Genomic DNA, 56473 nt, shown 5'->3' with positions numbered 1-56473 from the left:
TTATTAATTACATATGGTTGTTCTCTATGATTAGATAAGGCCAAAACTCCTTGCTTATTAGGAAATTGTGAAAAATAATAACGATTTAGATTCCCTGCCCCTTGTGGATAATTCTGATATAACAACTGGTTTCGGAAATCAGGCATTGGCGCTGCATAATAAGGATATTGATACATATAAGGTGCATAATACATGTATTCACTTCCTTTCTAATTTTCACAATATCCTATGCAAATCGCCTACTTAATGACCTAACACGTTTTACCCCGGGTATTTCATAAGTACCATTCAATACTTTAGCAGCAGGCTGATACATCCTTATCACTAAATTAAATTCTCCTTCAGGTGCCGGGAGCCAATTCGATTCATGATTTATCGGCCGGTCTTTTTGGATATAGATATCAAGGGAGCCATCATCGTTGTACTCAAGCCCAGGGGTGTAGTCTGCAATGGCATAACGGTTCATTTCATTAGGCACCAGATAGAAATCCGGACCATACATGGTTACAGACCAGAAAGCTTCTACCGGAGGCAGCTGGTCCTTATTAAAATGCATAATGTATTCATATTGCCCGTTTAATTGTTTCCCTTGATCATCAGTAAAAGCTCTGGCATAAGCTGCTTCTTCATCCACATTTGCTCCAAGTTCGATATATGCAACGTATGCCCTCTTAAGGAACTCGTCACCATAAGTGCCCAAACCGTATATTATCTCCCACCCATTAAAAATCCGGGTGTTTAATTCATCTTTACTATTTGCAATTATCTCAAATGCATCTTCGGCTGCACGATTTAGCCCAGCAATTGTTTCCGAATCTAATTTATAACCATCAAAGCCATACGTTAAATCAATACCGATATGCTCAAATTGTTTTTCAAGGGCCTCATTACTAATATCAGGATTTAGAATCATTAAGTCTGTCATCGTTTTAAAGAAATCCAGGGCACTAAGATCTTCCACCTTATTCTCAAAAAGCAATGGATTTGCAGGTTTTTTTACGAATTGGAGTTTATTCCCGTCCAGTGATGACAATGTAAATTGCCTTAGTAAAACCAAAGCATTATCATAATCATCTTCCCCTTTCACCAGGATACGGCCTATAATCCACACTGTGTTTGTGAGGGATTTAACCTCTTGAACGTTTGCAGGCAAAGTGCCTTTCCAATCGGGACCCACAATAGCAAATTTTCCGGCACCCGTTCCTGTAGTACGACGCCCTATACTGGAAAAGGTATTTGTCCAGGCATCCATTAATTGCATGACATAGTACCTGTCATTCGTATCCGGAACATTGAGCACTACAGGGCCCCGGGTGAGATCCAGCCAGGCAGTGCAATAGAGGGTATCAACATTGGGAGATACGACATCTTTGTCATCCGGTGTAAGAAGCTGATCATAATAAATTAACTCATTGGACACAGTAGATACTGGGCCGTGGGGTACTTTAACAAATGATTGCAGCTGCCTTGTTCTTTCCATGGTGACAAGGGGATACCCATATATAAAGGCCTGAATGCCTAAACTGTAAGCATAGTTCTCCTTGTACGAGCTTAAGGAACGTTTTCCACGCATGGAAGCCACTTCATTATTAATTGCATATGATTGTTTTCCATGACCAGAAAAGCCCGCAGCTCCCTGCGTAAATTGTGATGAAAAATAAGGATTTAAATCCCCTGTCCCTTGTGGATAATGCTGATAAAACAACTGGTTTCGAAACACAGGCATTGGCGCTGCATAATAAGGATATTGATACATATATGGCGCAAAATACATATTTTCACTTCCTTTATAACGTTCGCAATATCCTATGCAAATCGCCTAGTTAATGTTTTCAACAATTAAGTAATGCACGAAAATCGTTTTCAGCAATAAAAAAAGACCCCCAACCAAATCGGTTGAGAGTCTTTGAAAGCTTGATAATTAACGCTTTGAGAACTGAGGAGCACGACGAGCACCTTTAAGACCGTATTTCTTACGCTCTTTCATACGTGCGTCACGAGTTAATAGTCCTGCGCGCTTTAATGTTGGACGGAATTCAGGATCAGCTTGAAGCAATGCACGAGCGATGCCGTGGCGGATTGCGCCAGCTTGACCAGTGTATCCACCGCCGTTTACATTTACAAGAATGTCGTAGCTGTTTACTGTTTCAGTAGCTACAAGCGGCTGTTTTACAACTTCACGTAAAGCTGCAAAAGGAATGTATTCTGAGATTTCACGACCATTGATGATGATTTTACCGTCGCCTGGAACTAAACGAACACGTGCAACGGAGCTCTTACGACGACCAGTACCAATATATTGAACCTGTGCCAAGTTAATAACCTCCCTAAAAATTATCCACGAAGTTCGTAAACTTCAGGTTGTTGTGCTTGGTGCTTATGTTCGCTACCAGCATATACGTGTAATTTCTTGAACATTTGACGGCCAAGAGAGTTCTTTGGAAGCATGCCTTTGATAGCAAGCTCAAGCATTCTCTCAGGGTAGTTTGTACGCATTTCAAGAGCAGTTCTTGTTTTTAGACCGCCTGGGTGCATGCTGTGACGGTAGTAGATCTTGTCAGTAAGCTTTTTCCCAGTAAGTTCGATTTTTGAAGCGTTGATAAGAATTACATGATCACCAGTATCAACATGTGGTGTATAAGTTGGTTTATGTTTACCACGTAGGATTGACGCTACTTCACTAGCAAGACGACCAAGAGTTTTGCCTTCAGCATCAATCACGTACCATTTACGTTCGATATTGTTTGCATTCGCCATAAACGTTGTACGCATCAGTTTCCCTCCTAATAGTTCCATTCATAATCAATTTTTTGGTTTATCTATTCGACACAATAAGTTCCGGGGCTTATCGTGGTTTTAATAATAATACCATATGCTATAATATAACTTTGACAGTCTAATGTCAAGCGAATGTTACACCTGGTTTAGTTGTTTTAAAATCTTTTTTTATTTGCGTTTGGCTTTACAACGCACCCTCGCGGTTCCTCGAATATTTTTTCCAAAATTTTAATAAAAAACTTCCCACAAATATAAACCCTGGGGAGGAGCTGTTTTTCCTGCAGCTGATCTGTTTTTTTCCTGAAGGACAGATGGCATGGAATCGGGGTCTCTTTCCCCTGAGCCGACTTCCAGAAGGGTGCCGGTCAGAATACGGACCATATTATATAAGAATCCAGTGCCTCTAAATCGGAAGATGAGCATGTTCTCTTCTTCAAGCACATCTATCTCCTGGAGTTCCCTGACTTTATCCTCCACTTCCGTCTTGGCAGAGCAGAAGCTTGTAAAATCATGTGTCCCTATTAAATCCGCTGCCGCTTGTCTGATCGCATCCGTATTTATTGGGTACGGGTACTGATAGGCATAGTGGCGTTTAAAAGGGTCTCTCCTGGAGGATAGGTGCACGAAGTACCGATATTCCTTTCCTTTGGCATCAAAACGGACATGAACGTCATCTGACACTGTCTCCGTCCCGATGATGGCAACATCATCCGGCAGCAGGGAATTAAGGGCGATTTCCCATTTATCAATCGGAATATTCAAAGGAGAATCGAAATGAATCACCTGGCCCCTTGCATGGACCCCTGCATCGGTTCTGCCTGAGGCAGTCACCCTGATGTCTTCTCCTTTATGAAGCTTCTTTAAGGCCCGTTCCAGCTCTCCCTGCACAGTCCGCTTGCCAGGCTGCACCTGGTAGCCTGCAAAAAGGGTCCCGTCATACGTCACCATACATTTATATCTTTGCATAAGGTCACCCCTTTACGTTCTCAGCAGGAATAACACCAGGGCCAGGGCTGCAAGTATGGCCAGCATTGCCGTATCCTTCAGGCCCCAGCTAAGCTGCCTGTATTTCGTTCTGCCTTCCCCGCCTCTATATCCGCGTGACTCCATCGCCACAGCAAGCTCTTCAGCACGCTTGAACGAGCTGACAAACAAAGGAATTAAGAGAGGAATAATGGCTTTAACACGTTCTTTAATCGGCCCGCTTGTAAAATCGGCTCCCCTGGCTGTCTGGGCCTTCATGATTTTATCGGTTTCCTGCATAAGTGTCGGAATGAAGCGGAGAGAAATGGACATCATCAAAGCCAGTTCGTGCACTGGAAACTTCACTTTATTTAATGGATTGAGCAGACTTTCCAGACCATCCGTAATTTCAATCGGAGTTGTGGTTAAAGTCAGAATAGAAGTCATCAGAATGAGCAGGAAGAAGCGCAATGAGATGAAAATCCCCTGTCTCAAACCTTCTTCATAGATTGTAATCCATCCAAACCGGAAGAGAACTTCACCCTCTTTTGTCAAAAACAAATGAAGGAATAAAGTAAAAATAACAAGCAGAAGGACCGGCTTCAATCCTGTATAGATAAACCGGATCGGCACCTTCGATAAAGCAATCATAAAAAAGGTATAAACCGTCAGAAGACCGTATGTCAGCAAATTATTTGCCAGAAAGACGATGCACACGAATAAGAAAATTAGAACAAGCTTTGAACGGGGATCCATCCTATGGATGACAGACTCGGCCGGAACATAGCGCCCAAAAATCATTTTGTCCATCATGCAGATGTCCCCCTTTTCATCACAGCAGCAATCTCATCCGTCAGCTCATCCATTGTCAGACACGTCTTAGAAAGACGGATGTTAAGTGATTTTTCCATTTTCAGCTGAAATCGGACAACCTCCGGAACATCGAGGCCAAGCTTAAGCAACCCTTCCGGAGAAGAAAAGATTTCTTCCGGCGTTCCCTTTTTGTATACTTCACCGTTGTGCATGATGACAATCTGATCAGCATAGCGGGAAGCATCCTCCATGCTATGTGTCACAAGCACCGTCGATAGCCCACTTGTCCCATGAAGGCTGTAGAACATATCCATAATTTCCATTCGGCCCCGCGGATCAAGTCCAGCAGTAGGCTCATCCAGGACAATGACATCAGGCTCCATTGCCAGCACTCCGGCTATGGCTACCCGTCTCATTTGGCCGCCTGACAGGTCAAATGGGGACTTGCTTAAAATTTCTTCCGGCAGGCCCACCTGTCCTATAGCCGCTCGCGCTCTTTTTTTGGCTTCCTCTTCTGATACTCCGAAGTTCATCGGGCCAAAGCAAATATCTTTCTCGACCGTTTCTTCAAACAGCTGATGCTCGGGAAATTGAAATACGATCCCGACCCTATGACGGATTTCTTTCAGGTTTTTTTGTTTCTTTTCCGGGGTGATTATCCGCTCTCCAATCACTACCTGGCCTTCTGTCGGCTTAAGCAGGGCATTTAAATGCTGGAGGACGGTCGATTTGCCTGATCCGGTATGACCGATGATCGCGAGAAATGTGCCAGATGGTATATCGATGGAGACATCCTTTATTGCAAGACGTTCAAATGGCGTATTAACCTGATAACGGTATTCTACATTTTGGAGTGAGATGTCCATAATTCTTCCACCAACTCTTCTTCAGATAAATAATGCCTTGATAACGGCAATCCTTTTTCTCTTAACACCTTGCTAAGCTTCACAGGAAAAGGAATATCCAATCCCAGCTTTACAAGCTCCTCATCCATTTGAAAGATCTCCTCAGGCGTGCCTTCCCGATATAGCTGGCCTTTGTTCATGACTATGATGCGGTCAGCTTTTGCTGCCTCCTCCAGGTCATGAGTGATGGAGATGACGGTCATGTGATAATCCCGCTTGAGCTCCCTGACGGTTTCAAGTACCTCTTCACGGCCTCTTGGGTCCAGCATGGAGGTTGACTCATCGAGAATGATAATATCCGGCCTTAAGGCAATAACGCCTGCAATAGCCACTCTTTGTTTCTGGCCGCCGGAAAGATGGTGCGGCTCTTGATTAAGAAATGACGTCATTTTGACCTTCTCCAGTGATTCTGTAACACGCTGAACCATGTCATTTCTTTCAATACCATGGTTTTCTAAACCAAAAGCCACATCATCCCGTACGGTCGTTCCGACAAACTGGTTATCCGGATTTTGAAAAACCATGCCAATCTTCTTTCTTGCTTCCCATACCGTTTCTTCCCTCAATGAAATTCCGCCTACTGTAATGCTGCCTTCCAGTGGAAAGTGCAGGCCATTAAGCAATTTAGCAAGTGTAGATTTTCCTGAACCATTATGCCCGACTATTGCGAGCCATTCTCCTTTATATATATTAAAAGAGACATTGTCCAGCGCATATGCAGCTTCTGCATCGTACTTAAACGAAACATTTTTAAATTCTGCCAGCGGCTCGGTCATTTGAAGTCCTCCTCTCAGCTCTGCTTCTCTATTTCAGCTCTGCTATTAACAAGTGCGTATGCGCCTTCCTAACAAGCATAAAACGCTTGTGCCTGTGAAGAACATCCAAGGAAGCATTCTTTGGTGCTCATCCCCGACACCTCGAGGGGCAGGCGCTGCAGCCAGATGCAAACATCCTTCCACAGAATTGTTCCCATCGTTCAATATTATATAGTTTCTTATATAATGAAAAAACCCGCCATTGTTGGCGAGCTTTAAATAGTTCGATAATAGGTTATGTTACTGGATAGCAAGCGTTGAATGATACCATTCTCCCACACTTGTAAAACACAAGAAAATTTGGATTTCTGCTATCTAAGCTTATTGGATGCCTATTATGCCTCCCTATTAAAAGCTCATACTGACGCAGTATGGTGGTTGGTTCTTGCTATTGTATAAATGTTCATAGATCTCGATTTCCTTATGTCTATGACCTTGAGGAATTTAAAAAAGCCTGCACCTCATTCCGTCAGGCAGTAGACTGCCGGGCGCATTTCTTATCTCCGGAAGAGGTGCATGAGCTAGACGAGTCAATGTACCAGGTAATGGGGAATCTATTGCTCATCCATCCCTGTTAGTTAGCTGTACATGCTCATCGTAACGCTCGTTTTTGGCCTGATTACGGCATTCCAGACAAATTAAGGAAACAGCCGTTTTTATAGAAAAAGGGCAAAGAACAAGTTCTTTGAAACCGTCCCGCGCCCTTTCCTTAAAAAATTATACTAACTCGATGATTACCATTGGCGCACCGTCTCCACGACGAGGTCCAAGTTTCATAATACGAGTGTATCCGCCTTGGCGCTCTTCATAACGAGTTGCGATGTCGCTGAATAATTTTTGAACAGCATCCTGGTCAGTTTCAGCGTTAGCTACCTCGTTGCGAACAAATGCAGCTGCTTGACGGCGTGCATGCAAGTCGCCGCGCTTTCCAAGAGTGATCATTTTCTCAACAACTGAACGAAGTTCTTTCGCACGAGCTTCAGTTGTTTCGATGCGCTCATTGATGATTAGATCTGTTGCTAAGTCACGCAGCATAGCTTTACGTTGTGAGCTAGTGCGTCCTAACTTTCTGTATCCCATGAAAGTTTCCCTCCTTTGTTGAAGTCATTCAATCTGCTGAAAGCAAACATGCAGATAATCAATTAATCTTCATTAATCAATCGTCTTTGCGTAAGCCCAGTCCAAGATCTTCTAATTTATGTTTTACTTCCTCAAGTGACTTTCTGCCAAGGTTACGGACCTTCATCATATCCTCTTCAGTTTTATTGGCTAATTCCTGAACAGTATTGATGCCAGCGCGCTTTAAGCAGTTGTAAGAACGTACAGACAAGTCAAGTTCTTCAATTGTCATCTCAAGTACTTTCTCTTTTTGGTCTTCTTCTTTTTCAACCATGATTTCAGCATTTTGAGCTTCATCAGTTAAACCGACAAAAATATTCAAATGCTCAGTTAAGATCTTCGCTCCAAGTGCAACAGCATCTTGAGGACCTGTACTGCCGTCAGTCCAAACATCGAATGTTAACTTATCATAGTTAGTCATTTGACCCACACGTGTATTCTCTACCTGGTAAGAAATACGAGCTACTGGAGTGTAGATGGAATCGATCGGAATCACACCGATTGGCTGATCTTCTCTCTTGTTTTGGTCAGCTGGTGTATAGCCTCGTCCGCGTCTTGCAGTTAAACGCATGCGCAGGTGAGCATTCGAACCCAGAGTAGCAATATGAAGATCCGGATTAAGGATTTCAACATCGCTGTCATGTGTTACGTCAGCTGCCTTCACTACACCTTCACCCTGAACATCGATTTCCAATGTTTTTTCTTCATCAGAGTAGATTTTAAGTGCTAGTTTTTTAATGTTTAAAATGATAGATGTTACATCTTCTACGACGCCTTCAATTGTTGAGAACTCATGAAGTACCCCATCAATTTGGATCGATGTGACAGCGGCACCTGGGAGTGAGGATAAAAGGATACGACGTAAGGAGTTACCCAAAGTTGTACCATATCCACGCTCAAGTGGCTCGACGACGAACTTGCCGTACTTGGCATCATCGCTGATCTCAACCGTTTCGATTTTTGGTTTTTCTATTTCGATCATCAAAATATACCCTCCTTCAAAACGTCGAAACCCCGGCTAGCAATCTCTAACCGAAATTCCCCCATGTATACGTTCCCGTTTTGTGCACAACAACTGGAATAATTGTTCTGTATAACTAAAAAATTAGTATCATATCCCATTATAGACAAGGATACAAATTCTATACAGAAAAATTATACACGGCGGCGTTTTGGCGGACGACATCCGTTATGAGGAACTGGAGTTACGTCTCTGATAGCAGTAACTTCTAGACCAGCAGCTTGAAGAGCACGGATTGCAGCTTCACGTCCTGCACCAGGTCCTTTAACAGTTACTTCAAGGGATTTCATACCGTGTTCCTGGGAAGTTTTAGCTGCAGTTTCAGCTGCCATTTGTGCTGCGAATGGAGTAGATTTACGAGAACCTCTGAATCCAAGAGCTCCAGCACTTGACCATGAAATAGCATTTCCATGAACATCAGTGATAGTTACGATTGTGTTGTTGAAAGTAGAACGGATATGTGCAATACCCTGTTCAATATTCTTTTTCACACGACGCTTACGTGTATTAGTTTTACGAGCCATTTAAAGTTACCTCCTTTACCGATTATTTCTTCTTGTTCGCTACAGTCTTACGAGGACCTTTGCGTGTACGAGCGTTGTTTTTAGTGTTTTGTCCGCGAACCGGTAAACCACGGCGATGACGTAGACCGCGATAGCTTCCGATCTCCATTAGACGTTTGATGTTAAGTGAAACCTCACGGCGAAGGTCACCTTCAACTTTCAATTTGTCGATGATGTCACGGATTTTGTTAAGTTCATCTTCTGTAAGATCTCGAACACGAGTGTCTTCAGAAACACCAGCTTCAGCCAAAACTTTCTGAGCTGTAGATTTACCAATACCAAAGATATAAGTTAATGAGATTACTACACGTTTTTCACGTGGAACATCTACACCAGCAATACGTGCCATTGTATAAGCGCACCTCCTTCGAATTAACCTTGTTTTTGTTTATGTTTAGGGTTTTCACAGATAACCATTACTTTTCCACGTCTGCGGATAACTTTACACTTTTCGCAGATTGGTTTAACTGATGGTCTTACTTTCATTATCCTAACCTCCTTAATAGTACGGAGTGCAATGATTATTTAAAACGATATGTGATTCTACCGCGTGTTAAATCATATGGAGATAGCTCAACTGTTACTTTATCTCCAGGTAAAATACGGATGAAGTGCATGCGGATCTTACCGGATACATGAGCTAGCACTGTATGACCATTTTCTAATTCTACCTTAAACATTGCATTTGGCAAAGTATCAACAACTGTGCCTTCTATTTCGATTACATCGTCTTTCGCCATTGAACTTTATTCTCCCTTCTTCATGTCATATACGAATTCATTTACATACTTTGCAAGCGCAAAGCGCAACTTTCCGTTTGTTACACGGCCGGTCTCCTGGAGACTGGTCTGAACTTCTGGAGAGATATAATTAAGCAATTGCAGATGCTGAACGTTCTTTTTCTTCGGGCGGTCGAATTTCTTCCTGCCGCCGTCAGCAAGCATAACATACCTTTCATCCAACAACCTTATAATTATAGCATATTGACCAGCATCGCTTCCACTTTTGATCAAAACAATTTGACCATGCAGCGGATTCGTATCAGAACCAACCAATGGAATCACCTGCACCTTAGGCTTTTGTCAGTATTTCATAACCGGATTCAGTGATCGCTATTGTATGCTCATAATGTGCACACCTTTTACCGTCAACCGTTACAACTGTCCAGTTATCGGTTAAGGTTTTAACATAACGACTTCCTGCATTCACCATAGGTTCAATAGCAAGTACCATTCCCGGCTTTAAGCGCGGCCCTCTGTTGGGGGGTCCATAATGAGGAATTTGAGGATCCTCATGTAAGTCTTGCCCTACACCATGGCCGACATACTCGCGTACAATGGAAAAGCCGTTAGATTCCGCATACGTTTGGATAGCATGGGAGATGTTCGACAAGCGCTCACCCGGTTTTGCTTCTTCAAGGCCCTTATATAACGATTCCTCTGTCACATCCATCAGACGCTCGGATTCTTCATCAATTTGGCCAACAGCATAAGTCCAGGCTGAGTCACCATGATAACCGTTATATTTAGCACCGATATCAATGCTGATTATATCACCGTCATTTAAAACTCGACCACCAGGAATTCCATGAACAAGTTCATCGTTAACTGAAGCACAGATGCTGCCGCGGAAACCATTATACCCTTTGAATGATGGAATTGCATCGTGTTTACGGATAAACCGGTCAGCAATAACATCCAGTTCGCGGGTTGTGATACCGGGTGCAATATGTTTTTTCAGTTCCTGATGTGTAAGTGCTACGATTCTGCCGGCCTCACGCATTATTTCAAGCTCACGCGGGGTTTTGCAAATGATCATTGTAAGCCCCCGAGCAATGCATCAAGATCAGAAAATACTTTATTAATATCCTGCTGACCATCAATATTGCGCAGATAACCTTTCGTTTCGTAGAAATCAAGCAACGGTTTGGTTTGTTTAATATTAACATCAAGTCTATTCTGAACAGTCGCTTCATTATCATCAGCACGCTGATACAGCTCACCGCCACAGCGATCACACACTCCGTCTTTCGCTGGCGGATTGAATACTAAATGATAAGTAGCTCCGCATTCTTTACAGATGCGGCGTCCTGTAAGACGTTCCATTAGAATACTCTGATCAACATCAATATTAATAACAAAATTAATTTTCTTGTTTAAATCAGAAAGGATGTTTTCAAGGGCATCTGCTTGGGCAACCGTTCTTGGGAAGCCATCCAGCAAAAAGCCTTTTTCACAATCATCCTTGCTTAATCGTTCACGTACAATGCCGATTGTTACCTCATCAGGAACAAGCTCGCCTTTATCCATGAATGATTTTGCTTTAAGGCCTAGGTCCGTTTCGTCTTTAATAGCCGCACGGAACATATCTCCGGTAGAAATATGAGGGATGCCGTATTTTTGGACGATCTTCTCGGCTTGTGTACCTTTACCGGCACCAGGGAGCCCCATTAAAACTAAATTCACGTCAATTTCCCCCTAGTCTCTAAATGGTATAAGGGAACATGCGTCCCCTACAACCAAATTATTTAATGAAACCTTTATAATGACGTTTAACCAGCTGTGCTTCAAGCTGCTTCATCGTTTCCAGTGCAACACCGACAACGATCAGCAGGCTTGTGCCTCCAATTTGCGCAGATTCAGGCAATCCGGCGATATTGATGAAGAATACCGGCAGGATTGAAATCACTGTCAGGAATAGCGCACCGACTAACGTTAAACGGTATAAGACGCGGGTCAGATATTCCTGCGTGTTATTTCCTGGACGGATGCCCGGGATATAACCGCCCTGCTTCTTCAGGTTTTCCGCAACTTGTTCCGGGTTCACCTGAATAAAAGCATAGAAATAAGTAAAAGCAATGATTAATGCACTATAGATGACCATTCCGATTGGAGACGTATAGTCAAATATTCTTTGAATCCATAGCGTAACATCATTCTGCTCAAAGAAACCGGCAATGGTTCTTGGCGTGATGATGAAAGAAATCGCAAAGATTACTGGAATTACACCAGCTGCATTAACTTTTAACGGAAGATGAGTTGATTGTCCGCCAGCAGAATTTTGTCCTGCTGTTACACGCTTAGCATATTGAATAGGAATCTTTCTTAATGCCTGTTGGATAAAGATCGTTCCTACAACAATAGCAATGACTGCGATTAGGATAAGCACGACTGTCACAATGCGAAGGAATAGCTGCTCTCCAGCATTTTCAAACTGCTGAGCGTAAATCTGGTTAACCGTTGAAGGAATCCCAGCTACGATACCAGCAAAGATAATGATGGAAATACCATTTCCTACACCTTTTGATGTAATCTGCTCACCAAGCCACATTAGAAATGCAGTTCCGGCAGTCAATACCACAGCAATCAATAGATAAGAGGTAATTCCCGGTTTCTCAATCAGCATTCCGCCTGCTAGGTTATTAAACCCATAAGACATACCGAGAGCCTGGATAAAACCAAGCACGATAGTAAAGTAACGGGTAAACTGAGCTAACTTACGGCGTCCAACATCTCCCTGCTTTGACCATTCCGTAAACTTAGGAACAACATCCATCTGCAGAAGCTGCACAATGATGGATGCCGTAATGTACGGCATGATACCCATTGCAAGGATGGAGAAGTTTAGGAGCGCCCCGCCGCCGAATGTATTCAGAACACCAAATACATTAAGTTCATCCTGGGCTTTTAATAGATCTGCATTTACGCCCGGTACAGGGATAAATGTACCGATGCGAAATACAATCAGCATTAAAAGGGTGAAAATAATCTTTCGTCTTATATCACCCACACGCATAAAATTGGAGATTGTCTGAAACATTAAATCACCTCAGTTTGACCGCCGGCAGCTTCAATAGCTTCCTTTGCAGCAGAGGAGAATTTATGAGCTTTTACTGTAAGCTTTTTCTCAACTTTGCCTTTTGCAAGAATCTTGATTCCTGCTTTTTCGTTGCTTACTACACCAGTTTCAATAAGAAGCGCTGGAGTTACTTCAGCTCCATCTTCGAAACGGTTTAAAGCATCAAGGTTCACAATCGCGTACTCTTTACGGTTGATGTTAGTGAAACCGCGTTTAGGCAAGCGTTGGAATAAAGGTGTTTGACCACCCTCGAATCCAGGACGGACACCGCCGCCAGAACGAGCGTTTTGACCTTTATGACCCTTACCAGCAGTTTTACCATTACCGGAACCGATACCACGGCCTTTGCGTTTGCGTTCCCCACGAGAACCTTCTGCAGGCTTTAATTCATGAAGTTTCATGTTGGCACCTCCTTATTTGTAGAAGAATAGATTTATTTTTCTTTTACCACAACAAGGTGAGCAACTTTGTTGATCATTCCGCGGATAGCAGGATTATCTTGATGCTCAACTGTTTGGTGCATTTTGCGTAAGCCAAGAGCCTTAACTGTTTCGCGCTGGTCTTGCGGGCGACCAATCACGCTGCGAGTGAGGGTTACTTCTAGTTTATTCGCCATTTGAAATCCCTCCTTATCCTAACAGTTCTTCTACTGATTTACCACGTAATTTCGCTACGTCCTCAGCACGTTTTAATTGAGTTAAACCGTTCAAAGTGGCGCGAACCATGTTGATTGGTGTGTTAGTACCTAAAGATTTAGATAAGATATCACCAACACCAGATAATTCTAGAACCGCACGAACTGGACCTCCGGCGATTACTCCAGTACCTTCAGAAGCAGGCTTAAGAAGGATTTCTCCAGCACCGAAGTGACCGATTACCTGGTGAGGAATTGTAGTTCCAACCATAGGTACTTCGACTAAGTTTTTCTTAGCATCTTCAATAGCTTTGCGGATCGCTTCAGGTACTTCCTGTGCTTTACCTGTACCAAAGCCAACGTGACCGTTTTTGTCACCTACTACTACAAGAGCAGAGAAACGAAAACGACGTCCACCTTTAACAACCTTTGCTACACGATTAATCGTAACTACGCGCTCTTCAAGTTCAAGTTTGTTTGGATCAATACGACGCATCTTTTTGTGTCCCTCCTTTGTCTATTAAAATTCTAAACCATTTTCACGTGCTGCATCAGCTAATGCTTGAACACGTCCATGATATAGATAGCCACCACGATCGAAAACGACAGCTTTAACGCCTTTTTCGACTGCGCGCTTTGCAACTAATTCTCCGACCTTAACTGCTGCATCAACGTTGCCAGTTGCATCAAGGTTCACTTCTTTATCTTGTGTAGAAGCACTTGCTACAGTAACTCCGTTTACATCATCAATAAGTTGAGCATAAATGTGCTTGTTTGAACGATACACATTTAAACGAGGACGAGCCGCAGTTCCAGAAAGTTTTGCACGCACACGAGCATGTCTTTTCTTACGAACTGCATTTTTATCAGCCTTCGTAATCATTTCGGTCACTCCTTTCGTTTACCTAAGCGGCATTACTTACCAGTTTTACCTTCTTTACGACGAACATATTCGCCTTCATAGCGGATACCTTTACCTTTGTAAGGCTCTGGAGGACGAACATCACGGATGTTGGCAGCCAATGCACCAACACGTTCTTTGTTAGTACCTTTAACAATGATCTTTGTGTTAGATGGCACTTCAACTTCAATACCTTCTTCAGGCTCGATTTCAACAGGATGAGAGTAACCAACATTTAAAACAAGCTTTTTGCCTTGTTTTTGAGCACGGTAACCGACACCGATAAGCTCTAGTCCTCTTTCGAATCCTTTTGACACACCCTCAACCATGTTAGCTAGAAGTGCGCGAGTAGTTCCGTGCAATGCGCGGTGTTCTTTCGCATCAGATGGACGGGAAACGTTGATTACGCTGTCCTCCACCTTGATTTCGATATCCTGGTTGAATGAACGAGTTAGTTCACCTTTAGGACCCTTCACAGTAACAGTGTTATTGTCGTTTGTAACAGTAACACCAGTTGGAATTTCGATTGGTTTTTTACCTATACGAGACATTTAATTGCACCTCCATTCATGAAAAACTCTATTACCAAACGTATGCTAATACTTCTCCGCCGACTTGTTGAGCGCGGGCTTCTTTATCAGTGATAACGCCTTGAGAAGTAGAAACTAGTGCGATTCCAAGACCGTTAAGTACGCGAGGTACTTCATCAGCCTTTGCGTATACACGAAGACCAGGCTTACTGATACGCTTAAGACCAGTGATAACGCGTTCGTTGTTTGAACCGTATTTTAGAAAAATGCGGATGATGCCTTGCTTGTTATCTTCGATAAGCTCAACATCACGTACAAAACCTTCACGCTTTAAGATCTCTGCAATTTCTTTCTTGATGTTAGAAGCAGGAACTTCTAATTTTTCGTGACGAACCATGTTCGCATTACGGATGCGAGTTAGCAAGTCTGCAATTGGATCTGTCATGACCATTGTTTTTACCTCCTTCCCATGCTTGGGGTTTACCAGCTAGCTTTTTTCACGCCAGGAATTTGTCCTTTATATGCTAATTCACGGAAACAAATACGACAAAGCTTAAATTTACGGTATACAGAATGTGGACGTCCGCAGCGTTCGCAGCGAGTGTACTCCTGTACCTTGTGTTTAGGCGTGCGTTTTTGCTTCGCAATCATTGACTTTTTAGCCACGTTTTCGCCTCCCTCTATTTAGCGATTACTTTTGGAATGGCATTCCAAATTGAGTTAAAAGTTCACGAGCTTCTTCATCAGTGTTAGCTGTAGTTACGATAACGATATCCATACCACGAACTTTGCTTACTTTATCGTAATCAATCTCAGGGAAGATCAACTGTTCTTTGACACCTAGAGTATAGTTACCACGGCCGTCAAATGACTTCTTAGAGATACCGCGGAAGTCACGTACACGTGGAAGAGATACAGATACTAACTTATCAAAGAACTCATACATGCGTTCTCCACGAAGAGTAACCTTCGCACCGATTGGCATACCTTCACGAAGACGGAAGCCAGCGATTGATTTCTTAGCGCGAGTGATAACCGGCTTTTGACCAGTAATCAAAGTTAGTTCCTCAACAGCTTTATCTAGTGCTTTAGCGTTTTGAACAGCGTCACCAATACCCATGTTGATAACGATTTTTTCAAGCTTAGGTGTTTGCATAACTGATTTATAGTTAAACTTGCTCATTAGAGCAGGAGTAATTTCTTTTGAATGCTTTTCTTTTAGGCGGTTCATTCATTGTACCTCCCTTCTTCTTTGAACTATTTATCTAGAACTTCACCGGATTTTGTTGCAACACGTACTTTTTTGCCATCAAGCGTTTTATAGCCTACACGAGTTGGTTCACCAGATTTAGGATCGACAGGCATAACGTTTGATACATGAACAGGTGCCTCTTGGCTGATGATTCCGCCTTGCGGGTTCATCTGAGAAGGCTTAGAGTGTTTCTTTACAATGTTAACTCCTTCAACAAGCACTCGGCTTTGTTTAGGGAACGCTGCAAGAATAACGCCCGTTTTGCCTTTATCCTTACCAGAGATGACCATAACTTTGTCACCTTTTTTCACATGCATCTGTGCGCACCTCCTTAAAGGCAATTTGATTTGTTATTTATAATACTTCTGGAGCTAAAGATACAATTTTCATGAAGTTGTTTTCACGTAGTTCACGGGCAACCGGTCCGAAGATACGAGTTCCGCGTGGTCCTTTGTCATCACGAATAATTACACATGCGTTTTCATCGAAACGAATGTAAGTACCGTCATTACGGCGTACACCGCTCTTAGTACGAACAACTACCGCTTTAACAACATCACCTTTTTTAACAACGCCACCTGGTGTTGCTTGTTTCACTGTACAAACGATAACATCACCGATGTTAGCAGTTTTGCGGCCTGAGCCACCAAGAACTTTGATTGTAAGTACTTCACGAGCACCAGAGTTGTCAGCAACTTTTAAACGTGATTCTTGTTGAATCATGTGTGTAACCTCCCTTCGGGATAAATCTCCCAACCGAACAATTAGATAATAACTGCTTTTTCAACTACTTCTACAAGACGGAAGCGTTTAGTCGCAGATAGTGGACGAGTTTCCATAATACGAACGATATCGCCAGTTTTTGCTTGGTTTTGCTCATCATGAGCCTTGAACTTTTTAGAGTACTTAACGCGTTTACCGTAAAGTGGATGCTTTTTGTAAGTTTCGACAAGAACCGTTACTGTCTTATCCATTTTGTCAGAAACGACGCGTCCAGTGTAAACTTTGCGTTGGTTGCGTTCACTCATTGTGCGAACCTCCTCTCAATATCACTTGCTAAAGCCGATTTCTCTTTCACGAATAACAGTTTTCATGCGGGCAATCGCTTTGCGTACTTCACGAATGCGAGCTGTGTTTTCAAGTTGTCCAGTCGCCAATTGAAAGCGAAGGTTGAAAAGCTCTTCTTTTAATGATTTTACTTTTTGTTCAATTTCGGCAGTGGTAAGGTCACGAATTTCATTAGCTTTCATTTGATTCACCACCAATTTCTTCTCGTTTTACAAACTTGCACTTAACTGGAAGTTTGTGTGCTGCAAGACGTAATGCTTCACGAGCGATTTCTTCAGATACACCAGCGATTTCGAACATTACTTTACCAGGCTTTACAACTGCTACCCATCCTTCAGGAGCACCTTTACCAGAACCCATGCGGACTTCTAGAGGCTTTGCAGTGTAAGGCTTGTGTGGGAAAATTTGAATCCAAACTTTACCGCCACGTTTCATGTAACGAGTCATTGCAATACGTGCAGATTCAATTTGACGGTTAGTGATCCAAGAAGCTTCTAGAGCTTGAAGGCCATATTCACCGAAGTTTACTTCAGTTCCGCCTTTTGATTGACCACGCATTTTTCCGCGGTGTACACGACGATATTTTACGCGCTTTGGCAATAACATATTATTTGCCTCCTTCCCCAGTTTTCTTCTTCGTAGGAAGGACCTCTCCACGATAGATCCATACTTTTACGCCCAATTTACCGTAAGTTGTATCAGCTTCAACTGCAGCATAATCGATATCAGCACGAAGAGTATGAAGTGGAACTGTTCCTTCGCTGTATGATTCTGAACGAGCTATATCAGCACCGCCTAAACGACCAGATACCATTGTTTTGATACCTTTAGCGCCAGCGCGCATTGCACGTTGAATAGTTTGTTTTTGAGCACGACGGAAAGATACGCGGTTTTCTAATTGACGAGCAATGTTTTCCGCAACCAATTTCGCATCGATATCTGCTCTTTTAATTTCAAGAATGTTGATGTGAACACGCTTGCCAGTTAATGAGTTAAGTGACTTGCGAAGTGCTTCAACCTCAGTACCACCTTTACCGATAACCATTCCTGGTTTCGCAGTGTGGATAGTGATGTTCACGCGATTAGCAGCACGTTCGATTTCTACTTTAGAAACAGAAGCATCGCTTAAGCGCTTTGTGATGTACTCACGAACCTTAAGGTCTTCGTGTAAAAGATCAGCATAGTCTTTGCCTGCGTACCATTTTGACTCCCAATCACGGATGATCCCGACACGCAAACCGACTGGATTTACTTTTTGACCCACTGATTATCCCTCCTTCTTTTCTGATAAAACGATAGTAATATGGCTAGTGCGCTTGTTGATTTGACTTGCACGGCCCATAGCGCGAGGACGGAAACGTTTTAAAGTTGGTCCTTCGTCTACGAATGCTTGAGCAACTACCAGGTTGTTAACGTCCATTTCGTAGTTGTGCTCAGCGTTAGCTAGTGCAGATTTTAAAACTTTCTCTACGATTGGAGAAGCAGCTTTAGGTGTAAGGTTTAAAATCGCTACTGCTTCGCCTACTTGCTTTCCTCGAATTAAATCTACGACTAAACGAGCTTTACGAGGAGCAATACGAACTGTTCTTGCAACAGCTTTAGCTTGCATTAGAATGCCCTCCTCTCATTAACGTCTTGTTTTCTTATCATCATTGCCATGGCCTTTGTACGCACGAGTTGGAGCGAATTCTCCAAGCTTGTGGCCTACCATGTCTTCAGTGATGTATACAGGCACATGTTTACGACCATCATAAACTGCGATTGTGTGTCCGATGAATTGTGGGAAGATCGTAGAACGGCGAGACCAAGTTTTAGTAACTTGCTTGCTTTCTGTTTCATTAAGCTTTTCGATCTTTGTCATTAAATGTTCATCAACAAAAGGTCCTTTTTTTAAGCTGCGACCCATGATTGAACCTCCCTTCGTGATTGCTCTACGGTTCTTAATTGGAACCGTAGTACAATCCCGTTATTTTTTACGACGACGTACGATAAATTTGTCTGATTTGTTGTTCTTCTTGCGAGTCTTGTAACCAAGTGTTGGTTTGCCCCAAGGAGTCATTGGAGACTTACGTCCGATTGGCGCACGTCCTTCACCACCACCGTGTGGGTGATCGTTAGGGTTCATTACAGATCCACGTACAGTTGGGCGCTTGCCTAACCAGCGTGAACGACCTGCTTTACCAATGTTAATAAGCTCGTGCTGCTCGTTTCCGACTTGACCAACAGTCGCACGGCATTCAGCAAGAATCATGCGAACCTCACCAGAGTTTAAACGAACTAATACGTACTTGCCTTCTTTACCAAGTACTTGTGCAGAAGTACCAGCAGAACGTACTAATTGTCCGCCTTTACCAGGTTTTAATTCGATGTTGTGGATTACTGTACCCACTGGAATGTTAGCTAGTGGAAGTGCATTACCCACTTTGATATCTGCTTCAGGACCAGACATTACTTCCATGCCCACCTGTAAGTTCTTAGGTGCAAGGATGTAGCGCTTTTCTCCATCTACATAGTTAATTAGTGCAATATTTGCAGAGCGGTTTGGATCATACTCGATTGTGGCAACGCGTCCTGGAATGCCATCTTTGGTACGTTTAAAATCGATGATACGATATTGACGTTTATGACCGCCGCCTTGATGACGAACTGTCAACTTACCTTGGTTGTTACGGCCGCCTTTTCTCTTTAAAGGAGCAAGTAAAGACTTTTCTGGTTGGTTAGTCGTGATTTCTGCGAAATCAGAAACCGTCATGCCGCGACGACCATTAGAGGTAGGTTTATACTTTTTAATCGCCATTTCGTTTCCCTCCTCTTCTAGTTATAGTGAATTAAGCTTCAAAAAGCTCGATTTCTTGGCTTTCAGCTGTTAATTTAACGATCGCTTTACGGCGTTTGTTAGTGTATCCGCCGAATTTGCCCATACGCTTGAACTTGCCTTTGTAGTTCATGATGTTAACTTTCTCAACTTTAACGCCAAAGATTTGCTCTACAGCGTCTTTAACTTGAGTCTTGTTAGCTCGTACGTCAACTTCGAACGTATATTTTTTATCAGCCATAATGTCAGTAGAACGTTCAGTGATTACGGGGCGCTTAATGATATCGCGTGCATCCATTATGCAAGCACCTCCTCTACTTTTTCAACCGCTGCTTTCGTCATGATAAGCTTATCATGGTTTAAAACATCTAAAACAGTGATTCCAGAAGCAGACACAACTGTTACACCAGGGATGTTACGAGCAGATAATGCTACGTTCTCTTCCAGGTCAGCAGTTACGATAAGTGCTTTTGAATCAACAGAAAGACCAGTTAATACACCTTTAAAGTCTTTAGTTTTAGGAGCTTCGAAAGCAAGGCCTTCTAATACTAGGATGTTTTCTTCTAATACTTTAGAAGATAACGCAGATTTAATTGCCAGACGGCGAACCTTTTTAGGCAGTTTGTAGCTGTAGCTGCGTGGTACAGGACCAAATACAGTACCGCCTCCGCGCCATTGTGGTGAACGGATTGAACCTTGACGTGCACGGCCTGTGCCTTTTTGGCGCCATGGCTTACGTCCTCCGCCCGCTACTTCAGAACGAATTTTAGTTTTATGAGTCCCTTGACGTAATGAAGCTCTTTGCATAACAACAGCTTCGAATAATACGTGCTGGTTGGGCTCGATACCAAAGATCGCATCATTAAGTTCGATATCACCAACTTTAGATCCGCTTTGGTTAAACAATGCTACTTTCGGCATTCTGTTTTCCTCCTTTCCGGTTTAATTATTATGCTTTTACCGCACTTTTGATTTTTACTAATGCTTTTCTGGCACCAGGTACATTACCTTTGATCAAAAGAAGGTTGCGTTCAACATCAACTTTTACGATTTCAAGGTTTTGTACAGTCACTTGCTCTCCGCCCATGCGACCAGGTAATAATTTACCTTTGAATACACGGTTTGGAGCTACAGGACCCATTGAACCAGGGCGACGGTGGTAACGGGAACCGTGAGCCATAGGCCCGCGAGATTGTCCGTGGCGCTTGATGGCACCCTGGAAACCTTTACCTTTTGAAATTCCTGTTACATCAACAGTATCGCCTTCTGCGAAAATATCAACTTTGACTTCTTGACCAACTTCATATTGTCCTAAATCAGCTCCGCGGAATTCGCGTACGAAGCGCTTAGGAGCAGTGTTTGCTTTAGCAACATGCCCTTTTTCAGGTTTGTTGGACAACTTGTCGCGCTTGTCTTCGAATCCAATCTGGATTGCTTCATATCCATCAGTTTCAACTGATTTCTTTTGAAGAACAACGTTAGCAGCTGCCTCAACTACTGTTACCGGGATAAGATCACCGTTTTCAGCAAATACTTGAGTCATACCAATCTTTCTTCCTAAGATTCCTTTGGTCATTTCAGTCACACCTCCTAAGTTTCTTATGATTATTTATTGATTAAAGTTTGATTTCGATATCTACACCAGACGGTAAGTCTAAACGCATTAGTGAATCAACCGTTTGTGGTGTTGGGTTAACGATGTCGATTAGACGTTTATGCGTACGCATTTCGAACTGTTCACGAGAGTCTTTGTACTTGTGAACCGCTCGCAGGATTGTGTAAATAGACTTTTCAGTTGGTAATGGAATCGGACCTGAAACAGCCGCACCAGAACGTTTTGCAGTCTCAACAATCTTTTCTGCTGATTGATCAAGAATTCTGTGATCATACGCTTTTAAACGAATACGAATTTTTTGTTTTGCCATTATTTTCCCTCCTTTTCGCCTATTTTAATATAGACATTCTCCGTGAAAATTTCCCACACACTCGCCATGGCAAAGCGGCCGGGTGTGTCAGCAACCTTTCACATCATCGCAGTCAAAGACCAACATTGTCTATTATACAGAAACAATAAATGAAATGCAACAAGTAAATGTTATTTCTTTTTGTTCCGCACACTTTTACTATTATAACTGCTGTGTATTGAGTTTTCAATAGTATAGGAAGAAGTCTAACTATTTGCACTGTGAGTAATTGAATATAAAAATATAGTGGTGATTATATATAGAAGAAAAGCGGTTTTATTCGGGAGTTTTAATGGAGGAATGATATCTTTATAATTGCAAGCAGCACCGTAAGAATTATTATTGAAATTGAAATTGTGCTTTTTATTCCATTCATCTCTTTATGTATTAAAATATTGAGAAAGCACATAAAAAAACAGATGGGTCGTCACCCATCTGTTTTTATTAGTTGAAATTACTCAGTGATTGTAGCAACTACGCCAGCGCCTACAGTACGTCCACCCTCACGGATAGAGAACTTAGTACCTTCTTCGATAGCGATTGGAGCGATTAGTTCTACAGTCATTTCGATGTTATCTCCAGGCATAACCATTTCTACGCCTTCAGGAAGATTACAGATACCAGTTACATCAGTTGTACGGAAGTAGAACTGAGGACGGTAGTTAGTGAAGAATGGAGTATGACGTCCACCTTCTTCTTTTGAAAGAACGTATACTTCAGCTTTGAACTTAGTGTGTGGAGTGATTGAACCTGGTTTAGCAAGTACTTGTCCACGTTGGATATCTTCACGTGCAACACCACGAAGAAGGGCACCAATGTTGTCTCCAGCTTCAGCATAGTCAAGAAGCTTACGGAACATTTCTACACCAGTTACAGTAGTTGATTTTGGCTCTTCAGCAAGACCGATGATTTCGATAACGTCACCGACTTTAACTTGTCCACGCTCAACACGTCCTGTAGCAACAGTACCACGGCCAGTAATTGAGAAAACATCCTCAACAGGCATCATGAATGGCTTGTCAGTGTCACGAGTTGGAGTTGGGATGTACTCGTCAACTGCTGCCATAAGTTCTTCGATTTTAGCTTCCCACTCAGCTTCTCCTTCAAGAGCTTTAAGAGCAGAACCTTTGATTACAGGAATGTCATCACCAGGGAATTCGTACTCAGAAAGAAGGTCACGAACTTCCATTTCTACTAATTCAAGTAGTTCTTCATCGTCAACCATGTCACACTTGTTCATGAATACAACAAGGAAAGGAACACCAACCTGACGAGAAAGAAGGATGTGCTCACGAGTTTGTGGCATTGGGCCGTCAGCAGCAGAAACAACTAGGATTCCGCCGTCCATTTGTGCAGCACCAGTGATCATGTTTTTAACATAGTCAGCGTGACCTGGGCAGTCAACGTGTGCATAGTGACGGTTTTCAGTTTCGTACTCAACGTGTGCAGTTGAGATTGTGATTCCACGCTCGCGCTCTTCTGGAGCCGCGTCGATTTGATCGTATCCGCGTGCTTCACCGCCGCCTTTTTTAGAAAGAACAGTTGTGATAGCTGCAGTTAAAGTAGTTTTACCATGGTCAACGTGTCCGATAGTACCGATGTTAACATGGGGTTTTGAACGGTCAAATTTAGCTTTTGCCATTTGAAATTTCCTCCTTCAGATTATAAAAGTTAAGTATTTGATGCCGTGGAGAGGTTTCCCTTTCCACAGCGCTTTTAGCCTACAATAGTAGTTATACTTTATTGAAAAGGTAAAATCAATTATTCACCTTTATTTTTTTTGATGATTTCTTCAGAAATTGATTTTGGAACTTCTTCATAATGGTCGAAGTGCATTGAGAATGTACCGCGTCCCTGCGTGTTAGAACGCAATGAAGTTGCATATCCAAACATTTCTGATAGTGGAACCATCGCACGAACTACTTGCGCGTTACCGCGAGCTTCCATACCTTCAACGCGTCCACGGCGTGAAGTTACATCACCCATGATGTCTCCCATGTATTCTTCAGGGATTACGACTTCAACCTTCATAACCGGCTCAAGAATTACAGGGTTACATTTTGACGCAGCGTTTTTAAGTGCCATAGATGCAGCAATCTTAAACGCCATTTCAGAGGAGTCAACATCATGGTATGAACCGTCAAATAAACGGGCTTTGATGTCAACCATTGGGAATCCGGCAAGTACTCCTCTATCCAGAGAGTCTTCAAGACCCGCTTGAACAGCTGGGATGTATTCACGAGGAACGACACCACCAACGATTCCGTTTTCGAATTCGAAGCCTTTTCCTTCTTCATTAGGACTAAATTCGATCCAAACGTGACCGAATTGTCCGCGTCCACCGGATTGACGTGCGAATTTACCTTCAACCTGAGCTGAACCGCGGAAAGTTTCACGGTATGCAACCTGAGGAGCACCTACGTTAGCTTCCACTTTAAATTCACGTCTCATACGGTCAACAAGGATATCAAGGTGAAGCTCACCCATACCCGCGATGATAACCTGTCCAGTTTCCTGGTCAGTATGAGCGCGGAATGTAGGATCTTCTTCTTGAAGTTTTTGAAGAGCTGTTGTCATCTTATCTTGGTCAGCCTTTGATTTAGGCTCGATAGATAATGAGATAACCGGCTCTGGGAATTCCATAGACTCAAGAATAACAAGACTCTTTTCATCACATAGAGTATCCCCTGTTGTAGTGTCTTTAAGACCTACAGCAGCTGCGATATCTCCAGCGTGTACTACTGAGATCTCTTCACGGGAATTCGCATGCATTTGCAGGATACGTCCTACACGCTCACGCTTTCCTTTAGTAGAGTTCTGTACATATGAACCGGAGTTCAATGTACCGGAATACACACGGAAGAATGTAAGTTTACCAACATAAGGGTCGGTCATAACTTTAAATGCAAGTGCAGAGAATGGTGCATCATCGCTTGAAGGACGAGTAACCTCTTCTTCAGTATCCGGAGTTGTACCTTTAATAGAAGGTACATCAAGTGGAGATGGAAGGTAGTCGATTACTGCATCAAGCATTTTTTGAACACCTTTGTTTTTGAACGCAGAACCACAGATAACTGGGTAGAATTCAACGTTTACTGTACCTTTACGAATAGCAGCTTTTAGCTCTTCGTTAGTGATTTCTTCACCGCCAAGGTATTTCTCCATTAATTCTTCATCAAGTTCAGCTACCGCTTCAATTAGCTTTTCACGGTACTCTTCTGCTTGATCTACGTATTCAGCTGGAATTTCACGGTCTTCGATATCAGTACCCAAGTCGTTTCCGTAGAATGTAGCTTTCATTTCAATTAAGTCGATGATGCCTTCGAATTGATCTTCAGCACCAATCGGTAATTGAATTGCAGCTGCATTCGCTTGAAGACGATCATGAAGAGTCTTCAATGAGTACAAGAAGTCTGCACCGATTTTATCCATTTTGTTTACGAATACCACGCGTGGTACTCCGTAAGTAGTAGCCTGACGCCAAACTGTTTCAGTTTGAGGCTCAACACCTGACTGTGCATCAAGTACAGCTACCGCACCATCAAGAACACGAAGTGAACGTTCAACTTCAACTGTGAAGTCTACGTGTCCAGGAGTGTCAATGATGTTAACGCGGTGGCCTTTCCACTGTGCAGTTGTCGCAGCAGAAGTGATTGTGATTCCACGCTCTTGCTCCTGCTCCATCCAGTCCATCTGTGAAGCACCTTCGTGCGTTTCACCGATTTTGTGGATACGGCCAGTGTAGTAAAGTACACGTTCAGTAGTAGTTGTTTTACCGGCATCGATGTGAGCCATGATACCGATATTACGAGTATTTTCTAAGGAGAACTCTCTAGCCATTGGGTCTTTCTCCTTCCTAGTATGAGTGTTATTTTAGTTAAGCAGTATATCTTACCAGCGGTAGTGAGCAAACGCTTTGTTTGCTTCTGCCATTTTGTGTGTATCTTCACGTTTCTTAACAGATGCACCAGTGTTGTTAGCTGCATCAAGGATTTCGTTAGCTAAACGCTCTTCCATAGTCTTTTCACCGCGAAGACGCGCATAGTTTACTAACCAGCGAAGACCAAGAGTAGTACGGCGGTCAGGACGCACCTCAACTGGTACCTGATAGTTTGCACCACCTACACGGCGTGCTCTAACTTCAAGTACAGGCATGATGTTTTTAAGCGCCTGATCGAAAACTTCCATTGGTTCTTTGCCAGTGCGCTCGCTGATGATATCGAACGCAGAGTAAAGAATTGCTTGAGATTTACCTCTCTTACCATCGATCATCATTTTGTTGATCAGACGGCTAACTAGCTTTGAGTTGTAAATCGGATCCGGCAATACGTCTCTTTTTGCTACAGGACCTTTACGTGGCATGGATTGTTCCTCCTTTCAAAGATGGTTGTCTATTAATTAGAATTATTTTTTAGCTGCTTTTGGACGCTTAGCACCGTATTTAGAACGGCCTTGCATACGGTTGTTAACACCAGCAGTATCTAAAGCGCCGCGCACGATATGGTAACGCACACCCGGTAAGTCTTTTACACGTCCTCCACGGATAAGAACAACACTGTGCTCTTGAAGGTTGTGCCCGATACCAGGGATGTAAGCATTAACCTCGATACCATTTGTTAAACGAACACGAGCATATTTACGTAATGCAGAGTTCGGTTTCTTTGGAGTCATTGTACCAACACGAGTACAAACACCACGCTTTTGAGGTGAAGCTACATTTGTTTGAGCTTTCTTGAAGCTGTTGTAGCCTTTGTTAAGAGCAGGTGAGTTTGACTTCTCAGACTTAGTTTGACGAGGCTTGCGCACTAATTGATTAATAGTAGGCATTTGATTTTTCCTCCCTTCGAATTTGTTTAAGCCCACACATCCAGGTGGTTCATTTTGTTGCAAAAACAAAGTTCTTGCAGATACCAATCTACAAAAACAGTTTTTAAATAGATATGGCAACAGCTGCTGCCCCAACTTCGATTCCACATGCCTTTCCGAGTTTTTTCATCGAATCGACATACACAATCGGAACGTTCATCTCATTCGCTGTACTAACCACTTTCGCTGTAACCCTAGGATCAGCATCACTGGCGACTACGACTTCATCGATTGTTCCCAGTTTAAGAGCTTTGACTGTTTGCTTTGTTCCTACAATAATACTTTTTGCCTGCAATACTTTATCATAAGACATTTACGACATCCTCCAAAGTATCCGGTGAATAGGAGCACCTTTGCTATAGTAACACCTTCATATTTCAATGTCAACAAGCAAAATGATTTTTATTTCGTTTATTCACTATAAAATGCGGCACTTGCTTTCAAATAAGCAAGCACCGCAATGATTACATTATTCTACAGTAACAGTATCTTCAGCAGCTTCCTCGTTTGTATAAGGTTCTGCTCTTCTGTATCGCTGCATACCTGTTCCAGCAGGAACAAGCTTACCAATAATTACATTTTCTTTCAGACCAAGAAGCTCATCGCGCTTGCCTTTGATCGCTGCATCGGTAAGAACTCTTGTTGTCTCCTGGAAGGATGCTGCTGATAAGAATGAATCTGTTTCAAGAGAAGCTTTTGTAATACCCAGCAGAACCGGACGTCCTGTAGCAGGCATTTTACCAGCAAGAAGGGCTTTTTCATTGGCATCTGTAAATTGATGGATATCAAGCAGTGTACCTGGAAGCACATCTGTTTCTGCCGCATCAATTACACGCACTTTGCGAAGCATCTGGCGGACCATTACCTCGATGTGCTTATCGCCGATTTCAACACCCTGCATGCGGTATACCTTCTGAACTTCACGCAGCAAGTATTCTTGAACAGCTGTTACATCTCTCACTTTAATTAACTCTTTAGGGTCAATAGAACCTTCAGTCAGTTCCTGTCCACGGACTACTTCGTCGTTTACAGCTACTTTTAAGCGGGCTGTATAAGGTGCTGTGTAAGTCTTAGACTCAACTTCACCCTGGACAACAATCTCCTGCTGGCGGTCGCGTCCTTCGTTGAGGCCGACTACTACACCATCGATCTCTGAAATAACTGCCTGACCTTTAGGATTACGCGCTTCGAAAATTTCCTGAATACGCGGTAAACCTTGAGTGATATCATCTCCTGCTACACCGCCGGTATGGAAGGTACGCATCGTTAACTGTGTACCTGGTTCACCGATGGATTGGGCAGCGATAATACCTACTGCTTCACCAACTTCAACCTCTTGGCCGGTAGCTAAGTTGCGGCCGTAGCACTTCTTACATACACCATGGCGGGTGTTGCAAGTGAATGCTGAACGGATCCATACCTTTTCAATGCCGGCTGAAACAATTTCAACTGCAATATCTTCAGTGATCAATCCATTTTCAGGCACGATCACTTCATTTGTCTCAGGATGCTTGATATTTCTTCTTGCATATCGGCCAATCAGACGCTCTTCAAGCGCTTCAATGACTTCAGTACCATCCTTGAGGGATGCGATAAGCAAGCCGCGGTCAGTTCCGCAATCGTCGTCACGAACGATGACATCCTGCGCAACATCAACAAGACGGCGAGTCAGGTAACCTGAGTCAGCTGTTTTAAGAGCCGTATCGGCAAGACCTTTACGGGCACCGTGTGTGGAAATAAAGTACTCGAGTACTGTTAAGCCTTCACGGAAACTCGATTTGATCGGTAATTCAATGATACGTCCAGCCGGGTTGGCCATCAGTCCGCGCATACCGGCTAACTGAGTGAAGTTGGACGCGTTACCACGGGCACCGGAGTCACTCATCATGAAGATCGGGTTGGATTTATCCAATGACTTCATTAATTTTGCCTGGATATTATCTTTCGCTGCACTCCAGATTGAAATAACACGATCATAACGCTCATCTTCAGTAATAAGACCGCGTCTGAACTGTTTCATTACATTATCAACCTTGCTCTGTGCTTCCTGGATAATTTCCTGCTTCTCCTTTAATACTACGATATCAGCAACACCGACTGTGATACCGGCTTTTGTGGAGTGCCTGAATCCAAGGTTCTTCATGCGGTCAAGCATTTTAGACGTTTCCGTAATTTTGAAGCGTTTAAAGACTTCCGCAATGATGTTTCCGAGGATTTTTTTCTTAAACGGATCTACCAGAGGCATTTCCTTGATAACGGCAGCTACATCAGTAGCAGGCTCTACAAAATATTTCACAGGAGTTTCAATCTCAAGGTTTTCTTTTGTAGGCTCGTTAATGTAAGGGAATGTTTCAGGCAGAATTTCGTTGAAAATAAGCTTTCCAACCGTAGTCAATAAAAGCTTCTTATTTTGTTCTTCAGTGAAAGTCTGATTATTTAAGGACCCAGCATGGACAGCTACTCTTGTATGCAAGTGCACATATCCATTTTGATAAGCAAGCAGCGCTTCGCTTGTATCTTTAAAAATCATACCTTCGCCAACTGCACCGGCTCTTTCTAGTGTCAGGTAATAGTTGCCTAGTACCATATCCTGAGAAGGAGTAACAACTGGCTTACCGTCTTTCGGATTCAGAATGTTCTGTGCTGCCAGCATCAGCAAGCGGGCTTCTGCCTGTGCTTCAGCTGAAAGCGGCACGTGAACAGCCATTTGGTCACCGTCAAAGTCTGCGTTGTAAGCAGTACATACAAGCGGGTGAAGACGAATAGCGCGTCCTTCAACCAATGTCGGTTCGAATGCCTGAATGCCGAGCCTGTGAAGAGTTGGGGCACGGTTAAGCAATACAGGGTGCTCTTTAATAACACTTTCAAGAACATCCCAAACTTCCGGCTGTACTCTTTCAATTTTGCGTTTTGCAGATTTGATGTTGTGGGCTAAGCCCTTCTCCACTAATTCCTTCATAACGAATGGCTTGAATAATTCCAATGCCATTTCTTTTGGAAGTCCGCACTGGTACATTTTTAAGTTTGGTCCTACGACGATAACCGAACGTCCGGAATAGTCAACACGCTTACCAAGCAAGTTCTGGCGGAAGCGTCCTTGTTTCCCTTTAAGCATATGCGATAGTGATTTTAACGGACGGTTTCCTGGTCCAGTTACCGGTCTTCCGCGGCGGCCGTTATCAATTAGCGCATCTACAGCTTCCTGAAGCATGCGTTTTTCGTTCTGAACGATAATGCTTGGAGCACCAAGGTCCAATAAACGCTTCAAACGGTTGTTGCGGTTGATTACACGGCGGTACAGATCATTCAGGTCGGAAGTGGCAAAACGTCCGCCATCCAGCTGTACCATTGGACGAAGCTCCGGAGGAATAACCGGAAGAACGTCGAGAATCATCCAGGAAGGTTCATTTCCAGAACCTCGGAAAGCTTCAAGTACTTCCAGGCGCTTGATTGCACGAGTGCGTCGCTGGCCCTGGGCGGTTTTCAGTTCCTCTTTAAGGGTATCTACATCTTTGTTGAGATCTATGTCAGAAAGAAGCTTCTTAATGGATTCAGCACCCATGGATGCCTGGAACTTGTTTCCGTATTTTTCACGGTATGCACGGTATTCTTTTTCAGAAAGCAGCTGCTTCTTCTCAAGAGCCGTATCGCCAGGATCCGTTACAACATAAGAAGCGAAGTAAATAACTTCCTCAAGTGCACGAGGAGACATGTCCAGCACAAGACCCATACGGCTTGGGATGCCCTTGAAATACCAAATGTGGGATACAGGGGCTGCAAGTTCAATATGGCCCATTCTTTCACGGCGGACTTTCGCACGTGTTACTTCAACGCCGCATCGGTCACAGACCACGCCTTTGTATCGAACACGCTTATACTTTCCACAGTGACATTCCCAGTCTTTCGTCGGTCCGAAAATGCGCTCGCAGAATAGACCGTCTTTTTCTGGTTTTAATGTACGATAGTTGATCGTTTCAGGCTTCTTAACTTCACCATGTGACCAAGAACGTATCTTATCCGGTGAAGCAAGACCTATTTTCATATACTCGAAATTGTTTACATCTAGCAAGGGGCCTACCTCCCTTTTGATCTCCGGGTTTTACCCTTATTGCTCAAACAGCAGCAAAGTGCCAATAATATCCCCAGCGGCATCCGCCATGTAAGGCGGAGCGCCCAGGGATGAAGGAATTTATATGAAATTATTCTTTCGTAACTACTTGCTCTTCGTTTTGCGTTTCCGGAGCGATTGTCAATGATTCAGCCTGCTGAACTTCATCTTCATCTTCCATGTCGCGCATTTCAATTTCTTCTTCATCGCCGGATAGAATCTTAACATCCATACCTAAACTTTGAAGCTCTTTGATCAGTACCTTGAATGATTCCGGTACACCTGGTTCAGGAACATTCTCGCCTTTGACGATTGATTCATAAGTCTTAACACGTCCAACTACGTCATCGGACTTAACTGTTAAGATTTCCTGAAGTGTATAGGCAGCACCATATGCTTCAAGTGCCCATACCTCCATCTCACCGAAACGCTGTCCGCCGAACTGAGCTTTACCGCCCAATGGCTGCTGCGTAACAAGAGAGTAAGGTCCTGTTGAACGGGCATGAAGCTTATCGTCAACCATGTGTGCCAGTTTGATCATATACATGACACCGACAGATACACGGTTGTCGAACGGCTCGCCTGAACGTCCATCATAAAGAACAGTCTTCGCATCACGCGCCATGCCTGCTTCTTCGATCGTTGACCATACATCTTCCTCACGTGCACCATCGAATACAGGAGATGCAACATGGATGCCAAGAGCTCTGGCAGCCATACCAAGGTGAAGCTCAAGCACCTGTCCGATGTTCATACGCGATGGAACCCCAAGAGGGTTTAACATGATGTCTACTGGAGTGCCATCCGGCAGGTAAGGCATATCTTCTTCCGGTAAAATACGGGAGATAACACCTTTGTTACCGTGACGTCCGGCCATCTTGTCACCTTCAGAGATTTTACGCTTCTGAACGATATATACACGTACAAGCTGGTTAACACCTGGAGGAAGCTCATCTCCGTCTTCTCTGTTAAACACTTTAACATCCAGTACAATTCCGCCTCCGCCATGTGGCACACGAAGGGATGTATCACGGACTTCACGTGCTTTTTCACCAAAGATTGCGTGCAATAGCCTTTCTTCAGCTGTCAGTTCCGTTACCCCTTTAGGAGTTACTTTACCAACTAGAAGATCGCCATCTTTTACTTCCGCACCTGTACGGATAATTCCGCGTTCGTCCAGGTTGCGCAGTGCATCTTCCCCAACGTTAGGGATATCTCTTGTGATCTCTTCAGGTCCAAGCTTTGTATCGCGTGATTCTGATTCATATTCTTCAATATGGATGGATGTATAAACATCATCTTTTACAAGGCGCTCACTCATGATGATCGCATCCTCGTAGTTATAGCCATCCCAAGTCATGAACGCTACAAGAACGTTGCGTCCAAGAGCTAATTCACCAAGTTCCATGGAAGGACCGTCAGCAAGGATTTCTCCTTTTGTTACACGGTTGCCAACAGCGACGATAGGACGCTGGTTGTAGCAGGTTCCCTGGTTGGATCGGATGAATTTAAGCATTCTGTATTTATCAAGATCGCCTTTAACTTCCTGGCCATCTACATTTTGAATACGGCGAACCCAAACTTCGCGGGCTTCTACATGCTCAACAATTCCCTCATGCTTACAGATGACTGCTGCACCTGAGTCTTTACCTGATACATATTCCATACCAGTTCCGACTCTTGGCGCTTCCGGCTGCATCAATGGCACAGCCTGACGCTGCATGTTCGCTCCCATCAGGGCGCGGTTGGAGTCATCGTTTTCAAGGAATGGGATACATGCTGTCGCAGCAGATACTACCTGTTTCGGCGATACATCCATGTAGTCAACACGGTCGCGTTTGACAACTGTGTTCTCACCTTTGAAACGGGCAACTACTTCTTCGTCAAGGAATGAACCATCGTCACCAAGAAGTGCATTTGCCTGAGCCACTACATAGTTATCCTCTTCATCGGCTGTCAGATAGTCGATGCGGGATGTAACTTTTCCGGTCTCAGGGTCGATTCGGCGATATGGTGTTTCGATAAAGCCGAAGCGGTTCACCTTCGCAAATGAAGATAAGGAGTTAATCAGACCGATGTTTGGTCCCTCCGGCGTTTCAATCGGACACATACGTCCATAGTGAGAGTAGTGAACGTCACGGACTTCGAAACCGGCACGTTCACGCGTCAGACCGCCAGGCCCCAGCGCAGAAAGACGGCGCTTATGTGTAAGTTCAGCAAGCGGATTTGTCTGGTCCATGAACTGGGACAACTGAGAGCTTCCAAAGAACTCTTTAATTGACGCAATAACAGGGCGGATATTAATCAGCTGCTGAGGTGTAATCGTATTAGTATCCTGGATGGACATTCTCTCGCGGACCACACGCTCCATACGGGATAAACCGATGCGGAACTGGTTCTGCAATAGTTCTCCGACTGAACGAAGACGTCTGTTTCCAAGATGGTCAATATCATCTGTATCTCCTACAGAATGCAGAAGGTTAAAGAAATAGCTGATAGATGCGATGATGTCAGAAGGTGCAATGTTTTTCACTGCTTCTTCCACATAGGCATTGCCGATCACATTGATGACCTTTTCACCATCTTCATTAGGCGCGTAAATCTTAATAGACTGAAGCAATACTTCATCATCTACTACTCCGCCTAATAGGCTTACCGTTTTGAAGCCGATATCCTTCTCAAGGTTAGGAAGAATGCGGTCTAATGTACGGCGGTCAAGTGTAACGCCTTTTTCCGCAATGATTTCGCCAGTTTCTGGATCCACAAGCGTTTCAGCCAGTTTTTGGCCAAACAGGCGGTTTTTAATATGAAGCTTCTTATTGATCTTATAACGTCCAACGTTCGCAAGGTCATAACGTTTTGGATCAAAGAATCTTGAGACAAGCAAGCTTTTTGCATTTTCGACCGTTGGCGGCTCGCCCGGACGAAGACGCTCATAGATTTCAAGAAGCGCTTTTTCAGTGCTTTCCGTATTGTCTTTCTCAAGCGTATTGCGAATGTACTCGTTGTCTCCAACCAAATCGATGATCTCTTGATCAGAGCCGAACCCAAGTGCACGCAAAAGAACCGTAACGGGCAGTTTCCGAGTACGATCTATTCTGACGTATACGACGTCTTTGGCATCTGTTTCATACTCAAGCCATGCGCCGCGGTTCGGGATTACGGTTGCTGTATAGCCTTTTTTCCCGTTTTTATCAAGCTTTCCACTGAAGTATACGCTCGGAGAACGCACTAACTGGGATACAATGACACGTTCCGCTCCATTAATAACGAACGTACCTGTCTCTGTCATAAGCGGGAAGTCACCCATAAAGACATCCTGGTCTTTAACTTCGCCTGTTTCTTTGTTTACAAGACGCACTTTCACACGTAAAGGTGCAGAATATGTAACATCTCGTTCTTTCGATTCCTCAACGGAATATTTTGGTTCGCCAAGGCTGTAATCAATAAATTCAAGCGACAAATTACCAGTAAAGTCTTCAATCGGAGAAATATCATGGAACATTTCTCGTAAACCCTCATCAAGAAACCATTGATAAGAAGAGGTTTGGATTTCGATTAGATTTGGTAATTCTAAAACTTCACTGATTCGTGCGTAACTTCTACGTTGGCGGTGTCGTCCATACTGAACTAGTTGACCTGTCAACTGATTCACCCCTCAAATCAAGCGTTATTGTTGCTAATAGCAATTTATATCATCCTATAAGAAAAGCAATGAGCGCCTGCCTATCGGTTCAGGTATTAGCAACTGAACCGATGGCGCACGAAGCCAGCCAGTAAAACTGGCCCAGAAGCAGGCTTTTCCCCGAAAAAGCACAGGGACATAAAGCCAAACCTCCATTCTTATAAGACAAAAAGAAAAAGGGTTTTCACTTCAAAAACCACATTTTCACAATACGACTATTATTTTGTTAGCTTTCCCATTAAAACCAAATTTATACAACTATTAGATAAATTTAGTTATAAATAGAAATATAATATGTTGGCATTTTACAATGCTAACATAGCAAAAAAGTCAAGTCAATCTTTTTTTGCTCTTAATATAAAATAGCCTTTTTTCTTTTCTGCTGTCTCCACTTCATCGAATAACTCTGTCAGTTTATCGATCGCGGATGGGGCGCCCTGTTTTTTCTGGATGACAACCCATAGCTCTCCGCCCGATATCAGAGCCTCAAAGCTTTGTTCAAAAATATCATGCACTATCTTTTTCCCGGCGCGGATTGGCGGGTTTGTCAGGATAGCCGCAAACTTATTGCCTTTCGTACTTTCAAGACGGTCACTTTCATAGATTTGGACATTCTTGATGCCATTCAATTCAGCATTTTCCTTCGCCAGTCCAAGAGCCCTCTCATTTACATCAACCATATGAACAGTCCGTTCCGGCATAAGCTTTGCAGCAGTCAGCCCGATAGGTCCATATCCGCAGCCGACATCGAGAATATTCCCATCCGCTTCCGGCTGTTCAAATGTTTCGATTAATAATTTTGACCCAAAATCCACTTCACCCTTTGAAAAAACACCGTTGTCTGTTTTAAAGCGGAACGGGAATTCCTTTAAAGTATAGCTCCAGGTTTTAGGGCTGCTATCAACTTGCTGTGTTTTGGAATAGTAGTGTTCAGACATGAAATCACCTCCAGGAGTATATATAAGAAGATAAAAGGAGAATCACAATTATGTGGTTTCGAAGGAATTATATAGGATTGCCCATTAAAAAGCAAAAAGTTATAACAAAAGCGTAATGGCTGAAGCTAGACGGAGACAAACTAATCCACAGTTATATACATTTCGCTCTTTTTAATATTTTCCAAAACAAAAAGCCCGCTTAAGCAGCGGACTTTTCATAAAGGCTATTACTTAACTTCAACGCCAGCTCCAACTTCTTCAAGCTTAGCTTTAACTTCTTCAGCTTCTTCTTTAGAAATGCCTTCTTTAAGAGCTTTTGGAGTGTTGTCAACAAGTTCTTTCGCTTCTTTAAGTCCAAGACCTGTGATTTCACGTACCACTTTGATAACTTTGATTTTTTGGTCGCCTGCAGAAGCAAGAACAACGTCAAATTCAGTTTGCTCTTCAGCAGCGCCACCAGCAGCAGCTCCGCCCATCATTGCTACTGGAGCAGCAGCAGTTACACCGAATTCTTCTTCAATAGCTTTTACTAAGTCGTTTAGTTCTAAAACAGTCATAGATTTAACTGCTTCAATGATTTGTTCTTTAGTCATGATTATGTTTCCTCCTTATTTTTGGTTTGAATCTATTAGTTTAACGCTAAAATTAACTTACGCGCCTTGTTCTTCTTTTTGATCTGCAACAGCTTTTGCAGCAAGAGCAAGATTGCGGATAGGTGCTTGAAGTACGCTGAGTAGCATAGAAAGCAAGCCTTCGCGTGATGGTAGTTCAGCAAGAGCTTTGATATCTTCTACTGAAGCGATATTTCCTTCAATTACACCTGCTTTAATTTCAAGTGCTTCATGCTTTTTCGCGAAATCATTAAGGATTTTCGCTGGAGCAACTACATCTTCTGTGCTGAACGCGATTGCGTTAGGTCCAGTTAAAGAATCGTTTAAACCTGAAAGTTCAGCAGCTTCAGCAGCACGGCGAGTCATTGAATTCTTGTATACTTTGAATTCCACGCCAGCTTCACGAAGCTGTTTACGAAGTTCAGTAACTTCAGCAACAGTAAGACCACGGTAGTCAACAACAACTGTTGATAAACTTGATTTAAGCTTATCAGCAATTTCGTCTACGATTTGTTTCTTTTGTTCGATAATGCTGCTCATCCTTACACCTCCTGTAGAATTTTTCTACATTCATACCGTCCAATAAAAAACCTCCACGACTTTGCAGACATGGAGGAAGTATACAATAGCAAGAAAAAGCAATTCTATCGTAATACCTCGGCAGGGAATTAAGCAATTAAGCACCTGCTGTCTACGGCACAAATGTTATTATATTTTAACAACAAAATACATATTACACCATGTATTTCAGAATGTCAATTGGTATTATTTTACTGCAACAGATGAAGGATCTACTTTAACGCCAGGTCCCATTGTAGAAGTAACAGAAACGTTCTTCATGTAAGTTCCTTTAGCAGCAGCAGGCTTCACTTTCATCATTGTGTCGAAAATAGTGTTGAAGTTTTCAACAAGCTTTTCGTCTTCGAAAGATACTTTACCGATTGGCACGTGGATGTTACCAGCTTTGTCAACACGGTATTCAACTTTACCTGCTTTGATTTCGTTAACTGCTTTTTGAACGTCAAAAGTAACTGTGCCAGTCTTAGGGTTTGGCATTAAGCCTTTAGGTCCTAATACGCGGCCAAGTTTACCAACTTCACCCATCATGTCAGGTGTAGCAACGATTACATCAAAGTCGAACCAGCCTTGGCTGATTTTGTTGATGTATTCAGAATCACCTACGAAATCTGCTCCAGCAGCTTCTGCTTCTTTCGCTTTTTCGCCTTTAGCGAATACAAGAACGCGCTGAGTTTTACCAGTTCCGTTTGGAAGAACAACTGCTCCACGGATTTGCTGATCAGCTTTCTTAGGGTCAACTCCAAGGCGGAATGCTACCTCAACAGTTGCATCAAATTTTGCAAAATTAGTTTTCTTCGTAAGTTCAATTGCTTCAGCAATCGGGTAAGCTTTTGAAGAATCAACAAGCTTCACAGCTTCTGCGTACTTCTTACTTTTTTTAGCCATTTTTATTTCCTCCTTGATTGTGGTTTTAGCGGAATAACCTCCCACGAGTAAAAGCGGAGGCGCCTGGTTCAAAGGCGCCGCAGCTCGACACGAAAAGCGGAGGCGCCCATTAAGGCGCCCGCTCTTGACAGAACAAAGGTTGCGAGTGAAACCAAATTCAACGTCGCAACCTCATCCCTTAATCTGCTTCATACATGGATTAGTCTTCGATTACGATACCCATGCTGCGTGCAGTACCTTCAACCATACGCATTGCAGCTTCTACGCTTGCAGCGTTTAGATCAGGCATCTTTGTTTCAGCAATCTCGCGTACCTTGTCACGCTTGACTGTTGCTACTTTATTACGGTTTGGTTCACCAGAACCAGACTCGATTCCAGCCGCCTTCTTAAGAAGAACTGCAGCAGGAGGAGTTTTCGTAATAAATGTAAATGAACGGTCTTCAAAAACCGTGATTTCTACAGGAATGATTAAGCCAGCTTGTTCAGCTGTACGAGCGTTAAATTCCTTACAGAATCCCATGATGTTAACACCTGCTTGACCTAGTGCCGGTCCTACCGGTGGTGCAGGGTTCGCTTTACCTGCAGGGATTTGCAGCTTTACAAGTTTGATTACTTTTTTAGCCACGAGACACACCTCCTTAAAGTCCGTGATGTGGTAATAGGGAAAGTTCCCTCCCACTCAACTTATAGTCTTTATATTAAGATAAAGAACTTTTAACTACTGTCCAGTCTCTTTGTCCGAGACATACTGACCTTTGAAATATTATCACTTTTCAAAGCCAATTTCAAGTTTTTTTACAAAGATATATAAAAGTACTTTCACAGAAGGCTGATTCTTACAGTTTTTCAATCTGTGAAAAATCAAGTTCAACCGGAGTGTCACGGCCAAACATGTTCACAAGCACTTTAATCTTTGCCTTATCTTTATCAATATCTTCAATCGAGCCTGTGAAGTTCGCAAACGGACCTTCGTTCACCTTAACCGTTTCCCCGATTTCAAAGTTGATATCAAAGCGGGCTTCTTCAACACCCATATGCTTAAGAATATGAGTAACTTCCTCAGGCAATAGCGGAGTCGGCTTTGAGCCTGAACCTGCCGAACCTACGAATCCGGTTACACCCGGAGTATTCCTTACTACATACCAGGAATCATCTGTCATCACGATTTCTACCAGTACATAACCAGGGAAGACCTTGCGCTTCACTACTTTTTTCTTGCCGTTCTTAAATTCTGTTTCTTCTTCTTCAGGGACTACCACCCGAAAGATCTTATCTTGCATACCCATTGATTCAACACGTTTCTCCAGATTGGCTTTCACTTTATTTTCATAGCCGGAGTACGTATGAACAACATACCAATTCTTTTCCATTCACGAGGACTTGTTCGTCCTTCCCTCCCTGTATTCAACAATTTATTATTTTTCTCCAAATTAAAAAACCCGTTTCCGGGCTTTGCAAATGTTTCCTGTGTTATTCTCCATTATACCATGGAAACTCAGGGGTTATTCAAGAATTATACGAATCAATTCAGAAATTCCCAGGTCAAGCACTGCAAAAAACAGAGCGAAGAACGTTACTGTAGCAAGAACGGTAACAGTATAGCTTGTCAGCTCTTTGCGTTTAGGCCAGCTGACCTTTCTCATTTCCCGGCCAACTTCACGGAAAAAATTCACGATGCGCTGCATTTCGTAACCCCCAACTTTCGAAAGATATATCCTTTAACAAGAAGCGAAAGCGGCTTCAAATCAGACCGGTCTTCCAATCTGCCTAAAACACTCAGCTTCAGTCTATTAAAAGAACAAACTTCTTATCTATATAATCACTTTGTTTCTTTATGGATCGTATGAGCACTGCATGTGCTGCAGAATTTCTTCAATTCCAGCCGAACAGCTTCATTTTTTCCCGCAGTGGAATAGTTCCTGGAACCACATACGGAGCAAGCTAAAATCACTTTTTTTGTCATATTTCCACCTACTAAGTCACATTACGCCCTTAAAACTTTAACATGCACCCTAAAACATGTCAATAACTGCAAAAAAGGCAAGGTGTTGGGAAATTCTGTCTACAGGGAAAATTCACGCACTTCCAGATATCTTTCCAGCTTTCTTTTTACCCGCTGAAGAGCATTGTCAATCGATTTAACATGCCGGTTCAGTTCTTCGGAAATTTCCTGATAGGACTGCCCATCCAGATAAAGAGCAAGCACCTTGCGTTCAAGGTCACTCAAAAGCTCGGACATTTTCACTTCAATATGATCAAATTCTTCCTGGTTGATAATCAGCTCTTCAGGGTCCATAACCTTCGCCCCGGAGATTACATCCATAAGCGTTCTGTCCGATTCCTCATCATAAATGGGCTTGTCCAGAGACACATATGAGTTCAGCGGAATATGCTTTTGGCGGGTCGCCGTCTTAATGGCGGTTATGATTTGCCTGGTGATGCACAGCTCGGCAAACGCTTTAAATGAAGACAGCTTGTCCTCTTTAAAGTCACGGATCGCCTTGTATAAGCCGATCATCCCCTCTTGTACAATATCTTCTTTATCTGCGCCAATCAAAAAATAGGATCTTGCTTTTGCCCGGACAAAGTTGCGGTACTTATGAATCAGATAATCCAGCGCCTCACTCTCGCCCTTATGCACGAGCTCCACTATTTCTTCGTCCTCTAGCTGTATAAAGTCTATAAGATTTTCTTCGATTGTCTTGAAGTCAGCACTCACTAGGATCCCCCCGACCGTACAAGCATGGTTAGAAACATTATACAGCACGGTTTTTTCAAGCGTCAACCGCTCATTGGCCTCCTCTGCGCCATTTTTCGAAAATTTCTGCCACTTCATCACTGAGAGGTATCTTGGAAACCGGCTTTTTCTCCTGAATTTTTTTTACTTTTTTTTCGATGCTGCTTTCAATCAAATTCATTTCATTCAGCAGCTCCCTCGCTGATTTCCTTAGGGCCCCCTGGCCAAATATGACCCATTGCTCTGTAAAATCGGAGGTTGCCACATGAATTTGGGTTTTAATATTGCTGAGATCAATAGCCAGTTTTTCGATGCGTTCATCTGCCGTTTCATTATTCCGCGTAAAAATAACTTCGATCTTTGAATTCTTAAACTTTTTTTCCGTGCCCTTTACATAATGGGCATCAAATACGACAATCACTCTGTACCCGGAATATCCCTGGTACTCGGCCATTTTTTCAATCAGGCGGTCTCTGGCTGATGATAAATCCTTGTTTTTGAGCTCCCTGAGTTCTGGCCAAGCACCAATTATGTTGTATCCGTCAACAAGAAGGATGTCCATTTTTATCCCTCAAGCGGGTGCCGTTTCCGGTAAACCTCATACATGAGCAGTGCAGCCGCAACTGATGCGTTAAGGGAAGTAACATGTCCAGCCATCGGCAGGTTAATGAGGAAGTCGCATTTATCACGTATCAGGCGGCCCATTCCTTTACCTTCACTGCCAATCACAAGACCTAAAGGCATCGCCCCATCCATCTGACGGTAGTCCTGTTTCCCTTTTGCATCCGTACCGGCGATCCAGACGCCTCTTTCTTTTAATTCATCAATCGTTCTGGCCATATTGGTAACACGGACAACCGGAATATACTCGATCGCACCTGTTGAAGCTTTAGCTACCGTTGCTGTCAGCCCGACCGCTCTCCTCTTCGGAATAATGATCCCATGGGCACCCACTGCATCGGCCGTTCTCATGATGGATCCCAGATTGTGCGGATCTTCAATTTCATCCAGCAGCAGGAAGAATGGTGCTTCATTTTTCTTTTCTGCAGCAGCAAACAAATCATCGATTTCAGCATATTGATACGCAGCAACCTGTGCGATAACGCCTTGATGGTTTCCCTCTGCCATCCCATCTATTTTTTTCTTAGGCACAAACTGGACCAGCACCCCGGCGGCCTTCGCCAAACCGATTACCTGCTGCATTTGCCCGCTTTGCGATCCTTCTGCAATAAAAATCTTATTAATATCCCTCTCTGACTTCAATGCTTCGATGACGGGATTCTTCCCAATGATAAAATCCTGGCTCATTTTACCGCTCCTCCTTTCTTTTTCTCAACTAAATCTATGGATTCCAGAATCAGCTCTTCCATGCGCTCCTGTCTTTTCGCTAAAAACAGATAGCCAATCAGCGATTCAAAAGCTGTGCTGTATCTGTATGTTTGGACATCTGTATTTTTCGGCACCGAACCGGACTTGGCATTCCGCCCCCTTCGGACGACTGCCAGTTCTTCTTCAGTCAGCCGTTCAGCGTCTATTAATTCATGAATGATCAGGGACTGGGCTTTTGCAGAAACATACCGGGTCGCCTCCTTATGGAGAAAATGAGGCCGGACCCGTCCATTTTGCAGGAGATGGTGGCGTATATAGGTCTCAAATACTGCATCTCCCATATACGCCAGGGCAAGACTATTCAATTGTTTTTCATCTACATTGTTATCATAGTGAAGCATTGCTTAGCCTCTTTTCCATCTGATTCCCTGCGGTGTATCTTCAAGGATAATATTCATTTCTTTCAGCTGATCGCGGATTTTATCTGCCAGTTCGAAGTTTCGCTCTTTTCTGGCCTGCTGCCTCTCTTCAATCAGCTGCTCGATTTCTTCATCCAGAAGGTCTGCATGTGCCTCTTCAAGTGAAAGCCCCAATACATCAAACAGCGTTTCAAATTCTTTCGTGAAAGCATCGATCACTTCCACCGCTGTGTTTTTCTCCATCAGATAATAATTCGCAAGCTTTGACAGTTCGAACAAAATGGATACAGCATTCGCTGTGTTAAAATCATCATCCATATCTTGAATGAACTGCTCATGAAGAGCTGTAATTTTATCCAGCCACTCCTGATTATTATCGGTCAGGTTCACACTTGCTTCTCTGCGGTGCTGCAAATTGTGATAAGACGTTTTAATGCGCTCAAGCCCTGTCCGGGTGTTTTCCAGAAGCTCATCACTGTAGTTGATCGGATGCCTGTAATGAACCGACAGCATGAAAAACCTTAAAACCTGCGGGTCATGCTTTTGGATAATGTCATGAACCAGGACGAAATTCCCCAGTGATTTAGACATTTTTTCGTTGTCGATATTAATATACCCGTTGTGCATCCAGTAGCGGGCGAAGGTTTTTCCTGTCAATGCTTCTGACTGGGCAATCTCATTTTCATGATGCGGGAAGGCCAGATCCTGACCGCCGGCATGGATGTCAATCATGTCCCCAAGGTATTTCTTTGCCATCGCCGAGCATTCAATATGCCATCCGGGTCTTCCTTGCCCCCAAGGACTCTCCCACGCAATCTCCCCTTCCTTCGCCGCTTTCCAAAGAACAAAGTCAAGGGAATCCCGCTTCTTCTCGCCGACGGCAATGCGGGCGCCGACACGCAATTCATCAATGGACTGATGGGAAAGCTTGCCGTACTCATCAAATTTCCGGGTATGGTAATAGACATCTCCCTCAGATTCATACGCAAAGCCTTTATCAATCAATGTCTGGATAAATTCAATTATGATATCGATGCTTTCTGTCACTCTCGGGTGGACATCAGCTCTTCTGCAGCCGAGGGCAGAAACATCCTCGAAATAGGCATTAATGAACCGTTCTGCAACCGCAGGAACATCCGTTCCCAGTTCGTTCGCCACGCGGATCAGCTTATCATCCACATCTGTAAAATTGGAGACATACTGTACATCGAAGCCGCGGAACTCAAGATATCTTCTTACGGTATCAAATACAATCGGCGGACGGGCATTCCCTATATGGATATAGTTATAAACGGTTGGCCCGCACACATACATTTTCACTTTTCCCTCTTCCAAGGGAATAAAATCTTCTTTTTGACGAGTAAGTGTATTATAGATTTGAATGGCCATGAATCTGGCTCCTTTCTTTCCTCAATGTTTCCACTTCCGTTTTTAATTCCCGCAGCTCCCCTTCCAGTTCCTTAAACCGGTCTGCAATTGGATCGGGAAGATCACAATGATTTAAATCTTTGCTAATTTTCACACCATCCCGGACTTTCACTCTTCCAGGAATCCCGACTACTGTTGAATTTGGCGGAACCTCATGAAGAACAACAGAGCCTGCACCGATCTTAGAATTCTCTCCAATAGTAATAGAGCCCAAAACCTTAGCGCCGGTTGCAATCAGGGCGTTGTCCTTAATGGTAGGATGGCGCTTGCCTTTTTCCTTCCCGGTTCCTCCCAATGTCACTCCCTGAAAAACTGTTACGTTATCACCGATTTCACATGTTTCCCCGATGACAACCCCCATGCCATGGTCGATAAAAAAGCGTCTGCCGATCTTTGCTCCCGGATGAATTTCAATTCCTGTGAAAAAGCGGCTGATCTGGGAAACCACTCTTGCAAGAAAATAAAACTTACGCTTAAAAAGAGCATGGGCAATGCGGTGTGACCAGACAGCATGCAATCCTGAGTAGGTTAATATTACTTCCAAATAACTTCTTGCTGCCGGATCCTGTTCAAATACCACTTCGATATCTTCCTTCATTCTTGCAAACATGGTTCTTTTCCCCTCCTGGCATAGATCTTCTTTGTAATAAATATTTTTCTCATATACTAATTTCTTGCAGGTTTTGCATATAAAAAAAGCGCCTCTGCCACAATCGGACAGAGACGCTTTACGCGCGGTTCCACTCTGTTTAGGCTTAAACAGCCTCAACTTTAACTTGTTAACGGATAAGTTTCCGCTCAAATCTACTTGGAAGCATGGCGTCCGTTCGAATTGAGGCTCAGAGGCGCACTTCAGAATAAAGAGAGGCTTAAACCACTTTCAGCCGGTGATGGTTTTCTCTAAAAAGCATCTTTTTTCTTACTTTTCCTCTTCAACACTTTTCAATATAGAATAATTTACTTAATACTATATTACATTTTCTCCAAGATGTTAACCAATAATGCTCATTAATCGAGTTTTTACTTTTTCTTTTCCTAAAAGTTCAATTGCCTGCGGCAGATCCGGTCCATGGGTTTGGCCGGTCGTTGCGGAACGGATTGGCATGAAGAGCTTTTTGCCCTTGTGGCCTGTTGATTTCTGTACAGTCTTCATAGCCGCTTTAATTTCATCTGCCTTGAATTCTGCAAGTGCATCAATTTCCTGCAGGAATGCAGTCAGCACTTCAGGAACCTGCTCTTCAGCCAGAACTTCCTTCGCTTCTTCATCAACGGTCATTTCCTCTGTGAAGAAAAGCTCAGAAAGCTCGACAATCTGAGCGCCAAAGCTCATTTTTTCCTGGTAAAGAGTGATCAGGCTATTAACCCACTCTTCGTTTTCCTGCTGCCAGTTTTCGCTGATCTTCCCTGCCTTCACCAGGTGAGGGGCTGAAATGGACACCAATCGCTCCTGATCTAGCTTCTTCATGTACTGGTTATTCATCCATTCAAGCTTCTGCTTATCGAAAAGGGCAGGAGATTTTGAAAGGCGGTTTTCATCAAAGATATCGATGAATTCTTCTTTGGAGAAAATCTCTTCCTCCCCTGCAGGAGACCAGCCAAGTAGAGCAATAAAGTTAAAGAGTGCTTCCGGCAAATAGCCAAGCTCTTCATATTGTTCAATGAACTGGATGATCGTCTCGTCGCGCTTGCTCAGTTTTTTGCGGCTTTCATTGACAATCAGGGTCATATGGCCAAACACCGGAAGGTCCCAGCCCAATGCTTCATAAATCATCTGCTGCTTAGGCGTATTGGAAATATGGTCATCCCCGCGCAGAACATGAGAAATTTTCATCAGGTGATCATCCACTGCTACCGCAAAGTTGTAGGTAGGCGTGCCGTCTTTCTTGACGATGACATAATCGCCGAAGCCATCCGACTCAAATGACACTTCCCCTTTTACCATGTCATTGAATGTCAGCATCTTGCCTTTTGGCACCAGGAAGCGGATGCTCGGCTTTCTGCCTTCAGCTTCAAGCGCAGCTCTTTCTTCCTCTGTCAAGTGGCGGCATTTTCCTGAGTAAGCAGGAGTATCGCCTTTTGCAGATTGAGCTTCACGCTCTGCTTCAAGCTCCTCTTCCGTACAATAGCATTTATAGGCATGCCCTTTCTCGAGCAATTCTTTGTAGTAGGTTTCATAGATATGATTTCTTTCAGATTGGCGGTATGGGCCGTATTCGCCTTCCCTGTCAATACTTTCATCCCAATCCATGCCAAGCCATTTTAAATAATGAAGCTGGCTTTCTTCGCCGCCTTCAATATTCCGTTTCTTATCTGTATCCTCAATGCGGATGATGAACTTTCCGCCTTTGCTTCTTGCAAACAAATAGTTAAAAAGCGCCGTTCTCGCATTTCCGATATGTAAATGCCCAGTCGGACTCGGAGCGTAGCGGACGCGGATTTCATTTGACATACTGATTTCCTCCTTAAAATCTTGAGTTTATCGTAAGCTATATTTTAACACTCAGGTTTTTCTTCTGAAAGGTAATTTTAGCGGTTCTCTATCTTTTTCAGCAAAACAGCTGCCTGGGAAGCGATTCCCTCTCCCCGTCCCGTAAAGCCAAGCTTTTCTGTAGTGGTCGCTTTCACATTAATATTTTCTTTTTCGGTTTCCAGAAGCTCTGCAATCCGCTCCTGCATTTTACCGATATGAGGAGCCATCTTCGGCTTCTGGGCAATGATGGTGCAGTCTGCATTAACCAGCTCATACCCTTTTTCTTTTACGATTCCCCATACATGCTGCAGCAGCTTTGCCGAATCGGCATCCTTGAATTCAGGATCGGTATCAGGAAAATGCCGCCCAATGTCCCCTTCTCCAATGGCCCCAAGGCAGGCATCTGCCACTGTATGCAGCAGGACATCTGCATCTGAATGCCCTAAAAGCCCTTTCTCATATGGTATTTCAATTCCCCCGATAATCAGGGGGCGTCCTTCAGCAAACTGGTGAACATCAAATCCTTGTCCAATCCGAAACATGATAACAATCCCCTTTACATATGGCTTCTTTTCTTTATAATTGCTTCCGCAAAATAAATATCTTCCGGCGTAGTCAGCTTAATATTATCGTAACTTCCCTCAACAATCACCACTTCATTGCCTAACCGCTCCACGAGGCTCGCATCATCTGTTCCTAAAAAGCCGTCTCCGTCTGCCTTGCGGTGTGCCTCAAGCAGGGAAGAAACGCGAAAGGCCTGTGGAGTCTGAACAGCCCACAGGCAGGAACGTTCAAGTGTTTCTGTAATTAAATGCCCGTCAGCTTTTTTAACGGTATCCTTCAGCGGCACTGCCAGAACAGCAGCTCCTTTTTCCCAGGCTGCCTTCACCAGGGGCTGCAGTAAATCCCGGGTAATAAAAGGGCGGGCAGCGTCATGAACCAGGACTACTTCCTCACCCGAAGCTGCCTTGGCCGCATTATAGACGCTATGCTGCCTTTCCCTTCCGCCTTCAACCATAGCAGCCACCTTCTTAATCTGATGCTTTTTTAACAGATTCCGCATTTCTTCTTCATCCTGAGGATTAATGGCCAGAAAAATGCCTGTGCACTCCGGGTCACTCTCAAAAACTCTTAACGTATGTATAAACACAGGGACATTTCCAATTTCCAGAAGAAGCTTATTCTTTCCGGCTCCCATTCGTTTCCCCTGCCCGGCTGCCGGGAGAATCGCTTGATAATTCATATTTTTTGACTCCTCTTTTAAAAAAGCAGGCAAAAAGGCAGGGAAATCAATCTCCCTGCACGTTCTGTCCTACTTTCCATCATACATTATAAAGCTTTTTCCAGAAGCTTGGGTTTTGCAAAGATCATTCTTCCGGCTGATGTCTGCAGAACACTTGTGACAAGCACGTCAATATGTTTGCCAATGTAATTTCTGCCTTCTTCCACCACGATCATCGTGCCGTCATCCAGATAGGCAATCCCCTGATTCTGTTCCTTGCCGTCTTTTATTACCTGTACTTTCATTTCTTCACCTGGAAGCACAACCGGTTTGACAGCATTAGCCAGGTCATTAATATTAAGGACTGCCACCTTTTGCAGTTCACAAACCTTGTTTAAGTTAAAATCATTGGTCACAACGACGCCATTCGTTAACTTAGCCAGCTTCACCAGCTTGCTGTCCACCTCTTGGATTTCTTCAAAATCACCTTCATAGATTTCCACATTAATCGAAAGCTCTTTTTGAATCCGGTTTAATATATCCAGACCCCGTCTGCCTCGGTTGCGCTTTAATACATCTGATGAATCAGCAATATGCTGAAGTTCTTCGAGCACAAACTGCGGAATGACAATCGTGCCTTCCAAAAAGCCAGTCTGGCAGATATCAGCAATGCGTCCATCGATAATAACGCTTGTGTCAAGAATCTTAAGTGATTTTTTAGGTGCAGCTTCAGGGTCAATTTCTTCTTCATTGCTTTTCTTTTTCTTGGTAAATAAGCTTAAAAGCTCATCCCGCTTTTTAAAGCCAACCTGAAATCCCAGATAGCCGAATATAAGCGTCAGCACAATGGGAGCTACTGTATTCAGAATCGGCACCTCAATCGCATTTAGGGCATATCCGATTAAAAAGGCAATGACTAATCCAAAAACCAGGCCGACACTTCCAAAAATAATATCTGTTATAGGTACTTTTACCAGTGATTCTTCTGCCCATCTCACAAAATTGACGACATGATCAACCGCCCAAAAAGTTAAAAGATAAAAAATAATAGCACCTAAAATGGCGGACACGTATGGATTGTTTAAAAGAGGAATGTCATCTAAATTGATTAATTTTAATAAGTCAGGAATTAAAAATATTCCAAGCGTTACCCCTATAATAAGGAAGCATGCCTGTACAATACGTTTTAACATTCCTTCACCTCCTTTTAATCATTATAAACAAATTCACAAAATTGAAACCCTGAATCCGGGGTAATTTCAATTTTGTCTCTTATAATTATTTCACGATAATAAAACAACTGCTTAAATTAATACTTTCATCCACTTTAAGGGTAGCACCATTGGCAATAAACTGTCAAATAATTAACCAACCATTTTAGCATAACTAATTACATAGTTCAATGGTCTCTTTATAGCTGACGATCCGCAAAAACCTGCTCTTTTATGAGCTTAAGTCCCTCTTTAATTTTTCTTGCCCGCACTTCCCCGATTCCTTCCACCTCATCGAGCTCCTCTACAGTTGCCGTGATGATATTGGGGAATTCTTCAAACCGGTTGATCAGATTTTCAATAATAATTGGCGGCAGGCGCGGAACTTTATTCAGCATGCGGAAGCCGCGGGGACATTTGAATTCTTCCGTGTGAATATACCCGTTGTAGCCCAGAAGCTTTAGAATGACAGAGTCTTCGAGCATTTCCCCTTTTGAAAGGACCTGCAGTTTGACAAGCGCCTCCCTGGAGTCGATGTCTCTTGATTGGGCATAATCTCTAATAATCCATTCTGCTTCCCGTTCAAGCTCCACCAGCAGCTCATTCATCTGGAGCCGGATCAGCCTTCCTTCGGTGCCCAGTTCACTTAAATAGGTGAGCAGCTCATTTTTAATGCGCAGAACCATTTCGATATTATGAAAAACATGCAGGATGTCGCTGTAGGTAACAAGCTCCTCAAATTCCAGGATGCTGAGATTGCCGATGCTCTGTTCAAGAACGACCTTATATTTTTCAAGCGTCTGGACGGCTACATTCGCCTTCGTTAAAATAACGCCAATATCCCTCAGCGCATAGCGGGAATGCCCCTTATAAAGGGTAATGACATTGCGTCTCTGGGAAATGGCAATCACTAATGCGCCTGTTTGCCGGGCTACCCGCTCAGCCGTCCGATGCCGCATGCCCGTTTCTGTAGAGGGCACACCGGGATCAGGAGCCAGCTGGGCATTCGCAATCAGAATCATGTTCCCCTCTTCATTTAAAATAATAGCCCCATCCATCTTGGCCAGCTCATACAGATAACTTGGCGAAAATGGGCAATTAATTTGAAAACCCCCATCAACAAGGTTGCTCAGCTTTTCTTTAGAGCCTAATACAATCAGCCCGCCTGTATTGGCACGCAGAACATTATCAATCCCTTCCCTGATAGACGTACCCGGAGCCATGAATCGAAGGATTTCACTCATTGTTTTTTCGCCCATTTTTTTAGTCTCCATGTTTATCCCCCTAACGCAGCCTTTAGCGCTTCACCAACAGAGCTAACTCCGATCAGTTCGATTCCTCCCGGTGCGCTCCAGCCGCCAAGATTATTCGCCGGCAGGATGACCCGTTCAAAGCCCAGCTTGGCCGCCTCCTGCACTCTTTGTTCGATTCTTGAGACTCTCCTGACCTCGCCGGTGAGTCCTACTTCTCCAATGATGCAGTCTGTTGCTTTTGTTGGCTTATCCCGAAAGCTCGACGCAATACTCACCGCTATGGCCAAATCAATTGCCGGTTCATCAAGCTTTACTCCGCCAGCGACTTTTAAATAGGCATCCTGATTTTGCAGGAGCATTCCGACCCGTTTTTCCAAAACGGCCATCAGTAGCGGGACCCGGTTATGATCGATTCCGGTTGCCATTCGTCTTGGATTTCCAAAGCTTGTCGGGGAAATAAGCGCCTGAATTTCAACAAGAACAGGCCTCGTCCCCTCCATGGAAGCAACGACTGTTGAACCGGCAGCCCCCTGTGACCGCTCTTCGAGGAAAATTTCCGATGGATTGGCTACTTCCTCAAGCCCAAGTTCCTTCATTTCAAAAATGCCCATCTCGTTTGTTGACCCGAATCTGTTTTTTACAGCTCGTAAAATCCGGTATGTATGATGGCGTTCACCTTCAAAGTATAAAACCGTATCCACCATGTGCTCAAGAAGTCTTGGACCCGCAATGGAGCCCTCCTTTGTAACATGCCCTACGATAAAAATGGCAATTCCCTTCGTTTTGCCAATGCGCATCAGTTCAGCGGTACATTCCCGAACCTGGGAAACACTCCCCGGCGCCGATGTCACTTCCGGGTGGAAAATCGTCTGTATGGAATCGATAATGACAAAGTCAGGGTTGACTGTTTCAATCGTTCTGCTGATTTCTTCAAGGCTGGTTTCCGAATAAACGAGCAGACTGTCTGAAGAAACACCTAAGCGGTCAGCCCGCAGCTTCGTCTGGCGCATGGATTCTTCCCCTGATATATAGAGGACCGAGTGCTTCCTGTTCGCAAGCTGTGAGGACACTTGAAGAAGAAGCGTTGATTTCCCGATGCCCGGATCTCCCCCGATCAGAACAAGGGAACCTCTTACAATCCCGCCCCCGAGGACACGGTTTAATTCTTTTAAATCGGTATGTATGCGGGGTTCGCTGACTGTTTCGATGGATGTAATTGGCGTAGCTTTTGCCGCTATGGACGTTCCCTGTGAATGTGCAAAAGCGCCTCTTCTCGTTGAAGCTGGCTTCTCCACCTCTTCCACCATCGTATTCCATTGTCCGCACCCCGGACATTTCCCCATCCATTTCGCTGATTCATAGCCGCATTCCTGGCACATGAATTTCGTTTTTCTTTTAGCCATACTTCTTCCCCTCTCTGTACATTCATACCAGCCGCGGTAAAGGAAAATCTTATGATTACCGGCCTTGCATGGAAGAACCAGTGATGAAAGAAGTACGTTTACTTCCTATTCCCTTTTCCAACGGGTCTTAAAATGTTTTTGTCCTGATATCTTTTTCTCTCTTAAAATTAACATAAAACGGCTGAATAAACCTCTTTTAAGGCTGTATTTAAAAATGTCCTGAAAGAGTACAAAAAGGTACACGTATAACAGGGACGTGTACCTTTTTGCTGTGTGTGATCACTGATGTTTATATAATATGGTCCGTTACACCTTATTTTTGAAGGTTTGCTGTTCTGCTTGGTTCTGCGGTTCTCACCACAAATTCTCCATCCTTCACATCGATTACCACGCTTTGCCCAGTTAGGACTGTTCCTCTTAACAGCTCTTCGGATAAACGGTCTTCAATATGCTTTTGAATGGCCCGGCGGAGCGGACGTGCTCCGTACTCAGGATCATAGCCCTCAACCGAGATTTTTTCTTTGGCTGCATCTGTTAATTCCAATGTAATATCCTGTTCCTTCAAACGTTTCGTTAAGGTATCAGACATAAGCGAAACGATTTCCTGAAGATGCTTTTTCTCCAATGCATGGAAAACGATAATTTCATCGATACGGTTCAGGAATTCCGGACGGAAGGACTTCTTCATCTCTTCCATTACCTTTCCTTTCATATCTTTGTAATCCTGTTCCCCATCCTGGATGTTAAAGCCAACGTATTTGTTCCGCTTAAGCGCTTCAGCACCTACATTGGATGTCATAATCAGAACAGTGTTGCGGAAATCAACGGTTCTTCCCTTCGAGTCTGTTAATCTTCCGTCTTCCAATACCTGTAATAGGATATTGAATACATCAGGGTGGGCCTTTTCAATTTCATCGAGAAGCACAACAGAATATGGTTTTCTGCGGACTTTTTCGGTTAATTGGCCTCCTTCTTCATACCCTACATAACCTGGAGGAGAACCGACCAGACGGGATGTGGAGTGCTTCTCCATGTATTCTGACATATCGATGCGGATCATCGCATCCTCATCACCGAACATCGCTTCTGCTAATGCACGGGCCAGCTCAGTTTTACCCACTCCAGTCGGGCCAAGGAATACAAATGAGCCAATCGGGCGCTTCGGATCTTTAAGGCCAGCACGGGCACGGCGGACAGCCTTCGAAATGGCCTTAACGGCTTCTTCCTGCCCGATTACACGGGAATGAAGGATTTCTTCCAGATTAAGAAGCTTTTCTGTTTCAGTTTGGGCAAGCTTCGAAACAGGGATTCCCGTCCAGCTGGCCACCACATTGGCAATATCCTCAACCGTCACTTCACTGTTTTCTTTGCCCTGCTTTTCTTTCCATGTTTTCTTCGTCTCTTCCAGCTGTTCACGCAGGCGCTGCTCCGTATCCCTTAAGGAAGCCGCTTTTTCAAATTCCTGGCTTTGTACGGCTGCATCCTTCTCTTTTCTTACATCCTCAAGCTTAACCTCAAGCTCTTTCAGGTTTGGAGGCGTAGTATAAGACCGCAATCTTACCTTTGAACCCGCTTCATCGATTAAATCAATCGCCTTATCCGGAAGAAAGCGGTCTGAAATGTAGCGGTCTGACAGCTTTACGGCTGCTTCAATCGCTGCATCTGTAATGGTTACGCGGTGATGGGCTTCGTAACGGTCGCGCAGCCCCTCAAGGATTTGAACAGATTCTTCGGCAGTCGGCTCATCCACTGTAATAGGCTGGAACCTTCTTTCAAGTGCCGCATCTTTTTCAATGTATTTTCTATATTCATCAAGTGTAGTTGCACCAATACACTGGAGTTCGCCGCGGGCAAGAGATGGCTTTAGAATGTTGGAAGCATCAATCGCTCCTTCTGCTCCTCCTGCTCCTATTAATGTATGAAGCTCGTCAATGAATAAGATGATGTTTCCTGCCTGCCTGATTTCATCCATTACCTTCTTCAGGCGGTCTTCAAATTCACCGCGATACTTTGTTCCGGCAACTACTGTACCCATATCAAGCGTCATAACCCTTTTATCACGAAGAGTCTCCGGCACTTCATTGTTAATAATCTGCTGCGCTAGGCCCTCTGCAATGGCTGTTTTACCCACACCAGGCTCACCAATGAGAACCGGGTTGTTTTTCGTTCTCCGGCTTAATACTTCAATCACACGCTGAATTTCTTTGCTTCGTCCTATAACTGGATCGAGGCTTCCTTCTCTGGCAATAGCAGTCAGGTCACGTGCTAATCCATCCAGGGTCGGGGTGTTCGCATTGGCTGCCGAGCCTCCCTGATGGCTGCCGGATTCATTGCTGCCTAACAGCTGAAGCACCTGCTGGCGCGCTTTATTGAGGCTGACTCCAAGGTTATTCAATACCCTCGCAGCAACGCCTTCGCCCTCACGGATCAGGCCAAGCAGGATATGCTCTGTTCCCACATAGGAGTGGCCAAGCTTTCTTGCTTCATCCATGGAAAGTTCAATCACTTTCTTGGCACGCGGTGTATAGTGAATGGTCTGGGAAGCATCCTGCCCCCTGCCAATTAAATTCTCAACCTCTTTTTGGATCTTATCAGAGCCGAGGCCTAAAGCATACAGAGCTTTAGCCGCAATTCCTTCACCTTCGCGTACAAGCCCAAGCAGAATATGCTCTGTTCCGATGTTATTATGTCCTAAACGGATTGCTTCCTCCTGTGCTAACGCCAATACTTTTTGAGCTCTTTCCGTAAATCGTCCGAACATCATAATTTCATCCTCCCAACTCTTGATCTTCCATTTTTAATCTTTCCCTAATTAGTGAAGCCCTGCGGATATCGCGTTCATGCGGTCTGAGCGGCCCGCCTGCATACTGCTGCAGGAAACCGGGCTGTGTCAGGATCATCAGCTCATTCAATATATTCTTTGATATGTTTTTAATGTACTGCATATCAATCCCCAGGCGAACATCAGACAAGCATTGTGCTGCTTCCTTGGATTCAATGATCCGGCTGTTTGATAAAACGCCATAAGAGCGGAAGACTCTATCTTCTAATTGTATGTTAGAAGTCTTTGCTAATGCTTCCCTTGCCGATCTTTCCTGAGAAATCAGCTGACTGACAACGCTTTTCAGATCCTCGGCGATATCCTCTTCTGACTTTCCGAGAGTGATCTGATTTGAAACTTGAAAGATATTACCTAAAGCTTCGCTGCCTTCCCCGTAAATTCCTCTAACAACTAAACCTAACTGGTTAATTGCCGGGATAATCCGGTTCATTTGGTGTGTGAGAACGAGGCCAGGCAAATGCATCATAACCGATGCCCTGAGCCCTGTTCCTACATTTGTGGGGCAGCTTGTTAAAAAGCCAATATCTTCATCAAATGCATAATCGGCTTCTTCCTCCAGCCAATCATCAATTTCATTTGCCATATTTAAGGCTTCAGAAAGCTGAAACCCCGGAAACAGGCATTGAATCCTTATATGGTCTTCTTCATTAATCATGATACTGACTTCTTCATTTTCAGAAAGAAGGCAGGCACCATGAGTTGAATTCTCAGCAAGATGGGGACTGATCAGATGCTTTTCCATCAGCACTCTTTTTTGAAGCGGCTGAAGGTTATCCATTAATAAAAGCTCCATTTCCCCAAGTTTTGAAAAAGAAGAATGCTCCACCCTTGCCTTTATTTTTTCAATGACTGCTTCTGCTTCTTCATTTGAAAATAAGGTAGGGAATTTATATTGCTTTATATTGCGGGCGAGCCTGATCCGTGAGCTTAATACAATATCGGAATCAGGGCCTTCCGCACTCATCCAGGAGCTGATAGCTTGATTTATGAAACGTTCCAGCGACAAGCTACTCCCCTCCCTTTTGATCGGCATTGAGCTGTTTTTCCAATTTCCTAATTTCGTCTCTCAATTCTGCCGCTCTCTCAAACTCTTCTTTGGAAATCATTTCTTTTAAATGATTTTTTAAATCATCAATATTCCTGCGCAAGTGAATGGTTCCCCCGATTCTGGCCGGGATTTTCCCGCTGTGTGACGAATTCCCGCTGTGCAGCCTTCTAAGAATGGGGTTTAATTGATCTTTAAAAGTCTCATAGCAGCTGGCGCATCCAAAACGGCCAACTTTAATAAATTGCTGAAAGGTCAGGGAGCATTGCTCACACTGCAGAACCTTCTCCTGCTGAAAAGGATCCTGGCCCGATCCCTGAAAGGCAGGCTGAATATTCAAAAGGCCAGCAAGCAAGTTATTTATTGAAAAACCGGACCCGCTGCCCAGCATAAACATTTCACCTTTTTCCTGTGCGCATTTCTCACAAAGATGAAACTCTGCTTTCTCTCCATTTACAACTTTTGTAAAGTGCAGCGTGGCCGGCCTTTGATTACATTCCTGACAAATCATGACTTCACCTCTCCAGCTCACTACTATTTATATTTCAAAGTGGTCAACATTGCCTTAAGCATTCTTGCCCTCAGCTCATCCCTGAAAGGAAGGTCAATATACAGGACAGAACGGTCTATAACACTAAGCATTATTTTAGCTTCCCTGTGTGTTATGATCTCTTCTTCTACCAGACGGTAGATGACATTCTCCGCACTGCTCTGGGCAATCCTGCTCTGCACTAAAGATATTAACTGGTCAATCAAATCAGCATGGTCATAGGACTGGACTTTCATAATCCGGATGAAGCCCCCGCCGCCCCGCTTACTTTCAACTGCATAACCTTTTTCAATCGTGAAACGGGTGTTGATCACATAATTGATCTGAGAAGGAACGCACTGGAATTTGTCAGCGATTTCGCTTCTTTTAATTTCCACGATTTCCCTTTCACTCTTCTCTAAAACCTGTTTGAGATAATTTTCAATTATGTCGGATATATTTCTCACCAGGCCTCCCCCTATCTGACTTTGACTATATTTGACATTAATTATACATGATTTATGTAATTTCTTGCAATTGACGGGTATTAATAATTTTCCCCCATTTTTTGACTTCCCAAACCTGATAATGGAAGTTAATGTCGATAACAATATATTTTTGGATGGGCGGGTTTGTGCTTGGTTGGGGGAAGTTTTTTGGATGGCAGCTGATGTGTATGGTTGATTGTTCTTTGGGTTGAGGATGGCAAAACTGGATTGAGCTGCTGCTGGATGTGCACTGTTTTTAGATTCTTTGAAGATGGGGTGGTGCGATTTATCTGACATGTTTGGAGATTTATTTTGCGTGTTTGGAGATTTATCTAGCAGGTTTTTGAATTTATCTAACAGGATTTTTGATTTATCTAGCAAGTTTTGGAGTTTATCTAACATTTGGCACCATCCGTCTTTACGGAG

The 56473-nt window shown here is 43.6% G+C and carries 69 protein-coding genes and 2 other annotated features; all 69 genes read right to left on the bottom strand.

Translation table 11 applies throughout. From position 1 onward, the window contains the following. Positions 1–226: 226 nt before the first annotated feature. The 69 genes from BK139_RS19430 to BK139_RS19090 all read right to left on the bottom strand — a co-directional run bounded on the left by BK139_RS19430 (position 227) and on the right by BK139_RS19090 (position 56026). Positions 227–1774 (bottom strand): DUF1254 domain-containing protein, encoded by a 1548-nt coding sequence (locus BK139_RS19430; protein ID WP_083675413.1) that lies wholly within the window; start codon positions 1772–1774, stop codon positions 227–229. Between the two features lie 147 nt (positions 1775–1921). Further along, positions 1922–2314 carry a 30S ribosomal protein S9 gene (rpsI, locus tag BK139_RS19425; protein WP_076262076.1) on the bottom strand — a complete coding sequence of 131 codons (393 nt, stop codon included), beginning with the start codon at positions 2312–2314 and terminating at the stop codon, positions 1922–1924. Positions 2315–2334: 20 nt separating this feature from the next. After that, positions 2335–2772 carry a 50S ribosomal protein L13 gene (gene rplM, locus BK139_RS19420; protein WP_048011503.1) on the bottom strand — a complete coding sequence of 146 codons (438 nt, stop codon included), beginning with the start codon at positions 2770–2772 and terminating at the stop codon, positions 2335–2337. Between the two features lie 234 nt (positions 2773–3006). After that, positions 3007–3744, bottom strand: coding sequence for a tRNA pseudouridine(38-40) synthase TruA (gene truA / locus BK139_RS19415; protein ID WP_076262073.1), 738 nt, complete (start codon positions 3742–3744; stop codon positions 3007–3009). A 12-nt stretch (positions 3745–3756) separates the two neighbouring features. After that, positions 3757–4554 (bottom strand): energy-coupling factor transporter transmembrane component T family protein, encoded by a 798-nt coding sequence (locus BK139_RS19410; RefSeq protein WP_076262070.1) that lies wholly within the window; start codon positions 4552–4554, stop codon positions 3757–3759. Then, the gene (locus tag BK139_RS19405) at positions 4551–5420 is read right to left on the bottom strand and encodes an energy-coupling factor ABC transporter ATP-binding protein (protein ID WP_076262067.1); all 870 of its coding nucleotides are present in this window, start codon (positions 5418–5420) and stop codon (positions 4551–4553) included. Before BK139_RS19405 ends, BK139_RS19410 begins: the two co-directional genes overlap by 4 nt. Further along, the gene (locus BK139_RS19400) at positions 5396–6235 is read right to left on the bottom strand and encodes an energy-coupling factor ABC transporter ATP-binding protein (protein WP_076262064.1); all 840 of its coding nucleotides are present in this window, start codon (positions 6233–6235) and stop codon (positions 5396–5398) included. Before BK139_RS19400 ends, BK139_RS19405 begins: the two co-directional genes overlap by 25 nt. Before the next feature lie 756 nt (positions 6236–6991). Further along, positions 6992–7354, bottom strand: coding sequence for a 50S ribosomal protein L17 (gene rplQ / locus BK139_RS19395; protein WP_009336608.1), 363 nt, complete (start codon positions 7352–7354; stop codon positions 6992–6994). Positions 7355–7430: 76 nt separating this feature from the next. Continuing rightward, positions 7431–8375 (bottom strand): DNA-directed RNA polymerase subunit alpha, encoded by a 945-nt coding sequence (locus BK139_RS19390; RefSeq protein ID WP_035332273.1) that lies wholly within the window; start codon positions 8373–8375, stop codon positions 7431–7433. 173 nt (positions 8376–8548) lie between these two features. Continuing rightward, positions 8549–8938, bottom strand: a complete 390-nt coding sequence (rpsK, locus tag BK139_RS19385; RefSeq protein WP_048011510.1) for a 30S ribosomal protein S11 — start codon at positions 8936–8938, stop codon at positions 8549–8551. Positions 8939–8960: 22 nt separating this feature from the next. Then, positions 8961–9326 carry a 30S ribosomal protein S13 gene (gene rpsM / locus BK139_RS19380; RefSeq protein WP_009336605.1) on the bottom strand — a complete coding sequence of 122 codons (366 nt, stop codon included), beginning with the start codon at positions 9324–9326 and terminating at the stop codon, positions 8961–8963. A 23-nt stretch (positions 9327–9349) separates the two neighbouring features. Continuing rightward, positions 9350–9463, bottom strand: coding sequence for a 50S ribosomal protein L36 (rpmJ, locus tag BK139_RS19375; RefSeq protein ID WP_000868344.1), 114 nt, complete (start codon positions 9461–9463; stop codon positions 9350–9352). Between the two features lie 35 nt (positions 9464–9498). Beyond that, on the bottom strand, positions 9499–9717 hold the full coding sequence (infA, locus tag BK139_RS19370; protein WP_009336604.1) for a translation initiation factor IF-1: 219 nt from the start codon (positions 9715–9717) through the stop codon (positions 9499–9501). 6 nt (positions 9718–9723) lie between these two features. Continuing rightward, a complete protein-coding gene (locus tag BK139_RS19365) occupies positions 9724–10032 on the bottom strand; it encodes a KOW domain-containing RNA-binding protein (protein ID WP_076262061.1) in 309 nt (102 codons plus the stop codon). 16 nt (positions 10033–10048) lie between these two features. Then, positions 10049–10795, bottom strand: a complete 747-nt coding sequence (map, locus tag BK139_RS19360) for a type I methionyl aminopeptidase (protein ID WP_076262059.1) — start codon at positions 10793–10795, stop codon at positions 10049–10051. Beyond that, positions 10792–11442, bottom strand: a complete 651-nt coding sequence (locus BK139_RS19355) for an adenylate kinase (RefSeq protein WP_076262056.1) — start codon at positions 11440–11442, stop codon at positions 10792–10794. The genes map and BK139_RS19355 overlap by 4 nt, the downstream gene beginning before the upstream one ends. Positions 11443–11500: 58 nt before the next feature. Then, a complete protein-coding gene (secY, locus tag BK139_RS19350; RefSeq protein WP_076262054.1) occupies positions 11501–12796 on the bottom strand; it encodes a preprotein translocase subunit SecY in 1296 nt (431 codons plus the stop codon). Beyond that, on the bottom strand, positions 12796–13236 hold the full coding sequence (gene rplO / locus BK139_RS19345) for a 50S ribosomal protein L15 (RefSeq protein WP_035332284.1): 441 nt from the start codon (positions 13234–13236) through the stop codon (positions 12796–12798). Before rplO ends, secY begins: the two co-directional genes overlap by 1 nt. Before the next feature lie 32 nt (positions 13237–13268). Then, positions 13269–13451 (bottom strand): 50S ribosomal protein L30, encoded by a 183-nt coding sequence (gene rpmD / locus BK139_RS19340; RefSeq protein ID WP_009336598.1) that lies wholly within the window; start codon positions 13449–13451, stop codon positions 13269–13271. Positions 13452–13464: 13 nt separating this feature from the next. Beyond that, positions 13465–13965: a 30S ribosomal protein S5 gene (gene rpsE / locus BK139_RS19335; protein ID WP_076262052.1), complete on the bottom strand. Its 501-nt coding sequence runs from the start codon at positions 13963–13965 to the stop codon at positions 13465–13467. A gap of 24 nt (positions 13966–13989) precedes the next feature. Beyond that, entirely contained in the window at positions 13990–14352 is a 363-nt protein-coding gene (rplR, locus tag BK139_RS19330; RefSeq protein ID WP_035332285.1) for a 50S ribosomal protein L18, read from the bottom strand. A 32-nt stretch (positions 14353–14384) separates the two neighbouring features. Continuing rightward, positions 14385–14921 (bottom strand): 50S ribosomal protein L6, encoded by a 537-nt coding sequence (rplF, locus tag BK139_RS19325; protein WP_035332287.1) that lies wholly within the window; start codon positions 14919–14921, stop codon positions 14385–14387. A 31-nt stretch (positions 14922–14952) separates the two neighbouring features. Next, positions 14953–15351 (bottom strand): 30S ribosomal protein S8, encoded by a 399-nt coding sequence (rpsH, locus tag BK139_RS19320; RefSeq protein ID WP_076262050.1) that lies wholly within the window; start codon positions 15349–15351, stop codon positions 14953–14955. Positions 15352–15380: 29 nt separating this feature from the next. Continuing rightward, on the bottom strand, positions 15381–15566 hold the full coding sequence (gene rpsN / locus BK139_RS19315; protein WP_009336593.1) for a 30S ribosomal protein S14: 186 nt from the start codon (positions 15564–15566) through the stop codon (positions 15381–15383). A 25-nt stretch (positions 15567–15591) separates the two neighbouring features. After that, the gene (rplE, locus tag BK139_RS19310) at positions 15592–16131 is read right to left on the bottom strand and encodes a 50S ribosomal protein L5 (protein WP_076262048.1); all 540 of its coding nucleotides are present in this window, start codon (positions 16129–16131) and stop codon (positions 15592–15594) included. Between the two features lie 26 nt (positions 16132–16157). Beyond that, positions 16158–16469, bottom strand: a complete 312-nt coding sequence (gene rplX, locus BK139_RS19305; protein ID WP_076262046.1) for a 50S ribosomal protein L24 — start codon at positions 16467–16469, stop codon at positions 16158–16160. Between the two features lie 37 nt (positions 16470–16506). After that, positions 16507–16875 (bottom strand): 50S ribosomal protein L14, encoded by a 369-nt coding sequence (rplN, locus tag BK139_RS19300; RefSeq protein WP_009336590.1) that lies wholly within the window; start codon positions 16873–16875, stop codon positions 16507–16509. Between the two features lie 41 nt (positions 16876–16916). Further along, positions 16917–17180 (bottom strand): 30S ribosomal protein S17, encoded by a 264-nt coding sequence (gene rpsQ, locus BK139_RS19295; protein WP_009336589.1) that lies wholly within the window; start codon positions 17178–17180, stop codon positions 16917–16919. A 21-nt stretch (positions 17181–17201) separates the two neighbouring features. Continuing rightward, the gene (rpmC, locus tag BK139_RS19290) at positions 17202–17402 is read right to left on the bottom strand and encodes a 50S ribosomal protein L29 (RefSeq protein WP_009336588.1); all 201 of its coding nucleotides are present in this window, start codon (positions 17400–17402) and stop codon (positions 17202–17204) included. Next, positions 17392–17826: a 50S ribosomal protein L16 gene (rplP, locus tag BK139_RS19285; RefSeq protein WP_048011516.1), complete on the bottom strand. Its 435-nt coding sequence runs from the start codon at positions 17824–17826 to the stop codon at positions 17392–17394. The genes rpmC and rplP overlap by 11 nt, the downstream gene beginning before the upstream one ends. Position 17827: 1 nt before the next feature. Further along, the gene (gene rpsC / locus BK139_RS19280) at positions 17828–18484 is read right to left on the bottom strand and encodes a 30S ribosomal protein S3 (RefSeq protein ID WP_076262044.1); all 657 of its coding nucleotides are present in this window, start codon (positions 18482–18484) and stop codon (positions 17828–17830) included. Positions 18485–18487: 3 nt separating this feature from the next. Beyond that, positions 18488–18829 (bottom strand): 50S ribosomal protein L22, encoded by a 342-nt coding sequence (gene rplV / locus BK139_RS19275; protein WP_009336582.1) that lies wholly within the window; start codon positions 18827–18829, stop codon positions 18488–18490. 18 nt (positions 18830–18847) lie between these two features. After that, a complete protein-coding gene (gene rpsS / locus BK139_RS19270; protein ID WP_009336580.1) occupies positions 18848–19126 on the bottom strand; it encodes a 30S ribosomal protein S19 in 279 nt (92 codons plus the stop codon). Positions 19127–19186: 60 nt separating this feature from the next. Then, positions 19187–20017, bottom strand: coding sequence for a 50S ribosomal protein L2 (gene rplB / locus BK139_RS19265; protein ID WP_035332294.1), 831 nt, complete (start codon positions 20015–20017; stop codon positions 19187–19189). Between the two features lie 31 nt (positions 20018–20048). Further along, complete coding sequence (gene rplW / locus BK139_RS19260) at positions 20049–20333, bottom strand: 50S ribosomal protein L23 (RefSeq protein ID WP_035332296.1); 285 nt, start codon at positions 20331–20333, stop codon at positions 20049–20051. Further along, positions 20333–20956: a 50S ribosomal protein L4 gene (rplD, locus tag BK139_RS19255; RefSeq protein WP_076262042.1), complete on the bottom strand. Its 624-nt coding sequence runs from the start codon at positions 20954–20956 to the stop codon at positions 20333–20335. The genes rplW and rplD overlap by 1 nt, the downstream gene beginning before the upstream one ends. A 28-nt stretch (positions 20957–20984) precedes the next feature. Further along, positions 20985–21611: a 50S ribosomal protein L3 gene (rplC, locus tag BK139_RS19250; RefSeq protein ID WP_035332300.1), complete on the bottom strand. Its 627-nt coding sequence runs from the start codon at positions 21609–21611 to the stop codon at positions 20985–20987. A gap of 40 nt (positions 21612–21651) precedes the next feature. After that, on the bottom strand, positions 21652–21960 hold the full coding sequence (gene rpsJ / locus BK139_RS19245; protein WP_009336571.1) for a 30S ribosomal protein S10: 309 nt from the start codon (positions 21958–21960) through the stop codon (positions 21652–21654). Between the two features lie 493 nt (positions 21961–22453). After that, positions 22454–23641, bottom strand: coding sequence for an elongation factor Tu (gene tuf, locus BK139_RS19240; RefSeq protein WP_076262039.1), 1188 nt, complete (start codon positions 23639–23641; stop codon positions 22454–22456). A 119-nt stretch (positions 23642–23760) separates the two neighbouring features. Beyond that, positions 23761–25839, bottom strand: coding sequence for an elongation factor G (fusA, locus tag BK139_RS19235; protein WP_076262036.1), 2079 nt, complete (start codon positions 25837–25839; stop codon positions 23761–23763). 51 nt (positions 25840–25890) lie between these two features. Further along, positions 25891–26361: a 30S ribosomal protein S7 gene (gene rpsG / locus BK139_RS19230; protein WP_009336565.1), complete on the bottom strand. Its 471-nt coding sequence runs from the start codon at positions 26359–26361 to the stop codon at positions 25891–25893. 42 nt (positions 26362–26403) lie between these two features. Next, a complete protein-coding gene (gene rpsL / locus BK139_RS19225; protein ID WP_009336562.1) occupies positions 26404–26826 on the bottom strand; it encodes a 30S ribosomal protein S12 in 423 nt (140 codons plus the stop codon). 103 nt (positions 26827–26929) lie between these two features. Continuing rightward, positions 26930–27178 (bottom strand): 50S ribosomal protein L7ae-like protein, encoded by a 249-nt coding sequence (locus tag BK139_RS19220; RefSeq protein ID WP_076262034.1) that lies wholly within the window; start codon positions 27176–27178, stop codon positions 26930–26932. 156 nt (positions 27179–27334) lie between these two features. Beyond that, entirely contained in the window at positions 27335–30934 is a 3600-nt protein-coding gene (gene rpoC, locus BK139_RS19215; RefSeq protein ID WP_076262032.1) for a DNA-directed RNA polymerase subunit beta', read from the bottom strand. 130 nt (positions 30935–31064) lie between these two features. After that, positions 31065–34619 carry a DNA-directed RNA polymerase subunit beta gene (rpoB, locus tag BK139_RS19210; RefSeq protein WP_076262030.1) on the bottom strand — a complete coding sequence of 1185 codons (3555 nt, stop codon included), beginning with the start codon at positions 34617–34619 and terminating at the stop codon, positions 31065–31067. Positions 34620–34993: 374 nt separating this feature from the next. Beyond that, positions 34994–35596 (bottom strand): class I SAM-dependent methyltransferase, encoded by a 603-nt coding sequence (locus BK139_RS19205; protein ID WP_076262027.1) that lies wholly within the window; start codon positions 35594–35596, stop codon positions 34994–34996. A gap of 227 nt (positions 35597–35823) precedes the next feature. Beyond that, a complete protein-coding gene (gene rplL / locus BK139_RS19200) occupies positions 35824–36189 on the bottom strand; it encodes a 50S ribosomal protein L7/L12 (RefSeq protein ID WP_076262025.1) in 366 nt (121 codons plus the stop codon). Between the two features lie 57 nt (positions 36190–36246). Further along, on the bottom strand, positions 36247–36747 hold the full coding sequence (rplJ, locus tag BK139_RS19195; RefSeq protein ID WP_076262022.1) for a 50S ribosomal protein L10: 501 nt from the start codon (positions 36745–36747) through the stop codon (positions 36247–36249). A gap of 35 nt (positions 36748–36782) precedes the next feature. Beyond that, positions 36783–36922 (bottom strand) — a sequence feature (ribosomal protein L10 leader region). 50 nt (positions 36923–36972) lie between these two features. Beyond that, positions 36973–37716 (bottom strand): 50S ribosomal protein L1, encoded by a 744-nt coding sequence (gene rplA / locus BK139_RS19190; protein WP_341036569.1) that lies wholly within the window; start codon positions 37714–37716, stop codon positions 36973–36975. A 154-nt stretch (positions 37717–37870) separates the two neighbouring features. Beyond that, positions 37871–38296, bottom strand: a complete 426-nt coding sequence (gene rplK / locus BK139_RS19185; protein WP_009336545.1) for a 50S ribosomal protein L11 — start codon at positions 38294–38296, stop codon at positions 37871–37873. Between the two features lie 211 nt (positions 38297–38507). Beyond that, positions 38508–39041 (bottom strand): transcription termination/antitermination protein NusG, encoded by a 534-nt coding sequence (nusG, locus tag BK139_RS19180; RefSeq protein ID WP_076262016.1) that lies wholly within the window; start codon positions 39039–39041, stop codon positions 38508–38510. Between the two features lie 132 nt (positions 39042–39173). Then, complete coding sequence (gene secE, locus BK139_RS19175; RefSeq protein ID WP_035332319.1) at positions 39174–39356, bottom strand: preprotein translocase subunit SecE; 183 nt, start codon at positions 39354–39356, stop codon at positions 39174–39176. A 134-nt stretch (positions 39357–39490) separates the two neighbouring features. Next, on the bottom strand, positions 39491–39634 hold the full coding sequence (gene rpmG / locus BK139_RS19170; RefSeq protein ID WP_076262013.1) for a 50S ribosomal protein L33: 144 nt from the start codon (positions 39632–39634) through the stop codon (positions 39491–39493). Positions 39635–39733: 99 nt separating this feature from the next. Then, on the bottom strand, positions 39734–40390 hold the full coding sequence (sigH, locus tag BK139_RS19165; RefSeq protein ID WP_076262104.1) for an RNA polymerase sporulation sigma factor SigH: 657 nt from the start codon (positions 40388–40390) through the stop codon (positions 39734–39736). A gap of 70 nt (positions 40391–40460) precedes the next feature. Beyond that, on the bottom strand, positions 40461–40970 hold the full coding sequence (locus BK139_RS19160) for an NYN domain-containing protein (RefSeq protein ID WP_035332323.1): 510 nt from the start codon (positions 40968–40970) through the stop codon (positions 40461–40463). Between the two features lie 2 nt (positions 40971–40972). Beyond that, positions 40973–41716 (bottom strand): 23S rRNA (guanosine(2251)-2'-O)-methyltransferase RlmB, encoded by a 744-nt coding sequence (gene rlmB, locus BK139_RS19155; protein WP_061793008.1) that lies wholly within the window; start codon positions 41714–41716, stop codon positions 40973–40975. Continuing rightward, on the bottom strand, positions 41713–42138 hold the full coding sequence (locus tag BK139_RS19150) for a Mini-ribonuclease 3 (protein ID WP_076262010.1): 426 nt from the start codon (positions 42136–42138) through the stop codon (positions 41713–41715). Before BK139_RS19150 ends, rlmB begins: the two co-directional genes overlap by 4 nt. Positions 42139–42141: 3 nt before the next feature. After that, entirely contained in the window at positions 42142–43545 is a 1404-nt protein-coding gene (gene cysS / locus BK139_RS19145; RefSeq protein ID WP_076262007.1) for a cysteine--tRNA ligase, read from the bottom strand. Further along, entirely contained in the window at positions 43526–44194 is a 669-nt protein-coding gene (gene cysE / locus BK139_RS19140) for a serine O-acetyltransferase (protein WP_076262005.1), read from the bottom strand. The genes cysS and cysE overlap by 20 nt, the downstream gene beginning before the upstream one ends. A 106-nt stretch (positions 44195–44300) precedes the next feature. Beyond that, positions 44301–44529: a binding site (T-box leader), on the bottom strand. A 46-nt stretch (positions 44530–44575) separates the two neighbouring features. After that, positions 44576–46033 carry a glutamate--tRNA ligase gene (gene gltX / locus BK139_RS19135; RefSeq protein WP_076262002.1) on the bottom strand — a complete coding sequence of 486 codons (1458 nt, stop codon included), beginning with the start codon at positions 46031–46033 and terminating at the stop codon, positions 44576–44578. A gap of 77 nt (positions 46034–46110) precedes the next feature. Then, on the bottom strand, positions 46111–46596 hold the full coding sequence (ispF, locus tag BK139_RS19130) for a 2-C-methyl-D-erythritol 2,4-cyclodiphosphate synthase (protein WP_048011536.1): 486 nt from the start codon (positions 46594–46596) through the stop codon (positions 46111–46113). A 14-nt stretch (positions 46597–46610) separates the two neighbouring features. Next, positions 46611–47297 carry a 2-C-methyl-D-erythritol 4-phosphate cytidylyltransferase gene (gene ispD, locus BK139_RS19125; protein ID WP_076261999.1) on the bottom strand — a complete coding sequence of 229 codons (687 nt, stop codon included), beginning with the start codon at positions 47295–47297 and terminating at the stop codon, positions 46611–46613. A gap of 86 nt (positions 47298–47383) precedes the next feature. Continuing rightward, positions 47384–48469 carry a PIN/TRAM domain-containing protein gene (locus tag BK139_RS19120; protein ID WP_076261997.1) on the bottom strand — a complete coding sequence of 362 codons (1086 nt, stop codon included), beginning with the start codon at positions 48467–48469 and terminating at the stop codon, positions 47384–47386. A gap of 218 nt (positions 48470–48687) precedes the next feature. Then, the gene (gene disA / locus BK139_RS19115; RefSeq protein WP_076261994.1) at positions 48688–49761 is read right to left on the bottom strand and encodes a DNA integrity scanning diadenylate cyclase DisA; all 1074 of its coding nucleotides are present in this window, start codon (positions 49759–49761) and stop codon (positions 48688–48690) included. A gap of 2 nt (positions 49762–49763) precedes the next feature. After that, positions 49764–51143: a DNA repair protein RadA gene (gene radA, locus BK139_RS19110; RefSeq protein ID WP_076261992.1), complete on the bottom strand. Its 1380-nt coding sequence runs from the start codon at positions 51141–51143 to the stop codon at positions 49764–49766. A 313-nt stretch (positions 51144–51456) separates the two neighbouring features. Further along, the gene (clpC, locus tag BK139_RS19105) at positions 51457–53907 is read right to left on the bottom strand and encodes an ATP-dependent protease ATP-binding subunit ClpC (RefSeq protein ID WP_048011540.1); all 2451 of its coding nucleotides are present in this window, start codon (positions 53905–53907) and stop codon (positions 51457–51459) included. A 4-nt stretch (positions 53908–53911) separates the two neighbouring features. After that, the gene (gene mcsB, locus BK139_RS19100) at positions 53912–54991 is read right to left on the bottom strand and encodes a protein-arginine kinase McsB (RefSeq protein WP_076261990.1); all 1080 of its coding nucleotides are present in this window, start codon (positions 54989–54991) and stop codon (positions 53912–53914) included. A 1-nt stretch (position 54992) separates the two neighbouring features. Continuing rightward, positions 54993–55541, bottom strand: coding sequence for a protein-arginine kinase activator protein McsA (mcsA, locus tag BK139_RS19095; RefSeq protein WP_076261988.1), 549 nt, complete (start codon positions 55539–55541; stop codon positions 54993–54995). Between the two features lie 23 nt (positions 55542–55564). Further along, positions 55565–56026, bottom strand: coding sequence for a CtsR family transcriptional regulator (locus BK139_RS19090; protein WP_009336509.1), 462 nt, complete (start codon positions 56024–56026; stop codon positions 55565–55567). Positions 56027–56473: the final 447 nt, after the last annotated feature.

Origin of the sequence: Paenibacillus sp. FSL R5-0490 (genome assembly GCF_001956215.1) — a bacterium.
In the GTDB taxonomy this organism is placed as follows: domain Bacteria; phylum Bacillota; class Bacilli; order Bacillales; family Cytobacillaceae; genus Cytobacillus.
Note: the sequence above shows the minus strand (reverse complement) of the source record. Positions and strands in the feature narration are given on the sequence as shown.

Excerpts from the sequence above, each read along its gene's own strand:
- BK139_RS19430 (WP_083675413.1), bottom strand. The coding sequence starts at position 1,774 with ATGTATTTTGCGCCATATATGTATCAATATCCTTATTATGCAGCGCCA.
- rplM (WP_048011503.1), bottom strand. The coding sequence starts at position 2,772 with ATGCGTACAACGTTTATGGCGAATGCAAACAATATCGAACGTAAATGG.
- truA (WP_076262073.1), bottom strand. The coding sequence starts at position 3,744 with ATGCAAAGATATAAATGTATGGTGACGTATGACGGGACCCTTTTTGCA.
- BK139_RS19410 (WP_076262070.1), bottom strand. The coding sequence starts at position 4,554 with ATGATGGACAAAATGATTTTTGGGCGCTATGTTCCGGCCGAGTCTGTC.
- BK139_RS19405 (WP_076262067.1), bottom strand. The coding sequence starts at position 5,420 with ATGGACATCTCACTCCAAAATGTAGAATACCGTTATCAGGTTAATACG.
- BK139_RS19400 (WP_076262064.1), bottom strand. The coding sequence starts at position 6,235 with ATGACCGAGCCGCTGGCAGAATTTAAAAATGTTTCGTTTAAGTACGAT.
- rplQ (WP_009336608.1), bottom strand. The coding sequence starts at position 7,354 with ATGGGATACAGAAAGTTAGGACGCACTAGCTCACAACGTAAAGCTATG.
- BK139_RS19390 (WP_035332273.1), bottom strand. The coding sequence starts at position 8,375 with ATGATCGAAATAGAAAAACCAAAAATCGAAACGGTTGAGATCAGCGAT.
- rpsK (WP_048011510.1), bottom strand. The coding sequence starts at position 8,938 with ATGGCTCGTAAAACTAATACACGTAAGCGTCGTGTGAAAAAGAATATT.
- rpsM (WP_009336605.1), bottom strand. The coding sequence starts at position 9,326 with ATGGCACGTATTGCTGGTGTAGATGTTCCACGTGAAAAACGTGTAGTA.
- rpmJ (WP_000868344.1), bottom strand. The coding sequence starts at position 9,463 with ATGAAAGTAAGACCATCAGTTAAACCAATCTGCGAAAAGTGTAAAGTT.
- infA (WP_009336604.1), bottom strand. The coding sequence starts at position 9,717 with ATGGCGAAAGACGATGTAATCGAAATAGAAGGCACAGTTGTTGATACT.
- map (WP_076262059.1), bottom strand. The coding sequence starts at position 10,795 with ATGATCATTTGCAAAACCCCGCGTGAGCTTGAAATAATGCGTGAGGCC.
- secY (WP_076262054.1), bottom strand. The coding sequence starts at position 12,796 with ATGTTTCAGACAATCTCCAATTTTATGCGTGTGGGTGATATAAGACGA.
- rplO (WP_035332284.1), bottom strand. The coding sequence starts at position 13,236 with ATGAAACTTCATGAATTAAAGCCTGCAGAAGGTTCTCGTGGGGAACGC.
- rpmD (WP_009336598.1), bottom strand. The coding sequence starts at position 13,451 with ATGGCGAATAAACTAGAAGTAACCCTCACTCGCAGCGTGATTGGTCGC.
- rpsE (WP_076262052.1), bottom strand. The coding sequence starts at position 13,965 with ATGCGTCGTATTGATCCAAACAAACTTGAACTTGAAGAGCGCGTAGTT.
- rplR (WP_035332285.1), bottom strand. The coding sequence starts at position 14,352 with ATGATTACGAAGGCTGATAAAAATGCAGTTCGTAAGAAAAGACATGCT.
- rplF (WP_035332287.1), bottom strand. The coding sequence starts at position 14,921 with ATGTCTCGTATAGGTAAAAAACCAATCGAAATTCCAACTGGTGTTACT.
- rpsH (WP_076262050.1), bottom strand. The coding sequence starts at position 15,351 with ATGGTCATGACAGATCCAATTGCAGACTTGCTAACTCGCATCCGTAAT.
- rplE (WP_076262048.1), bottom strand. The coding sequence starts at position 16,131 with ATGAACCGCCTAAAAGAAAAGCATTCAAAAGAAATTACTCCTGCTCTA.
- rplX (WP_076262046.1), bottom strand. The coding sequence starts at position 16,469 with ATGCATGTGAAAAAAGGTGACAAAGTTATGGTCATCTCTGGTAAGGAT.
- rplN (WP_009336590.1), bottom strand. The coding sequence starts at position 16,875 with ATGATTCAACAAGAATCACGTTTAAAAGTTGCTGACAACTCTGGTGCT.
- rpsQ (WP_009336589.1), bottom strand. The coding sequence starts at position 17,180 with ATGAGTGAACGCAACCAACGCAAAGTTTACACTGGACGCGTCGTTTCT.
- rpmC (WP_009336588.1), bottom strand. The coding sequence starts at position 17,402 with ATGAAAGCTAATGAAATTCGTGACCTTACCACTGCCGAAATTGAACAA.
- rplP (WP_048011516.1), bottom strand. The coding sequence starts at position 17,826 with ATGTTATTGCCAAAGCGCGTAAAATATCGTCGTGTACACCGCGGAAAA.
- rplV (WP_009336582.1), bottom strand. The coding sequence starts at position 18,829 with ATGCAAGCTAAAGCTGTTGCAAGAACAGTTCGTATTGCTCCTCGTAAA.
- rpsS (WP_009336580.1), bottom strand. The coding sequence starts at position 19,126 with ATGGGTCGCAGCTTAAAAAAAGGACCTTTTGTTGATGAACATTTAATG.
- rplB (WP_035332294.1), bottom strand. The coding sequence starts at position 20,017 with ATGGCGATTAAAAAGTATAAACCTACCTCTAATGGTCGTCGCGGCATG.
- rplW (WP_035332296.1), bottom strand. The coding sequence starts at position 20,333 with ATGGATGCACGCGATATCATTAAGCGCCCCGTAATCACTGAACGTTCT.
- rplD (WP_076262042.1), bottom strand. The coding sequence starts at position 20,956 with ATGCCGAAAGTAGCATTGTTTAACCAAAGCGGATCTAAAGTTGGTGAT.
- rplC (WP_035332300.1), bottom strand. The coding sequence starts at position 21,611 with ATGACCAAAGGAATCTTAGGAAGAAAGATTGGTATGACTCAAGTATTT.
- rpsJ (WP_009336571.1), bottom strand. The coding sequence starts at position 21,960 with ATGGCAAAACAAAAAATTCGTATTCGTTTAAAAGCGTATGATCACAGA.
- tuf (WP_076262039.1), bottom strand. The coding sequence starts at position 23,641 with ATGGCAAAAGCTAAATTTGACCGTTCAAAACCCCATGTTAACATCGGT.
- fusA (WP_076262036.1), bottom strand. The coding sequence starts at position 25,839 with ATGGCTAGAGAGTTCTCCTTAGAAAATACTCGTAATATCGGTATCATG.
- rpsG (WP_009336565.1), bottom strand. The coding sequence starts at position 26,361 with ATGCCACGTAAAGGTCCTGTAGCAAAAAGAGACGTATTGCCGGATCCG.
- rpsL (WP_009336562.1), bottom strand. The coding sequence starts at position 26,826 with ATGCCTACTATTAATCAATTAGTGCGCAAGCCTCGTCAAACTAAGTCT.
- BK139_RS19220 (WP_076262034.1), bottom strand. The coding sequence starts at position 27,178 with ATGTCTTATGATAAAGTATTGCAGGCAAAAAGTATTATTGTAGGAACA.
- BK139_RS19205 (WP_076262027.1), bottom strand. The coding sequence starts at position 35,596 with ATGTCTGAACACTACTATTCCAAAACACAGCAAGTTGATAGCAGCCCT.
- rplL (WP_076262025.1), bottom strand. The coding sequence starts at position 36,189 with ATGACTAAAGAACAAATCATTGAAGCAGTTAAATCTATGACTGTTTTA.
- rplJ (WP_076262022.1), bottom strand. The coding sequence starts at position 36,747 with ATGAGCAGCATTATCGAACAAAAGAAACAAATCGTAGACGAAATTGCT.
- nusG (WP_076262016.1), bottom strand. The coding sequence starts at position 39,041 with ATGGAAAAGAATTGGTATGTTGTTCATACGTACTCCGGCTATGAAAAT.
- secE (WP_035332319.1), bottom strand. The coding sequence starts at position 39,356 with ATGCAGCGCATCGTGAATTTTTTCCGTGAAGTTGGCCGGGAAATGAGA.
- rpmG (WP_076262013.1), bottom strand. The coding sequence starts at position 39,634 with ATGACAAAAAAAGTGATTTTAGCTTGCTCCGTATGTGGTTCCAGGAAC.
- BK139_RS19160 (WP_035332323.1), bottom strand. The coding sequence starts at position 40,970 with ATGGACATCCTTCTTGTTGACGGATACAACATAATTGGTGCTTGGCCA.
- rlmB (WP_061793008.1), bottom strand. The coding sequence starts at position 41,716 with ATGAGCCAGGATTTTATCATTGGGAAGAATCCCGTCATCGAAGCATTG.
- BK139_RS19150 (WP_076262010.1), bottom strand. The coding sequence starts at position 42,138 with ATGCTTCACTATGATAACAATGTAGATGAAAAACAATTGAATAGTCTT.
- cysS (WP_076262007.1), bottom strand. The coding sequence starts at position 43,545 with ATGGCCATTCAAATCTATAATACACTTACTCGTCAAAAAGAAGATTTT.
- cysE (WP_076262005.1), bottom strand. The coding sequence starts at position 44,194 with ATGTTTGCAAGAATGAAGGAAGATATCGAAGTGGTATTTGAACAGGAT.
- gltX (WP_076262002.1), bottom strand. The coding sequence starts at position 46,033 with ATGTCAAATGAAATCCGCGTCCGCTACGCTCCGAGTCCGACTGGGCAT.
- ispF (WP_048011536.1), bottom strand. The coding sequence starts at position 46,596 with ATGTTTCGGATTGGACAAGGATTTGATGTTCACCAGTTTGCTGAAGGA.
- ispD (WP_076261999.1), bottom strand. The coding sequence starts at position 47,297 with ATGAATTATCAAGCGATTCTCCCGGCAGCCGGGCAGGGGAAACGAATG.
- BK139_RS19120 (WP_076261997.1), bottom strand. The coding sequence starts at position 48,469 with ATGTTAAAACGTATTGTACAGGCATGCTTCCTTATTATAGGGGTAACG.
- disA (WP_076261994.1), bottom strand. The coding sequence starts at position 49,761 with ATGGAGACTAAAAAAATGGGCGAAAAAACAATGAGTGAAATCCTTCGA.
- radA (WP_076261992.1), bottom strand. The coding sequence starts at position 51,143 with ATGGCTAAAAGAAAAACGAAATTCATGTGCCAGGAATGCGGCTATGAA.
- clpC (WP_048011540.1), bottom strand. The coding sequence starts at position 53,907 with ATGATGTTCGGACGATTTACGGAAAGAGCTCAAAAAGTATTGGCGTTA.
- mcsA (WP_076261988.1), bottom strand. The coding sequence starts at position 55,541 with ATGATTTGTCAGGAATGTAATCAAAGGCCGGCCACGCTGCACTTTACA.